The 56,282-nt window shown below is 64.3% G+C and carries 51 protein-coding genes, 1 other RNA gene, 2 pseudogenes and 1 riboswitch (1 of these 55 running past the window's edge); of the genes and pseudogenes, 32 read left to right on the top strand and 22 right to left on the bottom strand.

Features of this window, described 5'->3' with window-relative positions; translation table 11 throughout:
- The 3 genes and pseudogenes from ACK543_RS11635 to ACK543_RS11645 form a co-directional block, all read left to right on the top strand.
- Positions 1 to 140, top strand: a pseudogene (locus ACK543_RS11635) (IS630 family transposase); the annotation flags it as partial.
- Between the two features lie 159 nt (positions 141 to 299).
- Positions 300 to 1,121 carry an enoyl-CoA hydratase/isomerase family protein gene (locus ACK543_RS11640; RefSeq protein WP_409943077.1) on the top strand — a complete coding sequence of 274 codons (822 nt, stop codon included), beginning with the start codon at positions 300 to 302 and terminating at the stop codon, positions 1,119 to 1,121.
- Positions 1,122 to 1,204: 83 nt separating this feature from the next.
- Positions 1,205 to 2,779: a malonate--CoA ligase gene (locus ACK543_RS11645; RefSeq protein ID WP_409943014.1), complete on the top strand. Its 1,575-nt coding sequence runs from the start codon at positions 1,205 to 1,207 to the stop codon at positions 2,777 to 2,779.
- Positions 2,780 to 3,004: 225 nt separating this feature from the next.
- Here ACK543_RS11645 and ACK543_RS11650 read toward each other — a convergent pair whose 3' ends face one another.
- The gene (locus tag ACK543_RS11650) at positions 3,005 to 3,448 is read right to left on the bottom strand and encodes a universal stress protein (RefSeq protein WP_409943015.1); all 444 of its coding nucleotides are present in this window, start codon (positions 3,446 to 3,448) and stop codon (positions 3,005 to 3,007) included.
- Positions 3,449 to 3,612: 164 nt separating this feature from the next.
- Between ACK543_RS11650 and ACK543_RS11655 the strand changes: the two genes are divergently transcribed.
- The 9 genes from ACK543_RS11655 (at position 3,613) to ACK543_RS11695 (ending at position 11,672) form a co-directional block, all read left to right on the top strand.
- Positions 3,613 to 6,042 (top strand): heavy metal translocating P-type ATPase, encoded by a 2,430-nt coding sequence (locus ACK543_RS11655; RefSeq protein WP_409943016.1) that lies wholly within the window; start codon positions 3,613 to 3,615, stop codon positions 6,040 to 6,042.
- On the top strand, positions 6,042 to 6,179 hold the full coding sequence (ccoS, locus tag ACK543_RS11660) for a cbb3-type cytochrome oxidase assembly protein CcoS (RefSeq protein ID WP_069103101.1): 138 nt from the start codon (positions 6,042 to 6,044) through the stop codon (positions 6,177 to 6,179). Before ACK543_RS11655 ends, ccoS begins: the two co-directional genes overlap by 1 nt.
- A 64-nt stretch (positions 6,180 to 6,243) precedes the next feature.
- Positions 6,244 to 7,683, top strand: a complete 1,440-nt coding sequence (ccoN, locus tag ACK543_RS11665; protein WP_409943017.1) for a cytochrome-c oxidase, cbb3-type subunit I — start codon at positions 6,244 to 6,246, stop codon at positions 7,681 to 7,683.
- 16 nt (positions 7,684 to 7,699) lie between these two features.
- Positions 7,700 to 8,329 (top strand): cytochrome-c oxidase, cbb3-type subunit II, encoded by a 630-nt coding sequence (ccoO, locus tag ACK543_RS11670; RefSeq protein ID WP_409943018.1) that lies wholly within the window; start codon positions 7,700 to 7,702, stop codon positions 8,327 to 8,329.
- An 11-nt stretch (positions 8,330 to 8,340) separates the two neighbouring features.
- Positions 8,341 to 8,478, top strand: coding sequence for a cbb3-type cytochrome oxidase subunit 3 (locus tag ACK543_RS11675; RefSeq protein ID WP_409943019.1), 138 nt, complete (start codon positions 8,341 to 8,343; stop codon positions 8,476 to 8,478).
- A gap of 24 nt (positions 8,479 to 8,502) precedes the next feature.
- Positions 8,503 to 9,420: a cytochrome-c oxidase, cbb3-type subunit III gene (gene ccoP, locus ACK543_RS11680; protein ID WP_409943020.1), complete on the top strand. Its 918-nt coding sequence runs from the start codon at positions 8,503 to 8,505 to the stop codon at positions 9,418 to 9,420.
- Between the two features lie 75 nt (positions 9,421 to 9,495).
- Positions 9,496 to 10,944, top strand: coding sequence for a cytochrome c oxidase accessory protein CcoG (gene ccoG, locus ACK543_RS11685; RefSeq protein WP_409943021.1), 1,449 nt, complete (start codon positions 9,496 to 9,498; stop codon positions 10,942 to 10,944).
- A 68-nt stretch (positions 10,945 to 11,012) separates the two neighbouring features.
- On the top strand, positions 11,013 to 11,294 hold the full coding sequence (locus ACK543_RS11690) for a FixH family protein (RefSeq protein ID WP_409943022.1): 282 nt from the start codon (positions 11,013 to 11,015) through the stop codon (positions 11,292 to 11,294).
- 84 nt (positions 11,295 to 11,378) lie between these two features.
- The gene (locus ACK543_RS11695) at positions 11,379 to 11,672 is read left to right on the top strand and encodes a hypothetical protein (protein ID WP_409943023.1); all 294 of its coding nucleotides are present in this window, start codon (positions 11,379 to 11,381) and stop codon (positions 11,670 to 11,672) included.
- A gap of 102 nt (positions 11,673 to 11,774) precedes the next feature.
- Here ACK543_RS11695 and fnr read toward each other — a convergent pair whose 3' ends face one another.
- Positions 11,775 to 12,497, bottom strand: coding sequence for a fumarate/nitrate reduction transcriptional regulator Fnr (fnr, locus tag ACK543_RS11700; protein ID WP_409943024.1), 723 nt, complete (start codon positions 12,495 to 12,497; stop codon positions 11,775 to 11,777).
- Between the two features lie 190 nt (positions 12,498 to 12,687).
- Between fnr and hemN the strand changes: the two genes are divergently transcribed.
- The 4 genes from hemN to ACK543_RS11720 all read left to right on the top strand — a co-directional run bounded on the left by hemN (position 12,688) and on the right by ACK543_RS11720 (position 18,837).
- On the top strand, positions 12,688 to 14,070 hold the full coding sequence (hemN, locus tag ACK543_RS11705) for an oxygen-independent coproporphyrinogen III oxidase (protein WP_409943025.1): 1,383 nt from the start codon (positions 12,688 to 12,690) through the stop codon (positions 14,068 to 14,070).
- A gap of 99 nt (positions 14,071 to 14,169) precedes the next feature.
- Positions 14,170 to 14,913, top strand: a complete 744-nt coding sequence (locus ACK543_RS11710) for a sulfite exporter TauE/SafE family protein (protein WP_409943026.1) — start codon at positions 14,170 to 14,172, stop codon at positions 14,911 to 14,913.
- A gap of 172 nt (positions 14,914 to 15,085) precedes the next feature.
- Complete coding sequence (locus ACK543_RS11715; protein WP_409943027.1) at positions 15,086 to 16,396, top strand: HD-GYP domain-containing protein; 1,311 nt, start codon at positions 15,086 to 15,088, stop codon at positions 16,394 to 16,396.
- Positions 16,393 to 18,837, top strand: a complete 2,445-nt coding sequence (locus ACK543_RS11720; protein WP_409943028.1) for an EAL domain-containing protein — start codon at positions 16,393 to 16,395, stop codon at positions 18,835 to 18,837. Before ACK543_RS11715 ends, ACK543_RS11720 begins: the two co-directional genes overlap by 4 nt.
- Positions 18,838 to 18,906: 69 nt before the next feature.
- On the opposite strand, the gene ACK543_RS11725 is transcribed toward ACK543_RS11720, so the two are convergent.
- The 3 genes from ACK543_RS11725 to ACK543_RS11735 form a co-directional block, all read right to left on the bottom strand.
- Complete coding sequence (locus ACK543_RS11725) at positions 18,907 to 19,722, bottom strand: sulfite exporter TauE/SafE family protein (RefSeq protein WP_409943029.1); 816 nt, start codon at positions 19,720 to 19,722, stop codon at positions 18,907 to 18,909.
- Between the two features lie 512 nt (positions 19,723 to 20,234).
- On the bottom strand, positions 20,235 to 20,606 hold the full coding sequence (locus ACK543_RS11730) for a cell division protein ZapA (protein ID WP_409943030.1): 372 nt from the start codon (positions 20,604 to 20,606) through the stop codon (positions 20,235 to 20,237).
- Positions 20,603 to 20,827 carry a DUF904 domain-containing protein gene (locus ACK543_RS11735; protein WP_409943031.1) on the bottom strand — a complete coding sequence of 75 codons (225 nt, stop codon included), beginning with the start codon at positions 20,825 to 20,827 and terminating at the stop codon, positions 20,603 to 20,605. Before ACK543_RS11735 ends, ACK543_RS11730 begins: the two co-directional genes overlap by 4 nt.
- 36 nt (positions 20,828 to 20,863) lie before the next feature.
- A riboswitch (cobalamin riboswitch) is annotated at positions 20,864 to 21,106 on the top strand.
- 81 nt (positions 21,107 to 21,187) lie between these two features.
- Here ACK543_RS11735 and ACK543_RS11740 point away from each other — a divergent pair.
- The 5 genes from ACK543_RS11740 to ACK543_RS11760 all read left to right on the top strand — a co-directional run bounded on the left by ACK543_RS11740 (position 21,188) and on the right by ACK543_RS11760 (position 27,803).
- Positions 21,188 to 23,056 (top strand): TonB-dependent receptor domain-containing protein, encoded by a 1,869-nt coding sequence (locus ACK543_RS11740; RefSeq protein ID WP_409943032.1) that lies wholly within the window; start codon positions 21,188 to 21,190, stop codon positions 23,054 to 23,056.
- Between the two features lie 177 nt (positions 23,057 to 23,233).
- Positions 23,234 to 24,199, top strand: a complete 966-nt coding sequence (locus ACK543_RS11745; RefSeq protein ID WP_409943033.1) for an ABC transporter substrate-binding protein — start codon at positions 23,234 to 23,236, stop codon at positions 24,197 to 24,199.
- On the top strand, positions 24,196 to 25,281 hold the full coding sequence (locus tag ACK543_RS11750; RefSeq protein WP_409943034.1) for a FecCD family ABC transporter permease: 1,086 nt from the start codon (positions 24,196 to 24,198) through the stop codon (positions 25,279 to 25,281). Before ACK543_RS11745 ends, ACK543_RS11750 begins: the two co-directional genes overlap by 4 nt.
- On the top strand, positions 25,282 to 26,088 hold the full coding sequence (locus tag ACK543_RS11755; RefSeq protein WP_409943035.1) for an ABC transporter ATP-binding protein: 807 nt from the start codon (positions 25,282 to 25,284) through the stop codon (positions 26,086 to 26,088). It abuts the gene before it with no gap.
- 248 nt (positions 26,089 to 26,336) lie between these two features.
- Complete coding sequence (locus ACK543_RS11760) at positions 26,337 to 27,803, top strand: cobyric acid synthase (protein WP_409943078.1); 1,467 nt, start codon at positions 26,337 to 26,339, stop codon at positions 27,801 to 27,803.
- 532 nt (positions 27,804 to 28,335) lie between these two features.
- On the opposite strand, the gene ACK543_RS11765 is transcribed toward ACK543_RS11760, so the two are convergent.
- The 5 genes and pseudogenes from ACK543_RS11765 to ACK543_RS11785 all read right to left on the bottom strand — a co-directional run.
- The gene (locus tag ACK543_RS11765) at positions 28,336 to 29,118 is read right to left on the bottom strand and encodes a hypothetical protein (RefSeq protein WP_409943036.1); all 783 of its coding nucleotides are present in this window, start codon (positions 29,116 to 29,118) and stop codon (positions 28,336 to 28,338) included.
- Between the two features lie 21 nt (positions 29,119 to 29,139).
- Positions 29,140 to 30,090 carry a metal ABC transporter solute-binding protein, Zn/Mn family gene (locus tag ACK543_RS11770; protein ID WP_409943037.1) on the bottom strand — a complete coding sequence of 317 codons (951 nt, stop codon included), beginning with the start codon at positions 30,088 to 30,090 and terminating at the stop codon, positions 29,140 to 29,142.
- 10 nt (positions 30,091 to 30,100) lie between these two features.
- Entirely contained in the window at positions 30,101 to 31,198 is a 1,098-nt protein-coding gene (locus ACK543_RS11775) for a hypothetical protein (protein ID WP_409943038.1), read from the bottom strand.
- A gap of 56 nt (positions 31,199 to 31,254) precedes the next feature.
- Entirely contained in the window at positions 31,255 to 32,565 is a 1,311-nt protein-coding gene (locus tag ACK543_RS11780; protein WP_409943039.1) for a hypothetical protein, read from the bottom strand.
- Positions 32,566 to 32,669: 104 nt separating this feature from the next.
- A pseudogene (locus tag ACK543_RS11785) lies at positions 32,670 to 32,795 on the bottom strand (GTP-binding protein); the annotation flags it as partial.
- A gap of 106 nt (positions 32,796 to 32,901) precedes the next feature.
- Here ACK543_RS11785 and ACK543_RS11790 point away from each other — a divergent pair.
- Together ACK543_RS11790 and ACK543_RS11795 are read left to right on the top strand one after the other, a co-directional pair.
- Positions 32,902 to 33,285 (top strand): Fur family transcriptional regulator, encoded by a 384-nt coding sequence (locus tag ACK543_RS11790; protein ID WP_409943040.1) that lies wholly within the window; start codon positions 32,902 to 32,904, stop codon positions 33,283 to 33,285.
- A gap of 444 nt (positions 33,286 to 33,729) precedes the next feature.
- Positions 33,730 to 34,065, top strand: coding sequence for a thioredoxin family protein (locus ACK543_RS11795; protein WP_409943041.1), 336 nt, complete (start codon positions 33,730 to 33,732; stop codon positions 34,063 to 34,065).
- 58 nt (positions 34,066 to 34,123) lie between these two features.
- On the opposite strand, the gene ACK543_RS11800 is transcribed toward ACK543_RS11795, so the two are convergent.
- The 4 genes from ACK543_RS11800 to ACK543_RS11815 all read right to left on the bottom strand — a co-directional run bounded on the left by ACK543_RS11800 (position 34,124) and on the right by ACK543_RS11815 (position 40,390).
- The gene (locus ACK543_RS11800) at positions 34,124 to 37,285 is read right to left on the bottom strand and encodes an efflux RND transporter permease subunit (protein ID WP_409943042.1); all 3,162 of its coding nucleotides are present in this window, start codon (positions 37,283 to 37,285) and stop codon (positions 34,124 to 34,126) included.
- Between the two features lie 104 nt (positions 37,286 to 37,389).
- Positions 37,390 to 38,826, bottom strand: a complete 1,437-nt coding sequence (locus tag ACK543_RS11805; protein WP_409943043.1) for an efflux RND transporter periplasmic adaptor subunit — start codon at positions 38,824 to 38,826, stop codon at positions 37,390 to 37,392.
- A 164-nt stretch (positions 38,827 to 38,990) separates the two neighbouring features.
- Positions 38,991 to 39,440: a ribonuclease HI gene (gene rnhA / locus ACK543_RS11810; protein ID WP_409943044.1), complete on the bottom strand. Its 450-nt coding sequence runs from the start codon at positions 39,438 to 39,440 to the stop codon at positions 38,991 to 38,993.
- Positions 39,437 to 40,390: a class I SAM-dependent methyltransferase gene (locus ACK543_RS11815; protein ID WP_409943045.1), complete on the bottom strand. Its 954-nt coding sequence runs from the start codon at positions 40,388 to 40,390 to the stop codon at positions 39,437 to 39,439. The genes rnhA and ACK543_RS11815 overlap by 4 nt, the downstream gene beginning before the upstream one ends.
- Here ACK543_RS11815 and gloB point away from each other — a divergent pair.
- Both gloB and ACK543_RS11825 read left to right on the top strand, forming a co-directional pair.
- Complete coding sequence (gene gloB, locus ACK543_RS11820; RefSeq protein WP_409943046.1) at positions 40,389 to 41,168, top strand: hydroxyacylglutathione hydrolase; 780 nt, start codon at positions 40,389 to 40,391, stop codon at positions 41,166 to 41,168. The genes ACK543_RS11815 and gloB overlap by 2 nt on opposite strands.
- A complete protein-coding gene (locus ACK543_RS11825) occupies positions 41,165 to 42,724 on the top strand; it encodes a transglycosylase SLT domain-containing protein (RefSeq protein WP_409943047.1) in 1,560 nt (519 codons plus the stop codon). Before gloB ends, ACK543_RS11825 begins: the two co-directional genes overlap by 4 nt.
- Before the next feature lie 256 nt (positions 42,725 to 42,980).
- Here ACK543_RS11825 and ACK543_RS11830 read toward each other — a convergent pair whose 3' ends face one another.
- The 4 genes from ACK543_RS11830 to dnaX all read right to left on the bottom strand — a co-directional run bounded on the left by ACK543_RS11830 (position 42,981) and on the right by dnaX (position 46,733).
- Positions 42,981 to 43,406, bottom strand: coding sequence for an MAPEG family protein (locus ACK543_RS11830; protein ID WP_409943048.1), 426 nt, complete (start codon positions 43,404 to 43,406; stop codon positions 42,981 to 42,983).
- Positions 43,407 to 43,622: 216 nt separating this feature from the next.
- Positions 43,623 to 44,213: a recombination mediator RecR gene (recR, locus tag ACK543_RS11835; RefSeq protein WP_409943049.1), complete on the bottom strand. Its 591-nt coding sequence runs from the start codon at positions 44,211 to 44,213 to the stop codon at positions 43,623 to 43,625.
- Positions 44,214 to 44,246: 33 nt separating this feature from the next.
- Positions 44,247 to 44,579, bottom strand: a complete 333-nt coding sequence (locus ACK543_RS11840) for a YbaB/EbfC family nucleoid-associated protein (RefSeq protein WP_069105404.1) — start codon at positions 44,577 to 44,579, stop codon at positions 44,247 to 44,249.
- A gap of 132 nt (positions 44,580 to 44,711) precedes the next feature.
- Positions 44,712 to 46,733 carry a DNA polymerase III subunit gamma/tau gene (dnaX, locus tag ACK543_RS11845; RefSeq protein WP_409943050.1) on the bottom strand — a complete coding sequence of 674 codons (2,022 nt, stop codon included), beginning with the start codon at positions 46,731 to 46,733 and terminating at the stop codon, positions 44,712 to 44,714.
- 188 nt (positions 46,734 to 46,921) lie between these two features.
- On the opposite strand from dnaX, the gene ffs reads away from it, so the two are divergent.
- The 6 genes from ffs (at position 46,922) to ACK543_RS11875 (ending at position 51,140) form a co-directional block, all read left to right on the top strand.
- An RNA gene (gene ffs / locus ACK543_RS11850) (signal recognition particle sRNA small type) lies at positions 46,922 to 47,018 on the top strand.
- A 622-nt stretch (positions 47,019 to 47,640) separates the two neighbouring features.
- A complete protein-coding gene (locus tag ACK543_RS11855; RefSeq protein ID WP_409943051.1) occupies positions 47,641 to 48,510 on the top strand; it encodes a BPSS1187 family protein in 870 nt (289 codons plus the stop codon).
- Between the two features lie 37 nt (positions 48,511 to 48,547).
- Complete coding sequence (locus tag ACK543_RS11860; RefSeq protein WP_409943052.1) at positions 48,548 to 49,138, top strand: sigma-70 family RNA polymerase sigma factor; 591 nt, start codon at positions 48,548 to 48,550, stop codon at positions 49,136 to 49,138.
- Positions 49,139 to 49,200: 62 nt separating this feature from the next.
- Positions 49,201 to 49,746, top strand: a complete 546-nt coding sequence (locus ACK543_RS11865) for a hypothetical protein (protein ID WP_409943053.1) — start codon at positions 49,201 to 49,203, stop codon at positions 49,744 to 49,746.
- Between the two features lie 15 nt (positions 49,747 to 49,761).
- Positions 49,762 to 50,268 (top strand): hypothetical protein, encoded by a 507-nt coding sequence (locus ACK543_RS11870; RefSeq protein WP_409943054.1) that lies wholly within the window; start codon positions 49,762 to 49,764, stop codon positions 50,266 to 50,268.
- Positions 50,269 to 50,324: 56 nt separating this feature from the next.
- Positions 50,325 to 51,140 carry an alpha/beta hydrolase family protein gene (locus ACK543_RS11875; protein ID WP_409943055.1) on the top strand — a complete coding sequence of 272 codons (816 nt, stop codon included), beginning with the start codon at positions 50,325 to 50,327 and terminating at the stop codon, positions 51,138 to 51,140.
- A 343-nt stretch (positions 51,141 to 51,483) separates the two neighbouring features.
- On the opposite strand, the gene ACK543_RS11880 is transcribed toward ACK543_RS11875, so the two are convergent.
- From ACK543_RS11880 to ACK543_RS11895, 4 genes are all read right to left on the bottom strand, one after another.
- Positions 51,484 to 52,203: a uracil-DNA glycosylase family protein gene (locus tag ACK543_RS11880; protein ID WP_409943056.1), complete on the bottom strand. Its 720-nt coding sequence runs from the start codon at positions 52,201 to 52,203 to the stop codon at positions 51,484 to 51,486.
- Between the two features lie 48 nt (positions 52,204 to 52,251).
- Positions 52,252 to 52,737: a ribosomal protein S18-alanine N-acetyltransferase gene (rimI, locus tag ACK543_RS11885; RefSeq protein WP_409943057.1), complete on the bottom strand. Its 486-nt coding sequence runs from the start codon at positions 52,735 to 52,737 to the stop codon at positions 52,252 to 52,254.
- A gap of 90 nt (positions 52,738 to 52,827) precedes the next feature.
- Positions 52,828 to 53,541 (bottom strand): tRNA (adenosine(37)-N6)-threonylcarbamoyltransferase complex dimerization subunit type 1 TsaB, encoded by a 714-nt coding sequence (gene tsaB, locus ACK543_RS11890; RefSeq protein ID WP_409943058.1) that lies wholly within the window; start codon positions 53,539 to 53,541, stop codon positions 52,828 to 52,830.
- A gap of 213 nt (positions 53,542 to 53,754) precedes the next feature.
- Positions 53,755 to 54,771 (bottom strand): DMT family transporter, encoded by a 1,017-nt coding sequence (locus ACK543_RS11895; protein ID WP_409943059.1) that lies wholly within the window; start codon positions 54,769 to 54,771, stop codon positions 53,755 to 53,757.
- 122 nt (positions 54,772 to 54,893) lie between these two features.
- Between ACK543_RS11895 and dacB the strand changes: the two genes are divergently transcribed.
- On the top strand, positions 54,894 to 56,282 hold the 5' portion of the coding sequence (dacB, locus tag ACK543_RS11900) for a D-alanyl-D-alanine carboxypeptidase/D-alanyl-D-alanine-endopeptidase (RefSeq protein ID WP_409943060.1). Its footprint extends 102 nt past the window's final position; only the first 1,389 of its 1,491 coding nucleotides appear in the window; it begins with the start codon at positions 54,894 to 54,896; its stop codon lies off the right edge, out of view.

The raw sequence follows: 56,282 nt of genomic DNA on the forward strand, positions 1-56,282 counted from the left end.
AGCAGCTTGTGCAGCGCATCGACCACTTCGTCGCCGCGCACAACACAAACTGCCAGCCCTTCACATGGACTGCCACCGCCGATTCGATCCTTGAAAAGCTGCATCGACTTTGCTCACGTATTTGCGGGACAGCACACTAGAAGAGCGGCCAGGCCAACCATGGAGCTCTGCGGTCGATTGGCAGCCGACGACGTCCAAGTCCGACCGGCCTCCAGGAGCCTGTTCCATGGGGGCGGCTGCAGCAGCGCCGTGCGGTTTTTATAGTTCAGGTGAGGTGCATAAGCTGATGGGTGGGCACGATGTCGGGTGAGGTGGTTGTTTCGCCATCGGATGCGCGTGGTGTGGTGCAGGTCATGCTGCGTCACGAAGGCCGCTTGAATGCGATGTCCCGGGCCATGTGGCGTCAGCTGCGGGATGTGTTCGTGGGCCTGCAACAACGCTCCCAGGAGGGCGACAGCAGTGTGCGCTGTGTGTTGATCGCCGGGGAGGGCGGGGCGTTTTGTGCCGGAGGCGATATCTCCGAATACCCCGCCTTTCGCTTTGACGCCATTGCCCTGCGCGACTTTCATGAGAACGACGTGTGGGGCGGGCTGGCCGCCCTGCTGGCATGCGACGTGCCTGTGGTGGCGCGCATTGACGGAGCCTGCATGGGCGCGGGGTTGGAGATCGCCAGTTGCTGCGACATTCGCATTGCGGGCGATACGGCGCGGTTTGGCGCGCCGATTGCCAAGCTCGGCTTTCCCATGGCGCCCCGCGAGGCGCAGCTCGTGGCGGGGGCGGTGGGCGACATCACCGCGCGCCAGATGCTGCTGGAGGCGGCCACCTTCACCGCCGCCGAGATGCTGTCGCGCGGCTTCCTGAGCCGGGTGGTGCCCGACGACCAGGCAGCTGCCGAGGCCCTGGCCAGCGCGGCGCGCATCGCGGGCCTGGCGCCCCAGGCTGCGCGCATGAACAAGCAGACATTTCGAGCATTAAAACAGCCGCTTACGCTTGATGGTAAAGACAAAGATGCTATCGAAATGGTAGTGAATGGCGCAGCGGATCCGTACGCCTATGCCGATTCGGCCGAGCACCGCGAGGGCATTGCTGCCTTTTTGCAAAAGCGCCCGCCTGCTTTCTGAGGGCCACGCACTCACAGCAACCCTGCACGCCCTGTGTGAGCGACGCGACCGGTTCCACCGACGTAAACCATTGCCTGACTGCCATGAGCCAGCACAACCTTTTCACCGCCCTGCGCGCGGCCTTTCCGGCCGAGATGTCCCGTACCGCCGTCGAGACCACTGCGGCTGACGGTGCGCCACTGTTCTATACCTGGGACGATCTGGACCGCGCCAGCGCCCGCATCGCCAATTTGCTGGCATCGCTGAAGCTGCCCGAGGGCAGTCGGGTGGCCGTGCAGGTCGAGAAGTCGGTCGAGGCCATGCTGCTGTACCTGGCCACGCTGCGGGCTGGCTATGTGTTCCTGCCCCTGAACACGGCCTACCAGAGCGCGGAGATCGCATACTTCATCGGCAATGCCGAGCCCGCCGTGGTGGTCTGCACGCCCGGCAACTTTGGCTGGGTGAGCAAGATCGCCTTCACCCAGGGCACGCAGCATGTATTCACGCTGGGGGATGACCGCACAGGCAGCCTGCTGGAGCGCGCCGTCCACCACCATGACGTGCAAGAGCCCGTGGCCCGCCAGGCCGACGACCTGGCCGCGATCCTGTACACCAGCGGCACCACGGGCCGCAGCAAGGGCGCGATGCTCACCCACGGCAACCTGCTGTCCAACGCGCGGGTGCTCCAGGACTATTGGGGCTGGACGAGCCAGGGTGGGCCGCAGGGCCACGGCGACGTGCTGATCCACGCGCTACCCATCTTTCACGTGCATGGCCTGTTCGTAGCCATCCACGGCGCGCTGCTCAACGGCAGCAAGATGATCTGGTTTGCCAGGTTCGACCCCAGGGCCGTTGTGGCCGCCATGCCGCGCGCCACGGTGTTCATGGGCGTGCCCACCCTGTATGTGCGCCTGCTGGCCGAGCCCGGGTTGGACCGGGATGCCGCGCGCAACATGCGCCTGTTCATCGCGGGCTCGGCCCCGCTGCTGATCGAAACTTTCAACGCATGGCAGCAGCGCACGGGGCACACCATCCTGGAGCGTTATGGCATGAGCGAGACCATCATGCTCACATCCAACCCCTGCGGTGCCGATGCCCGCCATGCGGGCCAGAGCGAGCGACGCGGCGGTACGGTGGGCTTTGCGTTGCCAGGGGTTGGGCTGCGTGTGACCGACGACACCGGCCAACCCGTACCATCGGGCGAGATCGGCAATATCCAGGTCCAGGGCCCGAACGTGTTCAAAGGCTACTGGCGCATGCCCGACAAGACCGCCGAAGAATTCACCGCCGACGGCTGGTTCAAGACCGGCGACGTGGGCAAGGTTGACGAGCGTGGCTACGTGAGCATCGTGGGCCGCAGCAAGGACCTCATCATCAGCGGCGGCTACAACGTGTACCCGGCGGAGATCGAGGGCTGCATCAACGACATGGCGGGTGTGGCAGAAAGCGCCGTGGTGGGCGTGCCGCATCCTGACTTTGGCGAAGTGGGTGTGGCCGTCGTCATCGCCAAGCCGGGGGCGCAACTCGTCCCCGAGGCCATCATCGCCACGCTGAAGTCGCAGCTGGCCAACTTCAAGATCCCCAGGCAGTGCTTTGTGGTGCCCGAGTTGCCTCGCAACGCCATGGGCAAGGTGCAAAAGAACCTGCTGCGCGAACAGTACAAGGCGCTGTTTGCCTGACACCCGGCAAGGCCTGCCCAGGGCTGATGGGGCGATGCCAAGCCAGGACGATCAGAGGATCACCTGGCCCGGGCGCGCCAGTCCCGCATGTCAAGGCCAGCCACGCCGCAGCCTTGGCACGTGGGCGCGCCCGTGTCCGCGCCCCGTGCGCCTGGCGGATGTTGTTTGCTACATTATCAATGGCAATAAAAGCTTACGCAGCAAGCGTAACTGGCCTATTTTTGTTTAGCGCAGCACCAGCACCGGGACATGCGAGTGCGTCAGCACGTGCAGGGTTTCGCTGCCCATCAGCAGCCGCTTGACGCCCTTGCGTCCGTGCGACGCCATCACAATCAGGTCGGCCTTGTGCTTTTTGGCGGCGGCAATCACGGCCTCGGCAATCAGGTCAGACTTGGCGACCACGCCCTTGGCCGTCACGCCCTGCGCGCTACCCTGGGCGGCCACGCCATCGACCACGGCCTGTGCCGAATCGGACCACTGCTTTTCAATGCGTTTGATGTCGGCCGTTTCGACCGGGATGCCACCCTCGAAATAGCTTCGCGGGTAGCGGGGCACCACCTTCAGGGCGATCACGGTCGCGCCGGTCAGGCTGGCCAACGCCAGGCCGTGTTCCACCGCTTTTTCGGACAGTTGCGAACCGTCGGTGGCGATCAGGATGCGTTTGTACATGGGGTTCTCCTCAAAGGGGTTAACAAGCCTGTCTGATGGCGTCGGTGGTTGCCGATGGCCATCCGGTTTGGGGGCAGACTCGGGGTAGAGCGTAGGCACTTCCGCCGGGTTGGGGCTTGATCCAGGTCAATGTGGCTGCGGGCTATGGGCGATAGCCTTCAGGCATGTCAAAGATCCGCCCCGCTGCGCCCGTTGACGCGCTTGCCCCGCAGTACCCCGGGGCTGCCGCCGCCCAGCCCACGTTGCTGGACGAGCCCCAGGAATGGTCTGCCTTTGGCCGGGCCTGCGGCCCTGCTGGTCCGGAACCTGCCGACCCCCTGGCCACGCCATGGGAGTCCCATGTGGTGCTTGAAGGCATGCACTGCGCGGCATGCGCCCTCACGGTCGAAGACGCCCTGAAGGCCGTGCCCGGCGTGCAGCAGGCCGATGTGAGTGCCGCCACACGCCGCGCCCGTGTGGTGTGGAACCCTGCAAAGGTGCTGCCCTCGCAGTGGATGGCGGCGGTGCAGCAGGCGGGCTACCGCGCCATGCCCGCGATGGATGCGTGGGCGCGGGAGCAGCGCTTGCGCGAAAGCCGCCGCGCGCTGTGGCGCTGGCTGGTGGCTGGCTTTTGCATGATGCAGGTGATGATGTATGCGTGGCCCGCCTATGTGGCCCGGCCGGGCGACCTCACGGCCGAGATGGAGCACCTGCTGCGCTGGGCCTCATGGGTCATCAGCCTGCCCATGATGGTGTTTTCGTGTGGCCCCTTTTTCTCCAGCGCGCTGCGCGACATCCGGCTGCGCCGCGTCAGCATGGACTTGCCCGTGGCGCTGGGTATGGCCATCACCTTCGTCGTCAGTTCGGCTGGCACATTCGACATGGAGGGCATCTTTGGCAAAGAGGTCTATTACGACTCGCTGACGATGTTCGTCTTTTTTCTGCTGACCGGTCGCTGGCTGGAGCTGCGCCTGCGCGACCGCACCGCCGGTGCGCTGGAGGCCGTGTTGAACCGCCTGCCCGACAGCGTGGAGCGCCGCACCAGCGATGGCAGCTTTGTGCGGGTGGCCACGCGGCGTCTTGCCGTGGGCGACACGATCCGGGTGCTGGCGGGCGAGGCTTTTCCGGCCGATGGGCGGGTTACGGTGGGCAGCACGCATGTGGACGAGGCGCTGCTGACCGGTGAGTCCACCCCCCTGGCCCGAGGCGAGGGCAGCGCCGTCACCGCGGGCAGCTACAACCTGCACGCGCCGGTGGAGGTGCTCATCGAATCGACAGGTGAGCACACGCGTTTTGCCCAGATCGTCGCGCTGATGGAGAGCGCATCGCTTCAAAAGCCGCGCCTGGCCCGGCTTGCTAACCGCATTGCCCGGCCGTTCCTTGGGGCGGTGCTGGTCGCTGCCGTCATGGCAGCGGCATGGTGGTGGCCAACCGACCCCGGCCGAGCACTGATGGTGGCCGTGGCAGTGCTCATCGTCACCTGTCCCTGCGCCCTGTCGCTGGCCACGCCGGTGGCCATGCTCACCGCCGCAGGCACGCTGGCCCGCCACGGCGTACTGGTGCGCGATTTGCAGGCGCTGGAAGCCTTGGCCCAGGTGGATACCGTGGTCTTTGACAAGACCGGAACGCTCACCCGCGATGCCATGGCGCTGCAGGCCGTGCACACAGCGCCTGGCATCCGCGCCGATGAGGCCTTGTCCATCGCTGCAGCGCTGGCCCGGCAGTCCATGCACCCGGTATCGCGCACCATCGCGCTGGCGGGTGCGGCAAGCTGCGCCGACTGGCAGGTGTCGGATGTGCAGGAACAGGCCGGGCTGGGCCTAGTGGGCACCCTGGCTGACGCCCGGGTGCAGGGTGCGCCCGGTCGCATTTTCCGGCTGGGTTCCGCCTTGCACGCCGGTGTGGCTGCCACCGACGCCTCGGCTGCGCCGCAGGCGGTGTTGTCCCTGCAGCATGATGACGGAACCACGCGTGAAGTGGCGCGCTTTGGATTGGCGGAACAGCTTCGCAGCGAGGCGCCCGGTGTGGTTGATGCCCTGCAGCGCGCCGGTATCCACGTGCAGCTGCTATCGGGTGATCGGGTCGCTGCCGTGCGGCGCGTGGCAGCCCAGGCCGGTATTGCCACGGCGCAGGGCGAGTGCACACCGCAGGGCAAGCTGGCCGCGCTCAAAGGGTTGCAGACGGCGGGGCACCATGTGGCCATGGTGGGCGATGGGCTCAACGATGGCCCCGTGCTGGCGGGCGCGCATGCGTCCTTTGCTTTTGGCCGGGCAGTCCCGCTGGCGCAGGCGCAGGCCGACTTCGTGGTGCTGGGCGACAGCCTGGTGGTGGTGCCGCAGGCGTTGCTGCTTGCGCGCAAGACGCTTCGCGTGGTGCGCCAGAACCTGTGGTGGGCGGCTGCTTACAACGCCCTGTGCGTGCCCCTGGCCGTGATGGGCGCCATGCCTGCTTGGCTGGCAGGGCTGGGCATGGCGCTCAGTTCCCTGCTGGTGGTGCTCAATGCGGCGCGCCTGTCACGCGGTCTGCCTGCTCTGCCGCATGGTTTTGCGGCCGAGCCTGCCGCCATCGCTGTCGCTGAGCAGCCCTCTCATGTCACACGGCCGGAGCCTGCTTGATGGACATCCTTTATCTGCTGATTCCCCTCTCCGTGGCACTGGTGCTGCTGGTGCTGGCCGGTCTGTGGTGGGCGGTGTACCACGGTCAGTTCGAAAGCGTCGAACAAGAAGGCGAGCGGATTCTCCGGGACGATTGACATGCGTCAATGTGCCCGAGACGGCTGTGCAACACACTGTGACCGCAATTAAACGAGGTGCCCGATGGATCTAGCAACAACGAATGCTGCGCACTACAACGATACGGTGGTACGGCAGTTTTCTATCATGGCCGTGGTGTGGGGGGTGGTCGGTATGTTGGTGGGCGTGGTCATCGCCGCGCAACTTGCCTGGCCTGAACTCAACTTCGGCATTCCGTGGCTGAGCTACGGGCGCCTGCGCCCGTTGCACACCAACGCGGTGATCTTCGCGTTTGGCGGTTGCGCACTGTTTGCCACCAGCTATTACGTGGTGCAGCGCACCTGCCAGGTGCGGCTGTTTGCTGCGCCATTGGCTGCCTTCACCTTCTGGGGCTGGCAACTGGTCATTCTGGCCGCTGCCATCAGCCTGCCGCTGGGTTACACATCCGGCAAGGAATACGCCGAACTCGAGTGGCCCATCGACATCCTGATCACCCTGGTATGGGTTGCCTATGCCATCGTGTTTTTCGGCACCATCGGCGTGCGCAAGGTCAAGCATATCTACGTGGCCAACTGGTTCTTTGGGGCCTTCATCCTGGCGGTGGCCTTGCTGCACGTGGTCAACAGCGCTGCCATCCCTGCGGGCTTCATGAAGAGTTATTCGGCCTATGCGGGCGTGCAGGACGCCATGGTGCAGTGGTGGTACGGCCACAATGCGGTGGGCTTCTTTTTGACGGCGGGCTTTCTGGGCATGATGTATTACTTCATCCCCAAGCAGGCGGGCCGTCCGGTGTACAGCTACCGCCTGTCCATCGTCCACTTCTGGGCGCTGATCTTCACCTACATGTGGGCGGGCCCGCACCACCTGCACTACACCGCGCTGCCGGACTGGACGCAATCGGTTGGCATGGTGTTCTCGCTCATCCTGCTGGCCCCGAGCTGGGGCGGCATGATCAACGGGATCATGACCTTGTCGGGCGCATGGCACAAGCTGCGCGATGACCCCATCCTGCGCTTTTTGATTGTGTCCCTGTCGTTCTACGGCATGTCCACCTTCGAGGGCCCGATGATGTCCATCAAAACGGTCAACGCTCTTTCGCACTACACCGACTGGACCGTTGGACACGTGCACTCTGGCGCCCTGGGCTGGGTGGGTTTGATCTCGATGGGCTCGCTCTACTACCTGCTGCCACGCCTGTTTGGCCGCGAGAAGATGTATTCGGTCAAGGCCATTGAACTGCACTTCTGGGTGGCCACCATCGGCATCGTGCTGTACATCGCCGCGATGTGGATTGCCGGTGTGATGCAGGGCCTGATGTGGCGAGCCATCAACCCCGACGGCACGCTGACCTACACCTTTGTAGAGAGTGTGAAGGCGACCTATCCGTTCTATGTGATCCGCGTGGCCGGTGGCCTGCTGTACCTGGGAGGCATGTTGCTGATGGCCTGGAACGTGTGGATGACCGCCATTTCCGGCCGCTCCGTCAAGGCCGTTATTCCTGCGGTCAACGCAGCCCATGCCTGAGCGAAGGAGACAACCCATGTCCAACGACACATCGACTTCTACGGGCTTCACCCATGAAAAGGTGGAGACCAACAACTTCCTCATGATCGTGCTGATCCTGCTGGTGATTGCCATTGGCGGTCTGGTGGAGATCGTGCCCCTGTTTTTCCAGAAGTCCACGACCGAGGCGGTCAAGGGCATCGAGCCGTACAACGCGATGCAGTTGGCGGGGCGCGACATCTATATCCGTGAGGGTTGCTACAACTGCCACTCGCAGATGATTCGCCCGTTCCGGGCCGAAACGCTGCGCTACGGGCACTACTCGGTGGCTGGCGAGTTTGTGTACGACCACCCCTTCCAGTGGGGCAGCAAACGCACGGGCCCTGACCTGCACCGTGTGGGCGGTAAGTACAGCGACGAATGGCATCGCATCCACCTGATTAACCCGCGCGATGTGGTGCCCGAGTCGAACATGCCCGCCTATCCATGGCTCGAAAAGAACCCGCTGGACCCCGGCGAGCTTGCGCCCCGCATGAAGGCACTGCGAACCGTTGGCGTGCCCTATACCGACGAGCAAATCAACGCTGCCGCTGGCGAAGTCAAGGGCAAGACCGAACTGGATGCCCTGATCGCCTACCTGCAGGTCATGGGCCGCGCCCTCAAGTAAAGGAGATCGTCATGGACATCACCACCATGCGCATCGTGGCCACTCTGGCCTCGTTGGTCTGCTTTGTTGGCATCTGGATATGGGCCTACCAGGGGCGCAACAGGGAGCGCTTCGACGAGGCGGCTCGCCTGCCGTTTGAACAAGATTGACCTCTACCAGAACGAGAACACCCCATGAGTGACTTCACCAGCAATTTCTGGTCGGTCTTTGTGACCACGCTGACGCTCGTCGGCATCATCGCCTGCGGCCTCCTGCTTTGGCTGGCCGGTCGCAAAAAGGTCATTTCCACGTCCGACAACACCACCGGCCACGTCTGGGACGAAGACCTGGTCGAGATGAACAACCCCCTGCCGCGCTGGTGGGTGTGGCTGTTCGTCATCACCCTCGTCTTTGGCCTGGCTTACCTGGCCGCCTATCCTGGTCTGGGCAGCTTCGGCGGAAAGCTGGGGTGGTCGCAACAGGGCGAGTACGAAGCCGAGATGGCCAAGGCCAAGGCCAACCTTGAGCCGCTGTACGCCCGCTTTGTGGCTATGAAGCCTGAGGAAGTGGCCGCAGACGCACAGGCCCATGCGATCGGCGAGCGCCTGTTCATGAACAACTGCGCTCAGTGCCATGGCTCCGATGCACGCGGGAGCAAGGGTTTTCCGAACCTGACCGATGGTGACTGGCTGTACGGCGGCACCCCCCAGCAGATCCGCGAAACCCTGGACAAGGGCCGTATCGGCAACATGCCGCCCATGGCCGCAGCCGTGGGCACGGCCGAAGACGTGCGCAACCTTTCGCACTATGTGCTGAGCCTGTCTGGCAGCCCGCATGACTCGCTGCGCGCGTCGCTGGGCAAGTCGAAGTTCACGGCCTGTGCGGCCTGCCACGGCATGGACGGCAAGGGCAACCAGGCTCTGGGCGCGCCTAACCTGACTGACGACATCTGGTTGCATGGCTGGGGCGAGGCCGCCATCACAGCCATGATCAACAACGGCAAGGTCAACCAGATGCCTGCCCAGGCAGACAAGCTGACCGACGCGCAGATCGGCGTGCTGGCGGCCTACGTGTGGGGCCTGTCAAACAAGCAGGTCGCAGCGGCGCGCTGAGTGCCTCGCGCAGGCCTTGCCTGCGCCAGTGTGCTCGCCTTTTTTGCTTTCTGGCTTCAACGCAGCGGATATGCCATGAATTCCCCCAGCGAGCCTGCTCGCAAGGTCATTCCCATCAGCCCGGTCGCATCGCCCGATGCGTCTGCGGGCAGTGAGATCATCTCGCTGTACGAAGCCCAAAAGAAGATCTACCCCCGCTCCATTAGTGGCGTGTTCGCCCGCTGGCGCTGGGCCATGGTGATCCTGGCCCAGCTGCTCTTTTACGGCTTGCCCTGGCTGGAGTGGGGGCAGCGCCAGATGGTGCTGTTCGATCTTGGAGCCAGGCGCTTTTACATCTTTGGGCTGGTGCTGTATCCGCAGGACTTTATCTACCTGACGGGGCTGCTCATCATGTCCGCGCTGTCGCTATTCCTGTTCACCGCCGTGGCAGGCAGGCTGTGGTGCGGCTTTGCATGCCCGCAGACGGTGTACAACGAAATCTTCATGTGGATCGAGCACAAGATCGAGGGAGACCGCAGTGCGCGCCTGCGGTTGGACAACGGTCCGTGGACGTTCGAGAAAATCCGCAAGAAGCTGTCCAAGCAGGCCGCCTGGCTTGCCGTGGCGCTATGGACGGGCTTCACCTTTGTGGGCTACTTTGTGCCGATCCGCGAACTGGGCAGCGAACTGCTCGCCGTGCAGGGAAGCTGGCAGATCTTCTGGGTGCTGTTCTACGGATTTGCCACCTACGGTAATGCGGGTTACATGCGCGAGCAGGTCTGCAAGTACATGTGTCCGTATGCGCGGTTTCAAAGCGCCATGTTCGACAAGGGCACCATGATCGTCAGCTATGACGGCGAGCGCGGCGAACCGCGCGGCCCGCGTAACAAGACGCTGGACTACAAGGCCAAGGGTCTTGGTGACTGCATCGACTGCACCCTGTGCGTGCAGGTCTGCCCGGTGGGCATCGACATCCGAAAGGGCCTGCAGTACGAATGCATCGGCTGTGGGCTGTGCGTGGACGCCTGCAACACGGTGATGGACAAGATGCAGTACCCCAGAGGGCTGATCCGGTTTTCCACGCAGAACGGGGTGGCGCGTCGCTGGAGCCCTTCGCAGATGCTCGGGCGGGTGTTTCGCCCCCGGGTTCTCGTTTATGGAGCGGTGTTGCTCACGCTGTGCTCGGTGATGCTCGCCAGCCTGGTGATGCGCATTCCGCTCAAGGTGGACGTGGTTCGCGACCGTGCTGCGCTCTCGCGGATCGTCGCTGGTGGAAAAATCGAAAACATCTACCGGCTTCAACTGATGAACGCAACCGAGGTGATGCAGCGCTACCAGATCACCGCGCGTGGGCTGGATGGTCTGGAAGTGCTGGTGGACGCAGATGCCGAGGTTGGCCCCGCCGAAGCACGCTGGGTGGTCGTTCGGTTGCGGATACCGTATGGTTCGGTGGCACCCGGATCGCATGCGGTTTTGTTCGATGTGCAGGCCGCTGGCGCTGTGGCGCATGTCACCGAAAAGTCGGTGTTCCTGGTCCCACGCTGATTTTTTTATTCGCGGGCGAAGTCGCCCTGGCGCTTATCTGAGCCAGAGCTTTTGAAGGAGTGATGTCAATGTCAACGAACGCTACGCCCCAGGGCGCGACACCGCAACCCGCCCCCTGGTGGAAATTCGGCCATGTGTGGCTGGTGATTGCGGGCCCGGTCATCGTGATCATTGCCGGTTTTGTCACGCTCTGGCTGGCGATTTCACGGCCCGACCCCATGGTGGCGGAGGACTACTACCGCGAGGGTATCGAGATCAACAAGACGCTGGATGGAGCCGACAAGAGCCTGCTGCCCGCCGTGAAGGCCCGCAACCACGCTGCAACGCCTGCCCAGGATGCGCCCCGTTGATCCTGGCGCGGCACCTGGTTATGCGCGCGCTGCCATTCGGCGGTGGCGCTGGCCAATCACCACAGACATAAGGAGACAAGCGCGATGTGGACCCAACGCCTGATGTGGATCGCCTGGCCTGCATTTCTAATGGCAGGCGTGCTGGAGGTGCTTGTCTTTGCCTTTGTGGACCCGCACGACCTGCACTGGTTTGGGCAACCCGTAGCGCTTTCGAGGCAGGGCGTTTACACCGTGGCGTTTTTCGTTTTCTGGGCAGTGACGATGGTTTCAAGCGGTTTGACCACGCTGCTGGCCATGTCGCCGTTTGAGCTCAACCGGTGCCCGGTGCCCGAGGGCGACCGCCCGGACGACTGCCGCAAACCATCGGGATGCGTCTGAGCTGCCATCACGGGCGCTCAGATGCCGCATCGGCAAGGTGCGATTGCCGCGAACTCTGACACGGTGCGGCGCTGGCTCCCCCGACCCCAGCCAACGGTGCCCTCAATGGCAGGGCTGCTGGCTGTTGACGATGCGACGCAGCGCATCGGTGTCCAGAATGCGGACATGGCGCTGTTTCACCTCGACGATGTTTTCTTCGACGAATTTGGAGAAGGTGCGGCTGACGGTTTCCAGCTTGAGGCCAAGGTAGCTGCCAATTTCTTCACGGGTCATGCGCAGTACCAGCTCCGATTGCGAGAACCCCCGTGCATGCAGGCGCTGGACCAAATTCAGCAGGAAGGCCGCCAGCCGCTCCTCGGCCCGCATGCTGCCCAACAGCAGCATCACGCCGTGCTCGCGCACGATTTCGCGGCTCATGATCTTGTGGACGTGATGCTGCAGGGCCGTGACCTCGCGCGATAACTCCTCGATGCGGTCAAACGGCATCACGCACACTTCGGCATCTTCCAGCGCCACAGCGTCACAGGAATGGTGGTCGTTCACGATTCCGTCAAGCCCGATGATCTCGCCCGCCATCTGGAAACCCGTCACCTGATCGCGACCGTCTTCCGTGGCGACGCAGGTCTTGAAAAAGCCCGTACGGATCGCGTAGAGCGACGTGAACGTCTCACCATTGCGAAAGAGCGTCGTGCCACGCTTGACCTTGCGGCGCAGAGCCACAACTTCGTCAATGCGCTGCAGTTGCTCTGCATTGAGGCCCACGGGCATGCAAAGCTCGCGCAGGTTGCAGTTGGAGCAGGCGACTTTGATGGTGAGCGGGTTCATGGCGGTGAAACTCGGGTTGGGGGACAAGGATATTCAGCAACGACCTCTCGGAGACGGCATCTTGGCTGCGCGGGCTCAAGTGATGTGCATCAAATTGTCGCAGCAAGGGCTGGGCGCTGCTTGATTTAAATCAAGTGCTGATCCGTGCAGCTCAGGCACAGTCTTGGCGTTGCCAAGATTTCAACCGCCCATGACCGCTGTCTCCACTGACCTGTTGCGCCGTTTTGATGTGCCAGGGCCGCGCTACACATCCTATCCAACGGCCGACCGTTTTGTGGAGGCGTTCCGTCAGGAGGAATACGTGCACGCACTTGATCAGCGACGCAGCGGCGCTGTCGCCAGAGCTTTGCCGCTGTCGCTGTATGTGCACATCCCTTTCTGCGAATCCCTTTGTTACTACTGTGCCTGCAACAAAATCATCACAAAGCAGCACGACCGCGCAAACATTTATCTGCGGTACCTGGGGCAGGAGATGGACCTGCACACGGCGCATTGCGGGACAGGGCAGGTCGTTTCCCAGCTTCACTTGGGCGGTGGTTCGCCGACTTTTTTGTCGGATGACGGCCTTCGTGAGCTGATGGCTGGGCTGCGCAGGGGGTTTTCCCTTGCGCCGGGCGGCGAGTATTCCATCGAAGTGGACCCACGTACGGTCAATGCAGACCGGCTGGCAGTGCTGGCCGGGCTGGGCTTCAATCGGCTGAGCTTTGGGGTGCAGGATTTCGATGCCGAAGTGCAAAAAGCGGTGCATCGCATCCAGCCTGCGCAACAGGTGTTCGCGTTGGTCGAAGCGGCACGCTCCCTTGGATTTGATTCGGTCAACGTGGATCTGATCTACGGATTGCCCCGGCAGACGCCGGAGTCCTTTGACCGCACTTTGGCCCAGGTGGTCCAGTTGCGGCCCGACCGGATCGCCTTGTACGCCTACGCCCACCTGCCCGAAAGGTTCAAGCCACAGCGGCACATTGTGGCGGCCAATCTCCCTGCTGCGGCAGCGAAACTCTCTATGCTGTCGCGCTCGCTCGATGCGTTGTTGGATGCCGGTTATGTCTATGTGGGCATGGATCACTTTGCGCTGCCGTCCGATGCCCTGGCGGTGGCCAAGCGACAGGGGCGGCTGCACCGGAATTTCCAGGGATACAGCACCCAGCCCGACTGTGACCTGATTGCACTGGGTGTCTCTGCCATCGGAAGGGTGGGGGCCACCTACAGCCAAAACGCGAAAACGCTGCAGGAGTATTACGATCTTCTGGATCAGGGGCGGCTTCCGGTCGTTCGCGGTCTGGCCCTCACGCGCGACGATCTGGTGCGTCGGGCAGTGATCATGGCGCTTATGTGCCAAGGGATAGTGTTGTATGAGTCGATCGAGCAGGGTTGGCTGATTGACTTCAAGCAGTACTTTGCCGCGGAACTGTCGCATCTGCACGAGATGGTGGAGCAGGGACTCGTCCAGATCAATCCGGATGGCATCGAGGTCACCGCCATGGGCTGGTTCTTCGTGCGCGGAATCGCCATGGTGTTTGATCGTTATCTCCAGGCCGACCGCAATCGGGAACGGTTCTCCCGGATCATCTGACTGCGGCCATTCGATGGGCTTCAATCAACGCACAAGCACCGGGGTCCTGGGTGATTGCCTGCCCGGGGTTGGTGGCCGTTTCGCGCTTGGGAGGGGGCTGTGCTGAGCCCCGTCGCCTGGTCTGCCCTGGTGATGGGTGTCGTCGGCGGATCACACTGCCTGGCCATGTGCTCCGCCCCGTGCGGTGCGCTGATCGGCGGGCGCGATACCGCCGCGGTTGGCCCGGTCCTCGCTGCCGATGCGCAAACACGGGTGCATTGGTTGGGATTGCGGGGCAGTCGGCAGGCGTGGCGCACAGCAGTGTTTCACGCCGGTCGTCTGGGGGGCTATGCGGTGATGGGGGCACTTGCTGGCGCCGCCATGGACAGCCTGGCATGGCTCACGCAGCAGGCAGTCGCCCTTCAGTCAGTCTGGACCTTGATGCATGTTGCGGTCATGGGCTGGGGGTTGATGATGGTGTTCGAGATGCGACAGCCCATGTGGATGGAGCGCGCAGGGCGTGTGGTGTGGGGCAAGGTTCAGCCGATCGTTCGTTCAGACCACGGCCTGCTGACGGCAGGGATGTTGTGGGGCGTGATGCCCTGTGGCTTGCTTTACTCCGCGCTGCTTGTCGCCGCGCTCAGCGGTGGGGCGCTCGAGGGCGCGCTCAGCATGGTTCTTTTTGGGCTCGGTAGCGGGATCTGGCTGGTCGGCGGGCCCTGGGCCTGGATCCTCATCAAAGCCCGCGTGAGCCTTGTGCGCGCCGCGTGGGGCAGCCGAATCGCGGGGGGGCTGCTGTGCTCCGTCGCCGCCTGGGCGCTTTGGATGGACCTTGTCTACAAGCCATCCCTGTGGTGCCGCTGAGTGCCTCTCTGGCGCCACAAGTTGTCTTCACACAACAGCCGTGCGCTGATTGGAAACGTGTCGGGCACGTTCGGGCCGAGGAATCACCCTCGTTTCGCATTCATCACCGAAGTGGTGATAATGAACAGAAGTATGCGTGGTCTGCAGCCCAACCTGTTTTTTCCACCTCACCGTGAACTCTTCCATCCTTCTCGACATCGGCCAGTTGCGCATTGGCATGTATGTGCAGCTCGATGTGAACTGGCTCCAGCACCCGTTTCCGGTGGGAAGTTTCCGCATTGCCTCGCAAGAGCAGATCGCGACGCTTCGCGAGCTTGGGCTCAAGGAGGTGCGGTATGTGCCGGAAAAGAGCGACCCGCAGTGGCGCGATCCGGATTCGGCGAGGAACGCTGCCCCTGACGTGGTGGACGACGCGGCAAATGCCGCGAGTTCAGATCCGACCCCTGAAGCCATCAGCCCTGATGCCGACCCCGGCGTCGATTGGAGGCGCCGACTGATCGAGGAGCAAAATCGCGCGCTTGCGGTGTGCGACCAGCACTTCACGGAGGCCACGCGCCAATTCCACGCTGTGGAGCGTGCTGTGCAAGACCAACCCGCCCAGGCTCGTGCCAAGGTCGACGGGCTGGTTTCGGGCTGCGTATCCGATGTGCTTGAACATGGTGAATCGGTCATCCGGTTGCTGTCCGAAGGCGTGGGTGAGCGCAGCGGGCAGCACCCCGTCAACGTCACAGTGCTTTGCCTGCTGCTGGGCCGCGCGCTGGGGATGGATATGGATGAGCTCACCGATGTGGGGACTGCGGCGCTGATCCACGACATCGGAAAAATCAAGCTGCCCTCGAACCTTCGCTACTCCAGGACGTCCATGCCGTTGGTCGAGCGAGCGCGATACGAAACCCATGTGGAGCAGTCGGTGGATTTTGCGCGCAAGATGGGCTGCTCGCAAGCCGTGCTGGCGGCCGTGGCGCGGCACCACGAAATGGCTGATGGTTCAGGTTTTCCCGCTCGGCTTTCGGGTTCCGAACTGGGGCGAATGGGCCAGATGCTGGCGCTGGTCAACCTCTACGACCGAATGTGCAACCCCGCCAACGGCGTTGACGCGCTCACGCCCCATGAAGTGTTGGCTGTCATGTTTTCGCAGCTCAAGTCGCGCTTCGATCCGGTGGTGCTCGGAGCTTTTATCCGCATCATGGGTGTGTACCCGCCGGGTTCGGTCGTGCAGCTTGTCAATGACCGCTATGCCATCGTCATCTCGGTCAACTCGTCGCGCCCGTTGCGCCCCAAGGTGATCGTGCACGATCCTGAGATACCCAAGGAGGATGCGCTCCTGCTGGATCTTGAAACCGTGCCGGAGTTAGGTATTCGTCGCAGCCTCAAGCCCTCCCAGTTGCCACGCGAGTCGCTGGAGTACCTGTCTCCGCGCCAGCGTATTTGCTACTTTTTTGAGCGTGCCGTGCCCGCAGGGCCGCGCGAGGCAGACCCATGACCGAGCCGTCGCCCATGGGCTGGTTGGATGGACTGCTCGAGGCGGTGTGGCTGGTCGACGAGGCGACCTTGCTCATCACCCACGCCAATGAGCGAGCCGCCAGGCTGATGGGGCGTCGCCGGGCCGACATGGAAGGCTCGCATGTGCTGGCGTTGGCCGCAACGCCGCAGGACGTGGCGTTCTGGAGCGAACCTGCACAGGTGGCGGCCGATGGCATCCAGTCCTTCACCAGCGTGCTCAATGCGGCGGGCACTTTGGTGCCCGTGGAGCGGCGTGTCGCTCGCGTCTCTGTGCCGGGCCACGACGCTCCGGTGCTCATGGTGACCATGCTCGACCGCAGCCAGCAGGATGCGACGGAACGTGAGCTGGAGACGCTTTTAACGGAGTTGCGGGCCACGCTGGATTCGGCGGCCGATGGCATGCTGGTGTGCGGCCTGGATGGCAACGTGCGTGCGTTCAATCAGCGTCTGGCGCAGCTTTGGAACCTACCCCGCGAGACCTTGGTGGAGCGAAACGACGCGGCGGTGTTCAGCCACATGGCTGGGGAGGTGGTAGATCCTGACCAGTATGCGGAACGGCTGGCTGCCATCGCGCGCGAGCCAACCCAGGAAAGTACCGACATCTTGCAACTGCGCAATGGAACGGTGCTTGAACAGCGATCGGTGCCGCAACTCAGTCATGGCCGTCCGGTAGGCCGCGTGTATTCCTTCCGCGACATCACCCGTCAGACCGAGATCCAGGCCAGCCTGCGGCTGGCGTCCCGTGTGTTTGAGTCCAGCCTGGACGCGATTTTTATCGCCGACAGCCAGCACCGCCTCATGCGGATGAATCCCGGCTGTGAGCGCCTGGTCGGGCCCGCGGCGCGGACGTTCGAGGGCTGCATGGCGGCTTCACTGTTCGGGATTGGGGTGGATCAGGCCTTCATGGACCGGGTTCAGCAGGGCTGGGAGCGTGATGGCTTCTGGGAAGGGGAGTTATGGCTTCCGCGCGAAAACCGCACGTACTGCGCCGTCCAGCTGACCTGGGTCGCCCTGCGTGACGATAAGGGGCGCATCGTTCAGAGCATTGGCTTCATGCGCGATTTGACCCTCCAGCACGCCGCGCAAAAGCGCATTGAGGAGCTGGCTTTCAGCGACGCTTTGACGGGCCTGCCCAACCGTTTGCTGTTGTCCCAGCGTGTGGACACCGCGATCGCGGCGGCGCATCAAAGTGACAGCGGTTTTGCGATTCTCTTCCTGGACCTTGACCGGTTCAAGATCATCAACGATTCGTTGGGGCACCCGTTTGGAGACCGTGTCCTGCAACTGGTGGCCGAACGCCTGCAGGCCTGCCTGAGGCAGACCGACATGCTGTGCCGCCTGGGCGGTGATGAGTTCGTCATCTACCTGCACATCGGAGAGGCCGCCGTGGCCGAAGGGGTCGCGCGGCGAATCCTGGATGACATGCTCAAGCCCTTCATGCTCGATGACATGGGCTTTTCTATCCAGTGCAGTATCGGCATTGCTTTGTATCCGCAAGACGGGGACACGCTCGATGACCTCATCAAGCAGGCCGACACGGCCATGTACCGTGTCAAGGACCGGGGGCGGGGCAACTACGGTTTCTACAAGCCGCAAATGAATGCGAATCTCCTGTCGCGCGTGCAAATGGAGCACGCGATGCGCCAGGCGATCGGTCATCAGCGCATGGCGGTCCACTATCAGCCACAGGTCAGCATGGCGACGGGCCGCATCGTGGGTGCCGAGGCGCTGGCCCGCTGGACAGATCCCGAGTTCGGGGTCGTTTCGCCCGGACTCTTCATCCCCCTGGCCGAGGAGTCAGGCTACATCGTCACGCTGGGTGCCTGGGTGATGGAACAGGCAGTGCGCGAAGCAGCCGTGTGGATGCACAGTGGCCACCCCATCATGATTTCGGTCAACGTGTCTGCCCTGGAATTTCGCCAGCCTGATTTCGTGGACCGGATCACCCGCCTGCTGGCGGTGCATCAGCTTCCTCCGACCCTGCTCGAGCTGGAGCTGACCGAGAGCATCCTGCTGCAGGACGCCCAGGAAATGGAGCAGCGTCTGCGTGTGCTTGCAAAGCTGGGTATCGGGCTGGCCATTGATGATTTTGGAACCGGTTATTCCAGTCTTGCCTACCTCAAAAAGTTGACCATCCATAAGCTCAAGATTGACCAGTCGTTTGTTCGCGGGCTGCCCGATGATGAAGGTGACCGGGCCATCGTCAGCGCCATCATCAGCATTGGCCAGGCCATGCATGTCGAGGTGGTCGCTGAAGGTGTGGAGACGAAGGTTCAGCAGTCGGTGTTGCAGCAAATGCAGTGTGGTCACTACCAGGGTTTCCTGTGTGCCCCGGGGCTGCCCGCACCAGAGTTTCGCGCCCTGCTGGCCGCGACGCAGCCCGTGCAGGCCCAGGCCGCGCGCAAGCAGACGCAGCCCTGAGCTTTCGCGCAGGCAGATGCTGGGCGCACCGGCCGGGAGCGGTCTTCGGCGGTGCCCATCTTGCGCGTGTCAAAACGCGGCAATGCCCTTCCAGAGCATGTAGGCGGCCAGCCCGAAAAGCAGCGAAGCGAAGACGCGCTTGAGCTGTTTGACCGGCAGTCCGTGGGCCGCCTTGGCACCCAGCGGCGCGGTCACAACGCTGCACGTGGCGATCACCGCGAGTGCGGGCAGCCACACATAGCCCAGGGATGCCGCGGGCAGATGGGCCACGTTTTGCCCGCCCACCACGTATCCCACCACGTTGGCAAGCGCAATCGGGAACCCCAGCGCGGCGCTGGTGGCCACCGCGTTATGAATGGGCACGTTGCACCAGGTCATGAACGGAACGCTCACGAAGCCCCCGCCCGCACCCACCAGTCCGGATAAAAATCCGATCACGCCGCCAGCAGCCACCTGGCCTGCGCCACTGGGCATCTGCCGCGCAGGCGCCGGTTTTTTGTCCATCAACATCTGCGATGCGGAGAAGCTGACGAACAGCGCAAAGAAGACGGCGAGGAATGCGCCCTTGAGCAGTGCAAACACCCCCAGACTGGCGATGAACCCGCCCAGGGCGATGCCTGGCGCAAGGCGCTTGACGATGTCCCAGCGCACGGCACCGCGTTGGTGATGAGCGCGCACACTGGAAATCGACGTGAACATGATGGTCGCCATGGAGGTCGCGATGGCCATCTTGACGGCCAGGTCGGCAGCGACCTGCTGGCCGCCCAGGATGTAGGTCATGAAGGGCACCAGCAGCATCCCGCCCCCGATGCCCAGCAGACCCGCCAAAAAGCCCGTGGCAAGGCCGAGCACGCCAAGTTCAACAATCAAAAGGGGGTCAAGCACGGGATGAAGGGCGAAGGGATGCGAGCGAACGGCAAAAGTCTGGATGGCATGCCGCCATTGGCATTTGCCGCCGGGGCGGCATGGGCATGCCAGTGGAATGGGGTGTCTGCGGTGTCCACCGAACTCTCATCCTGAACCGGGGGTTCAGGTGGGCGAGGGCAGCCAGGCGTTGGGTTCATCTGACGCGAGATGATCACGCTCACCCGGCAATTACCAAGCCCGAGCTCATGGAGCATTGGTTCAAGGAAATATAAAGCCCGGCAGCACCGCAGACGAGCCGATTGTAGGCCGCACCCGCTGCTTGTGGGCGCGCAAGTGCATGTAAAGCCAGGTCAGTGATGCGCCTGCCGCTGACATGCGTGATTCCAGCATGGCGGCTGTCGAGAACAGACCTTTGCCGACCGCCTGGCCGGAGCCATGGGCCTTGCGGCACCCGCAGCGGGGCCGAGACAGCCTGAAAAGCCATCGGTGCCGGGGCGCTGTGAGGCCCGCGGCGCACACCGCCCGATGCGTCAGAGGAGCCGGCCGTCCCCGCCCAGCGCTTCATCCAGCCGGCCCACCAGGGCGCGCAGGCGCTGGTCATCTGCCTCAGGCAGGGCCAACTCTTGCTGTGCCGCTGTTGCGACATCCACGGCGGCTGGGGGTGCCTTGTGTTCGGCGGATCGAGCCGCCAGATCGGCCGCATCCCGGTCTGCAATTTCGAAAGCAAGATTCAGGGCTGCGAGCACCGCAATGCGTTCACGGGCGCGCACTTTGCCCGCATCCCTGATTTTGGTCATGGCTGTGTCCACCCGCTCCACTGCGTCCAGCAGACGACCCTCGTGGCCCGGCGGGCACGACAGCAGGTAGCTTTGCTGCAGGATCTGCACCTCGATCTGCTTCACTGGGGCTCCTTGGTGGCGGGGGCTGCGGCAGGCAATCGTTCCAACAGGGCATCCACGCGTGCGCGGGCCGCGTTCAGGCGCGACTTGAGCGAATCGCGCTCCTGCATCAGGGCAGCCACCTGGTTGGACAACAATGCATTGGTGCGTTGCAATTCGGCGTGGCGCAGCAGCAGCCGCTCGACGCGCTCGGCGATCTGGTCGGTGGTGGACGGAGTTGCCATACAGCCTGCGATTGTAGGGTTGCGTTGCTCGGTAGGACGTAAAATCCGCACGTTGGTGCTCGCGGTGTGGTTCACATGCCGCAGTTCAACGGGAAGCAGGAAGGCCTCGCCGCAACACGGCGTGCCCAGCCTGCGCTGCCCCCGCAACGGTCAGCGGACGAATCGCGTTTTTGATTCTCTCTCCATCCATACGCCACTGGGTGCCTTGAACAAGCACCTGGGAAGGCATTGGGGGGTGTTCCGCCAGCCCGGATACCGGCCAACACGGTGGTTGCGCGTGCCTCACTCAGGCGCGCGCTGCCGTATCACCCATTTGCTGGCGGGGAGGCCGGCGCGGGTTGTTTGTTGACGAAAAATCCTATGAATCTATGTGCCCCTTGCGCGAGCTTGTCCGCGCCGTGGTTCCGTATTGCTGCCGCGCTTGCTGCGGCAGGTTGTTGGGCTGCATCCGCCCAGGGGGCGTTGACGGCGCCCGCGCTGCCAGCGCACAAGCTGCATGTCCCTTCGCTGGCGGAGACCGTGGTCGCCGCATCCCGTAGCCCGCAGCCGCTGGCCGACTTGGTGGCTGATGTTTCCATTGTTGATCGCGAGACGATTGAGAGCAGCGGCGCTGCGGGCCTGGCGGATCTGCTGGCCAGGCTGCCCGGCATCGAGTTCTCGCGCAACGGCGGCCCGGGCAGCAGCACCAGCGTGTTTCTGCGCGGTGCCGACACCCGTTTCACGGCGGTTTACATCGATGGCGTGCGGATTGACTCGCAGGCGACCGGTGGCGCGCCCTGGGAGGGCATCCCCTTGGGCCTGATCGATCGCATCGAAGTCCTTCGCGGCCCGGCGGGCGCGGTGTATGGTTCGGACGCCCTCGCAGGCGTGGTGCAGATATTCACCAAGCGTGGTGAAAGCGGTGTGGCACCGTTTGTCAGCCTGGGCCTGGGCAGCCATCGCACCAGCAAGCTGCAAGCCGGTGTGAGCGGTGCGAGTGGCGCGCTGGACTATGCGCTGGGACTGGCGCATGAAGACAGCCAGGGCTTCAACGCCCGCCCCATCGCCTCGCAGAATCCGGATCGCGATGGCCTCCGATCCACAGGCGGGCACGCGCGTGTGGGCCTGCAGCTGGATGCGGTGCACCGCCTGGAGGGCACGCTGATGGCCAACCACTCCAACAGCGGCTTCGACAACGGCCTGGGCAACGATGACCGCAGTCTGAACACCATGCACGCGCTGGGTCTGAACTGGCTGGCGCAGTGGAGCAGCGCCTACAAGACGCGCCTGTCCATCACGGATTCGCGGGTTGAGTACGAGATGCGGCCCATGCCGTACCTTAGCGACACGCGCCTGCGCGGGTACCTGTTTCAGAACGAATGGCGCCAGGGCCCGCACCTGGTGAGCGCTGCGCTGGAGCGGCGGGAGGACCGCCTGCAAAACACGCCCATTGATCGCGCGCGCTCCCAGGACGCTCTGGCGCTGGGCTATGGCTTCAACGCGCATGGGCACACCGTGCAGATCAATGTACGCCACGATTCCGACAGCGAGTTCGGCGGCAAGAGCACGGGCAGCGCCGCCTATGGCTACGCCATCACGCCGCAGTGGCGGGCCACCGCTTCGGTTGGCACGGCCTTCCGCGCCCCCACGCTGTACCAGCGCTTCAGTGAATACGGCCTGGCCACGTTGCGGCCTGAAAGCAGCCGCAATGCCGAGGTGGCACTGCGCTACACGCAAGACGCCACCAGCGTGTCCGCCACACTGTTTCGCAACCGCGTGCACGACCTGATCTCGTTTGCCGGTGCGGGCACCTGCGCATCGCCCTACGGCTGCTTTGCCAACACGGCGCGCGCCGAATACAAGGGCGTGACGTTTGCGGGAACGCATCGCTTGGGCAGCATCCAACTGCACGGATCGCTGGACTTGCAGCGCCCACGCGACCTGGACACCGGCAAGCAGTTGGCCCGTCGGGCGCGCCACCACGCCACGCTGGGGGCTGATACCCGCGTGGATGCATGGACGATCGGTGCGCAAGTCCAGGCGTCCGGTCGCCGCTTCGACAATGCCGCCAACACGACCGAGCTGGACAGCTACACGCTGGTGAACCTCTACGCCAGCACCCGCTTCGCACGGGACTACACGCTGCTGGTGCGCGTGGACAACCTGGCTGACAAGGACTACCAGTTGGCGCGCAACTACGCCACCGCCGGCCGCAGCTTCTATGTGGGCCTGAAATGGGCGCCCCAGTGACCCTGGCAACCCCTGCCCAGGCCCGCCTGCAGCAGCGCCCACAGCGCCGCGCGCGGGCGTGCAGCTGCGGGCGTGGGTCGATGCCTGCGCTTGGCGACACCCGCAGGGGGCTCCGGGGCGTTCGCGCGTTGCGCGCAGGGCCGTCGGGCTGCCGTCGATCCTGACCGGAACCGCGCCATGAAACCAACCCCTGTGCGCCGCATTGTGTGGGTGATCGCCATCGTGGTGGCGCTGGGACTGCTGATGGCAGCGCTGGCGCAGGCGCAGCCAGCACAGTCGCTGCCCGTTGCCAGCGACCCCGCCCCCGTGCCCGTGAAGGTCACTGACGACCGGGGCCGCGTGGTCACGCTCCCGCGCCCGCCACGGCGCGTCGTCAGCCTGCTGCCTTCGCTGACCGAGACCGTGTGCGCGCTGGACCAGTGCCACCGCCTGGTGGGGGTGGACCGCCATTCCAACTGGCCGCAGGCGGTGTTGCACCTGCCCCAGCTGGGCGGCGGGCTGGACCCGAACATCGAGGCCATCGTGGCGCTGCAGCCCGATGTGGTGCTGCTGGCCACATCATCGCGGGCAACGGCCCGGCTGGAGTCGCTGGGCGTGGCGGTGGTGGCGCTGGAACCCAAGAGCCATGCCGACGTGCAGCGGGTGATGGGCACGATCGGCGAGGTGCTGGCCGTGCCCGATGCCCAGCGCGTGTGGCGCCATGTCGATGCCGCCGTGGAGGCGGCCGCGCAATCCGTTCCTGTGGCGGCACGCGGCGTGCGCGTGTATTTTGAGGTCAACCGCGGGCCCTACGGTGCGGGCGCGTCGTCGTTCATTGGCGAGACGCTGACGCGCCTGGGGGCCCGCAATATCCTGCCCGCATCGCTGGGCCCGTTCCCCAGGCTCAACCCGGAATTTGTGGTGCGCGCTGACCCTGACCTGATCATGTTGGGCGAGGGCAGCATGGGCAGCCTGCACGAGCGGCCGGGCTGGAGCAGCCTGCGGGCTGTGCGCGAGCAGCGGCTGTGCGTGTTTGCGCCGCACGAAGCCGACGTGCTGGTGCGCGCTGGCCCGCGCATGGCCGAGGGTGCGCGCATCATGGCGCGCTGCCTGGCCAGCAAGGCCACGCCCGCTGCCAACACAGCTGCGGCGGTGCGGCCATGACTGCAGGGGCAGCGCAACGCAGCCGCTGGCTGACGGGTTTGCTGCTGCTGGCCAGCGCGCTGCTGGTGGCCCTGGGCACGGGCGTGGGCAGTGTGGGGCTGGAGAACCTGTGGCCCGCGCTGTGGGGCGACGCCGCTGGCGCTGCCGACCCCTCCGCCCGCGCCATCGCCTGGCAGATCGTGTGGGACATCCGCCTGCCGCGCACCCTGGGTGCCTGGTGCGCGGGGGCGTTGCTGGGCTTGGCGGGTGCCGTGGCGCAGGGCCTGTTTCGCAATCCCCTGGCCGACCCGTACCTGCTGGGCAGCGCCTCCGGCGCATCGCTGGGTGTGGCAACCGCGCTGGTGTTGATGGGCGGCGGCGCGGGCCTGGCAGGCAGCGCCGACAGCGCGGCCACGGCGCTGGTGTTTTCGGGCCACTGGCTGGTGCGCCTGGGTTTGACCGGGGCCGCCTTTGTCGGGGCCGTGCTGGCCGTGCTGCTCACGCTGACGCTGGCGCGCGGCGTGCAGCACACCCTGCGCCTGCTGCTGGCGGGGGTGATCGTGGGCGTGGTGTTGGGTGCGTGCACTTCGCTCATCCTGTTGCTGTCGCCCGCTTCGCTCCAGGCCATGCAGTCGTTCTTGCTGGGGTCCACCGCTTTCGTGGGCTGGGCGTCCTGCCTGCTGATGGGGGCAGCTTGGCTGCTGTGTGGGGTGGCGGCCTGGGCGCTGTCGCGGGTCCTCGATGGCCTGGCGCTGGGTGAGTCCACCGCCCACAGCCTGGGCCTGCCGCTGGCTCCGCTGCGCGCCGCGCTGGTGGGGGTGCTGGCCCTGGCCACAGGCACGGCCGTGGCCCAGACGGGGTTGATTGCGTTTGTTGGTCTGGCGGCGCCCCATTTGGTTCGCGGCGTCGTCAACGTGCCGCATGGCCGCCTGATGGGACTCGCCAGCCTGATGGGTGCGGTGTTGCTGGCCGGAGCCGATCTGCTGGCGCGGGGCCTGGTGGCCCCGCAGGAACTGCCCGTGGGCGTGCTCACGGCGGTGCTCGGTGGCGGCTACCTGCTGTGGTTGATGCACCGGCGCACTGGCTCGGCAGGAGGGTTGTGAATGCAAAACGCTCCTGAAAAGATAGCTTTCAGCGCAGACGCAATCAGCGTAACCGTGGGAAAACACCGCGTTTTGCACCCCATCAGCCTGCATCTGGCAGCGGGGCGGTGGACCAGCATCGTCGGCCCCAACGGCGCGGGCAAATCGACCTTGCTGCGCGCGCTGGCAGGCCTGCTGCCATGCACCGGCAGCGTTCAGCTCCTGGGTCGCCCGCTGGCCGCCTGGCACCCCCGCGACCGGGCGCGGGCCCTGTCGTGGCTGGGCCAAAACGAGTTGGCCGCCGACGATTGGCGGGTGTATGACCTGGCCATGCTGGGCCGCCTGCCGCACCAGCCCTGGCTGGCCTCCCCCAGCGATGCCGACCATGCTGCCGTGGAGCAGGCCCTGCGCGCCACCCGGGCCTGGGACTGGCGCCACCGTGCGCTGGGGCAGCTTTCGGGCGGCGAGCGCCAGCGCGTGCTGCTGGCGCGCGCCTTGGCCGTGCAGGCCCAGGTGCTGCTGATGGATGAACCCCTGGCCAACCTCGACCCACCCCACCAGTGCGACTGGCTGCTGCTGATGCGTGACCTGGTGGCTCAGGGCAAGACGGTGGTCAGCGTGCTGCACGAGGTGTCGTTTGCGCTGCAGGCCGACGACGTCGCCATCCTGGCCGAGGGCCGCCTGATCGGTCATGGCCCGGCCCACGATGCGGCCACCCACCGTGCGCTGGAGCAGGTGTTTGACAACCGCATTGCCATCCATTCGGCCCAGGGCCAGTGGGTGGCCTTGCCCTGCCTGCCGTCCGGCGGTGCCCCGGCTGCAGGTTGAGCTTTTTGCGACGAGCTTTCTCCCTGCTGCATCGGGTGATTGATGATTATTTTTGGCCGTTTACGCTTGCCAGTATTGCCCTGATAGCTATTATTTTGATAGTGTTGGCGTTTTGCCGATGCGTTCTGCCGATGCGGTTCGCGGCGCTGCCGGACGCACAGGCACCGCGCTGATCGCCCCATGTGTCTGCCCCGACCCCTGCCATGCCCCCACATTCACCCACCGGCATTCACCCAGCGCGCTGCGTGATGGTGCTTGGCACCTCCAGCGGAGCGGGCAAAAGCTGGCTTGCCACCGCCTTGTGCCGCTACTACAGCCACCTGGGCCTGCGGGTTGCTCCGTTCAAGGCGCAGAACATGAGCAACAACGCCCGGGTTGTCTCCAGCGCCAGCGGCCAGGGCGAGATCGGATCGGCCCAGTACTTCCAGGCGCTTGCAGCCCGCGCCGAGCCTGAGGTTCGCATGAACCCGCTGCTGCTCAAGCCCGAAGCCGACACCCGCAGCCAGGTCGTGCTGATGGGGCAGGTGAGCGCCGAGCTCACCGCCATGCCCTGGCGCAGTCGCAGCGAAGCAGTGTGGCCACAGATCGCTGCGGCGCTGGATGCTTTGCGTGCCGAGAACGACGTGGTCGTGATCGAAGGCGCAGGTTCCCCCGCCGAAATCAACCTGCACGCCAGCGATATCGTGAACATGCGTGTGGCACGCCACGCCGGGGCGCGTTGCCTGCTGGTGACCGACATCGACCGGGGCGGCGCCTTTGCCCACCTCTACGGCACCTGGGCACTCCTGCCCGAGACCGAACGCGCCCTGATCAGCGGCTTTGTGCTCAACAAGTTTCGTGGCGATGCCAGCTTGCTGGCCCCCGCCCCGCAGATGTTGCAGGACCTGACCGGTGTGCCCACGGTGGCCACCATCCCTATGCAGTGGCGTCACGGCCTGCCCGAAGAAGACGGCGTGTTTGACGACCGCACCCTGGCCGCAGGCCCGGTGCACACCACGGTTGCCGTGACTGCGTACCCGCGCATCAGCAACCTCGATGAATTCCAGCCCCTCAAGAACGTGCCTGGCGTGCGGCTGCGGTGGGTGCGCAGCCCGGCGGACCTGTCCGATTTGAAGACCCCCGACTGGCTGGTGCTGCCCGGCTCCAAGTCCACGGCCGCCGACCTGGCCTGGCTGCGCGCTCAGGGGCTGGACGAGGCCATTGCCGCCCATGCAGGGCGGGGCGGTACGGTGCTTGGCGTGTGTGGCGGCCTGCAGATGCTGGGCGAGGCACTGATCGACACCGCAGGCATCGACGGCAACGCGCCCGGCCTGGGCCTGTTGCCGCTGGTGACCACCTTCGAGGTGGCCAAGACCGTGCGGCGCACGCAGGTGCAGTTTGGCGCACTTCAGGGCCCTTGGGCCGCGCTGGCCGGTGTGAGCGTGGCAGGTTATGAAATCCACCACGGCCAGACCGTCCAGCACCCGGCGATGGCCGCCCGTGGCGATGTGGCCCTTGAGGTCGTCCCGGGCATCGCCTGGCAAAACCCGGCGGGCAATGTGCTGGGTGTGTACCTGCATGGTCTGCTGGAAGATCCCGCCGCCCTCAAGGCACTGTGGGGCCACGGCGCGGCACCCGTGCCCACGCTCGATTCGGTCTTCGAAGGCCTTGCCGAGGTTGCCGCCACGCACTTCACCGAGGGCTTTTTGCAGCGCCTGCTCCAGCCCGCAGCCTGACCCCATGGCTTGCCGGGCCTTGCCGCAGCCCCATCATGCTTGCCTTGAACCTATTGAGTCGGCACCTTTGAACTTGAACCAGCCGTTCGGGCTGAGCCTGTCGAAGCCTTGCGCAGAGCTTCGAACCGCATCAACGCATTCAAGTTGGTTGATGCCGACTCAATAAAAACGGCAGTTGGATGCATTTGCCAGCGCTGCTTTTGGGGTGCCAGGCAAGGCGCGACGACGCGGCAGGCTCGCGCCTGCAAGGAGGAGCAACACCGCATGGCGCTCCAAAAGCGGTACTGGCAAGTGCATAGCGCTGTCACCCCCAAGGTGAGGCTGCAAAAACAACGCAAGGCCCGAGTCCACGCGGTGTGCGGCAAGATTAAAAGCGGTCAACTGCCGTTTTTAGGATGATTGAAGGTATTGCGAAGACTGTTCAAAACCGGGGTGATTCACTTGCGGTTGAAGAACTGATTTGGTTCGAAATCCGGGTCTGAATTCATTGAGTGTGGCGAATGCTGTTGGTGCATCCGCCTGGCTCAGGCTATCAACGATGAAGCTTGTTGACCGGCGATCTGACAAAGCTGGCGGCCAGCCCCAGCGTCGCGAGAGAAACGATGACACAGGCACCACTGGGCCAGTCCATAGTGCCCGAAACCGCAAGCCCAACCCCACACGCCAGCATGATCGTCGCAGAACGTTGGAGAAGCCCCCAACCTTGCAGGCCAAGCCACGCAGGCACGATCAGAGCGGCAAACACCAGCCACAAACCCAGCACGCCCACGGCCAAGCTGGCGACTACAGCAAACCATACGTAAAACGCCCAGTCGCCCCATGGAGCGGCCTGTTGCCAGCGTGCCATGACACTCTGCCAAGCGTAGCCCAGCATCACCAGTGAAGCCATGAGTCCGACTTGGGGCCAGTCGGCCCACAGGACATCGGCGGCCAGCAGTTCGCTCAGGTGTTCCCGTCCGTGTGGATCCTGGCTTGCCCCTAGCACGGACAGGCCAGCACCAAGCACGTACACCAGCCCGATGAGGGCTTCACGTTGAGCCGGGTGGCGGCGCGCTAGATGTTGCACCCAACCGACCGCCACCAGCGCCCCCACCAGCGCTGCACCACGCACACTCCAAGCGCCAGGGTGGTCCTGCCACCAGATCCACCACAATGCCGCAGCCGCTGCCGCTTGCGCCACAGCCAGATCGATAAACACCACACCACGGCGCAGCACCTGTTCGCCTAGTGGAGCTAGCGCCATCAGACCCAAGCCCAAAGCGAGCAACGGAGGCAACCACCAAGGCAACGCCATCAACAAGTTTTCCAAGTTCATCAAGCAGACCCATCTGCCAGATCAGCGTCCACCAGCGGCTGCAGAGAGCTCGGACAATATGCGGTCAAACCACCGCTCCAAGGCCTCCGGATGACTGGCATCATCCACCGTCGCGGGCAACACCAACAAGGGGGCCTTGCCTTGAAGCTGCTGGGCTAACCAGCGTGCCGAGCGGTCATCCTGATACCCGGCCACCACGATGGCTGCAGGTGGGTCGGTCAGCAGGCCATCACGCAAAGCGCCCAGGTGCCCCGGGGTGGGCGGCATGCCAGGCTTGGGTTCTAAATCGGCCACCATTTCGATGCCCAGCCAATGCCAGAGGTAGCCAAATGTGGTGTGCTGACCGGCCACTTTGCGACCTTTCAGCAAACGCCCCTGCTGGCTCCAGCGCGCAATGTGCCGTTGCCAGCGTTCGTCCCAAGCCTTGTGTCTTGCCGCCACGTCGCTGGCTTGCGCCGGAAAGAGCGTTGCCATGCGTTCAGCCAATGCTTTTGCCGCTTGCGCAACACGGCGCGGGTCGGCATGCAGATGCGGGTTGCCTTCGGGGTGTACGTCGCCCGCAAAGGGGTTCAATGTGACGGGCCTAGGATCAATCAGGCTGACATGGTCGGCCGCATAGAACATGCCCGCCTGGCCGTCCTGCACCTTTCGATTAGCCGAGCGCTGTTGCAGGATAGGCAGCCAACCGGCCTCCAGTGCCGCTCCCGTGCACACTGCCAGATCGGCGCTGCGCATCTGTGCAATCAGCGCTGGGCGGGCCTCAATGTGGTGAGGGTCTTGCTTGGCATGGGTCGCCACGTGTACTTTGGCGTTTGGCAGGAGCACGCGGACCAGCGCGGCCCATTCGGGCTCACAGGCAAACACCGTGGTGGCTCCCGCCTGGGCCGTGGCGATCCCCAAGCCAATAACCACCGCCAGTTGGCGAAGCCATCCGCAGCCACCTGTAGGAGACGATAGCCACTTGGATACCATGTATGAACAGTCAGAAGCTGTGCGCACCATGGGCTCCAAAGCTAAGTATGTAGTGCAATTGCACAGACCGTTTAACCGCGCCTTCCACCCCTTTCGCGCCAGACTGGCCGGTCAGTTGCAGCCGCACCGTCTGGGCATGGGTGGGTTTGTAGGCCACCATCAACGACTGTTCGCGCAGGCGCACGTTGTGAAAGTGGTCGCCATGTGGGCTGCGCGCCTTCAGCCAGTCCAGCCGCACACCGGCTTCCCACGGGGCCGCCCAGCGCCACACCGCCATCAGCGACTGTGCTTCGTGCGTGTCGCTGCTGCGCGCATGGCGGTTGATGCCGCTAACGCGTGCCCATTCGCCCACCACTTTCAGCTGGCGCTCGCGGTTGTTGCCGTCAGGCGCCCATTTCCACGCGGCATCCAGCAGCACCATATTGCGCCCGCTGAAGGCTGCACCGTGTGCATGCCCATGGTCATGGCTGTGGTCATGCCCCGCCTCACCGCCGTCGGCACCCTCTTCGTGCTGGGCGGCCTCACGGCGGTTGTGCAACCAGGCCGCACCCAGCTGCCAGCTTTGGGAACGGCCCCAGTCGTCACCCAGCTTGGCACTGAGCGTGAGGGCACCAGGGCTGCGGGCACGGGCGGCCTCTTTCACCAGTTGTTTGCCAGTGAAGATTTCGAGCCCTGTGCGCAGGTAGAAAGGGGTGGGTGCCGTCCAGTTCACGCGCACACCGTCGTCAAACCAGTGCCCGCCCAAGAAGGCACGGTACAGCAGCGGGCGCTCGACAAAGTCATCGGCATGCGGGTGCTGCTCGTTTAAATAGCCAATTTGCGACGGGAACCTTCCTGCACGCACCTGTAATCCCACTGGTAGCGAGCGCGTCTGCAAATACGCCTCTTCTAGCTCGGCCTCCACCTTCCCGTCGTGGGCGTGCGCCGCCACGGTGAAGCGGGCTTCGAGTGCCTGCCCCACAGGGCCTGCAGCACTCAGATCGCTGTGACCCAATTGCAGGCCTTTTTCACGCTGGCCCAAGGCCAGCCCGCGCGATGTGTGGGCCACATCCAGCACGGCACCAACACCCCAGCCACCAGGCTCGGCGGCTTGTGTAGCCTGGGCCATGCTCAAACACACCAGCGCCGCTGCCACCGAACATGGCGAAACAGGTTTGCGTGCTCTCATCGTGTGATACCGGTCCAGGTGATGGCCGATGGCGTAAAGCCCAGCGCCGTGCGGCTGACCACGGCACCGGTCTGGCTGTTGACGGTAATCAACTGCTTGGCCACAGGGTCTGTCACGTAAAACTCGTCTTTCGCGCCATTGGCGACGATGGCTGGTTGCGGAGCAGCAGTAGGCATGGAGGGCACCACGCCAGCCACCACAGGCCCAGCCACCCAGGCGTTTGATTGACGCGTCACCATGCGCAATGCGCCCTGGTCGTCCAGCACAGCAAAGCGGGAGCCACTGCGGTCAAATGCGTGGGCACGTCGCACGCGGCCGTTGTCCCAGCCCGGCAAAGTCAGCGCGGCCGCTGTGCCAGCCACTGCATTGATGGCAAAGTAGCGCGTGGTGACAGGCGGCGCGGCAGCGGTGCCTTCGGTGCCGATGCCGATGAACTGTCCTGCCAGTTTAGGATGGCCTGCGATGGTACCCACGCGCAACGGCGTGTTAACCATTCGATCGGTGACCGCTGTGGCGCTGGTGTGGGTCACTACCATCACACCATCATTGCAACCGACTGCGGTGTGGGTGCCACTGCTGAAGGAACCATGCATGCCTTCGCAACGGGTGGCCAACTGCCGGTCATACGTGTAGCCGCTACCATTGCGTTGGTAAAGCTCCAGATGCGTGGGCAGGGTGGTGGTGGCATCTGCGGCACGGGATACAGCCAGCAGCTTGTTGTCCATGGGCTCGCCCAAGCCGTGGATGGGGAAAGCAAGGTCCAGGCTGGCGTCAATGCGCTTCGCAGCGATTGATGCGTCGGTGATCAGCCGCACACCAGCGTTTTGAACCGGGGTGGTTGCCGTGTTTCCGTCCATGAAAAATGCGGCCTGTCTGCCGGCCTGAACGTCGTAGTGCGTGGGGCGAGAGCCAGTCAGCGCCCAGGCCACGGCTGCAGTTGCCTGCCTGTAGTCGTGCAGGTGGTCGCCATGGTCTTCCTGCCAGACGCCGCCATCGATGAACTGCACTTTGTCCTGCAGCCGCTGCATGGCCACCACATAACGCCCCCCCGGACTGGTGTACAGCGCAGAAGGTGCGTTATCCATGGCGTATGTCGCGGCAAACGTCTTGCTGTCGAGATCGAATATCCGCACGGCCGACGCACCGTTTTCTGCCAACGCCAATCGGCCTGCCGTGTCGATGACGGTATCACTGTGGGCGCGGTCATCCCCACCGCCGCCGCCACAGGCGGTGACCAGGGCTGCGGCGGCCAGGGCCAGCAGAGAACGGCGAGGAAACTGAACGGATGATGAAGGTTTGGCGTTCATGATTGGTAGATGAAAGAAGCAGCGGCAAATGCCGCGGTTGGTGAAAACGTCAAAAGCCTTGGCGTTGTAGCTGTGTAACGTGAGAGTTGCGCCTCGCGCCCGGTGATCGAGGCGTCGATGTTGACCTCGCTCATGTCATTGACGATGACTGCCACGCGTCGGCCCTCGCGATTGCGCAGCACGTGGTTGAGCAGAGATGTCTTGCCGACACCCAGAAAACCCGAGAGCACGGTGACCGGAAGGCGTGATTAAGGTATGCCATCTTAATGATAATGGAATCCCATTATCGTAACATGACAAAATCTGGCCTGTTTCAGTTTCACATCAAACCATCTCATGTCCCAGGAACGCAGCACCCGCCAGCGCGCCGCGATGCGAGCCGTCATCGAGGCAGCCGGGCGCCCCCTCTCTCCACAAGAGATCTGTGCAATGGCGCAATCCGAGGTCCCAGGTTTAGGCACAGCGACCGTCTATCGCAATCTCAAGCTGATGGTGGAGGCTCGCGAAATCGAGCCTGTGGTTTTGCCCGGCGAAGGGGCGCGGTACGAACCCACGCACCATGGTCATCATCACCACTTCCAGTGCAACGAATGCAAGCGCGTATTCGACGTGCATGAATGCCCTGGAGACTTGGACCGTTTGGCGCCTAAAGGCTTCACCGTCGAGCGACATGAACTGACCCTTTACGGACGCTGCGATGAATGTGCTGCACCCAAGTGAGCGGCGCAAGGGTGCTTTGCGAGAACGTGTGAGCCGCTCATGGCAGCAGTCAAGGTCCAAGCCATTGAACGAATCTCACATGGCTGCACAGCGGCGCGACTAGGCCAATCAATCTCCGTCTTCGTAAGGGAGTGCTCTTTGACATACTGATCCCCGATATGAGAAGCGCAGCGGCCAGGAACTCAGCAAAAAACACTAACTGCCCATGTAGCGTGGCCGCCGCACCCGCATCCCAGTGCGCGCGCATGGGCATCCGCATGCGCAGTGTGTCCACCACTTACGGCTGGATCGACTCATCGCCAGCGCCTGAGGGCGCCTGCCGCGCCCCACGCCTTGCTTCAGCCAGAGGGCGAGCGTGCCGAAAGATTCCCCGCCAGGGTTGACCGAGCGAGCGATCAGCTCCGATGAACGGCTGGATTTGGATTGATCCAAAATATTGCGCTTATGCCGTACGCCGCCCAACACCTGACCCAACCCCCATCACGCGACGACGTGGACCGGATGGTCGGTGCCACCGTGGTCGAATTCGGCACGCCGTGGTGCGGCCACTGCCAGCGGGCGCAACCGCTGATCGAGCAGGTGCTGGGAGGCCAGCCGGGCGTGGCCCACATCAAGGTGGAAGACGGCCCGGGCCAGCGCCTGGGGCGCAGTTTTGGGGTCAAGCTTTGGCCTACGCTGGTGTTTCTGAAGGACGGCCAGGAAACCGCCCGGCTGGTGCGCCCCCAAACGGCCAGTGCGATCAGCGACGCTGTGGCCTTGCTGACCGCCACCGGCACCTGATTCCACGGCGAGCCCAGCGCAGCGCTCCGGCAGCGGCCTGGCAGCGGCCTGGCAGCGGCTATTTGGCCACGTCCCCAAGCCCCACCGCATGGAGCGGATGCGCGGGCTCCTCCACCGCGGCGCTTGTGTTAGCGCCGGGCACGGCCTTGCGCGCAAACAGGGTGTAGACCGTGGGCACCACAAAAATGGTGAGCAGTGTGCCCAGCGACATTCCGCCCACAATCACCCATCCGATCTGCGTGCGTGTCTCCGCACCCGCCCCCTTGGCCAGCGCCAGCGGAATGGCACCCAGCACCATGGCGCCCGTGGTCATCAAAATGGGGCGCAGACGCTGGGCGGATGCCTTGACCAGTGCATCGACCATCTCCATGCCCTGCTCGCGCAGCTGGTTGGTGAACTCCACGATCAAAATGCCGTGCTTGGTGATCAGCCCCACCAGGGTGATGAGGCCAATCTGCGAATACACATTGATGGAGCCCCCGCTCCACTTGAGCGCCAGCAATGCGCCAATCATCGACAGAGGCACCGACACCATGATCACCAGCGGGTCAATGAAGCTCTCGAACTGCGCCGACAGCACCAGGAAAATGAACAACAGCGCCAGCACGAACACAATGCCCAAAGCGCCCTGAGAGCTTTTGAACTCGCGCGAGGTGCCGTTCAGATCGGTGGTGTAGCCGGGCTTGAGCACCTTGGCCGCAGTGGCATCCATGAAATTCAGCGCCTCGCCCAGCGAATAGTCGGGCGACAGGTTGGCCGTGATGGTGGCCGAGCGGCGCTGCCCGAAGTGGTTGAGCTCGCGCGGGCTCACGCTCTCGCGCACGTTGACCAGGCTCGATAGCGGAATCATGGCCTCATTGCGGCCGCGCACATAGATGCTGTCGATGTTCTCGGGCGTGGTCCTGCCGCGGGCCTCGGTCTGCACGATCACGTCGTACTGCTCGGCATCGCGCTTGTAGCGCGTCACGGTGCGGCCACCCAGCATGGTCTCGATGGCCTTGGCCACCACTTCCACGCTCACGCCCAGGTCGGCGGCGCGCTCGCGGTTGACCTCGATGCGAAGCTCGGGTTTGTTCAGGCGCAGGTCCAAGTCTGGACCGATAATGCCGGGGTTTTTGGCCATTTCGGCCATGAAGGCCGAGGTCACCTTGCTCAGGTTCTCGTAGCTATCCGATGTCTGGATCACGTAGGTGAGGGGACGCGAGCGAAACCCCTGGCCCAGTGACGGCGGCGTGATGATGAAGGCATTGACGCCAGGCAGCCCCGCCACCTTGGGCTGCAGTTCGCGGGCCAGCTCCAGCGTGGTGCGCGTGCGATCTTCCCAGTCCACCGTGCGGTAAATAACGCTGCCCTGCGCCACCGTCGGGTTGCCGATATTGGCAAAGATACGGTCGAATTCGGGGTAGGCCTTGCCGATCTTTTCCAGCTCCAGCGCGTAGCGGTTGGTGTAGTCGAGCGTAGCGCCATCCGGCGCAGTCACGTTGGCCAGGATGATGCCGCGGTCTTCCATGGGCGAGAGCTCCTGGCGCATGCCCGGATACACCACCACCAGCGCCGCGCCGCTGGCCACCATCACCACCAGCACCAGCCAGCGTGCCTGGACAACGGCGCCACGCACGCCACCCCTGCCGCCTTCGCCCGCACCCCAGCGCGCGGTGACCACCCAGCGCAGCAGACGCCCATACCCATCCGACAGCGCAGTGAGCAAGCGCTCCATCGACCGGTCAAACCAGTTGGGTTGGGGGTTGTGCTTGAGCAGCAGCGAACACATCATGGGCGACAGCGTGAGGGCCACGAAACCCGACACCACCACCGCGCCCGCCAGCGCCAGCGCAAATTCAACAAACAGACGGCCCGTCCGGCCCGGCGTGAAGGCCAGCGGCGCGTACACCGCCACCAGCGTGAGCGTCATGGCCACGATGGCAAACCCGATTTCGCGCGCGCCCTTGATGGCGGCCGAGAACGGGTCCAGGCCCTCCTCGATGTGGCGGTAGATGTTCTCCAGCATCACGATGGCATCGTCCACCACCAGGCCGATGGCCAGCACCAGCGCCAGCAGGGTCAGTGTGTTGATGGAAAAACCGGCCAGCGACATCAGCGCAAAGCTGCCCACCAGGCTCACCGGGATGGTGATGATGGGAATGATCGACGCCCGCACGGTGCGCAAGAACACAAAGATCACCAGCGCCACCAAAACCACCGCCTCGATGATGGTGGAGTACACGCTCTTGATGGAGCGGTCGATGAACAGCGAGTTGTCGTTGGCAACGTCAATGGCAACGTCGGGCGGCAGGTCTTGCTTGAGCGTGGGCAGCATGGCGCGCACGCCCTTGGACAGCTCCAGCGGGTTGGCCGTGGCCTGGCGGATCACACCGACCGAAATCGCCTCGCGTCCATTGAGCCGCACGCGGCTGCGGTCGCTGGCAGCACCCTCTTCGACCCGCGCCACATCACGAATGCGCACCGGAAACCCGTTGACGGTGCGGATCACCACGTTGGAAAACTGCGCGGGCGTCGCCAGGTCGGTCTGCGACGTTACGCTGAACTCGCGCTGCTGCGACTCGATGCGACCTGCGGGCAACTCCAGATTGTTGCGGCGGATGGCATCTTCCACATCCTGCGTGGTCAGGCGGTAGCCTGCCAGCCGTTCAGGGCTCAGCCACACGCGCATGGCGTACTTGCGCTCGCCATAGATGGGCACATCGGCTACGCCGGTCACCGTTTGCAAGCGCGGTTTGACGATGCGGTTGACCAGGTCATTGATCTCCAGCGGGCTGCGGGTTTCGCTGCTGAAGGCCACCCACATCACGGGCGACGCATCGGCCTCGACCTTGGCGATCACGGGTTCGTCCACGGCGTTGGGCAGGCGATTGCGCACGCGGGCGGTGCGGTCACGCACCTCGGCGGCAGCATTGTCGGCATCTTTTTCCAGCCGGAACCGCACGCTGATCTGGCTTTGCTCAGCGCGGCTGATGGACGTGATCACGTCCACCGCATCAATACCCGCAATCGAGTCCTCCAGCGGCTTGGTCACCTGAGACTCGATCACCTCCGCCGACGCGCCGGCATAGCGCACGCTCACCGTCACCACCGGCTCATCGATCTTGGGATATTCGCGCACGGACAGCCGCGTGAAGCTGACAGCGCCGATCAGCAGCACCAGCAGCGAAAGCACGGTGGCGAACACCGGTCGTCGGATGGAGATTTCAGCGAGTTGCATGGCAGGAAGCGGTGAAGCGTTTCACGTCAACGATGGGCAATGGCAATGGCAATGGCGGTGACAGGAAGCTGGACGCTGAAAGTGCAGGCAGATCCTGTGCCGACTCAACGCGCCACACCAGCCTGGCCAGCCTGCCCCACCTGGCAGGGGCTCACACCCGGCAGGGGTGCCACCAGAGCTGCCGGCTTGAGTTTTTGGCTCCCCACCACCGATGCGCCGGTCGGGCCCGGAATTGCTGGCGCGTTGGCATTGCCACCGGCATCGCCCTTGGCAGCGCCGTCCTGGCGCGCGGGCGCTGATGTGGATGCGGCCGCAGACGCATTGGAGGCTGCAGCGGCAGGCTGCTTTGCGGCCGATTTGTCGCCCGCGGGCCCCGCCGCAAGGTCCACCACCCGAACCGGGGTGCCATCGCGCTGGAGGCGCTGCTGGCCTGCAGACACCACGGTGTCGCCCACCGCCAGGCCCTCAACCACTTCCACCAGACCGGGCACGCGGGTTCCCAAGGTGACCGGAGTGCGGCGCGCCACGCGTGTGCCTGGCTCCTTGCCATCGACAATCTTGAACACATAGGGGCTGCTACCGTCGGGCACCACGGCTTCCTCCGGTATCACGCGGGCATCAGGGCGTTCAGCAAACACCGCCGTCACGCGCGCGAACATGCCGGGTCGCAGTTGCAGCCGGCGGTTGTCGATGCAGCCGCGCACTGCGATGGAGCGGCCATCGGCATCGATCTGCGGGTTGATCGCCTGCACCAGAGCCGGGTAGAGCACGCCCGGTAGTGCATCGAATGCCACCTGAGCAACCTGGCCTGCCCGTACCTTGGCCTGCAGCCGCTCGGGTAAGCGAAAGTCCACATACAGCGTGTCCAGGTCCTCGACGTTGACGATATCCGCGCCATCCTTGAGGTAATCGCCCACGTTCACACCGCGGATGCCTGCCACGCCGTCAAACGGTGCCACGATCTTCAGGCGCGCAGTGGAGGCTTCGGCCAGCGCCAGCTTGGCCTGTTCAACCTCCAGATTGGCGGCGCTTTCATCCACGGAGCGCTGACTGATGAAACCTTGGGCGACCAGCTCCTGGTTGCGCTTGTGGTTGGCCTGCGCAATCGAGAGCTCGGCCCGGCTTTGTTGTACCTGGGCGCGCGGCAGCTGATCATCGAACTGCACCAGGAGCTGGCCCTTGCGCACGCGCTCTCCATCGCGAAAGTTGAGCTGCGTGATGCGCCCGCTCACCTCCGGGCGCAGCATCACGCTCTGGCGGGACTTCAGGCTCCCCACGGCCTCTGCGTCGTCGCGCAAGGCCATCTGGCGCACCTGCACCACCTCCACCGCCACCGGCCGGCCCGCGCCGCCCTGCTGCGCACCGCGACCCGCGCCCGACCCAGCGCCGGCATTGCCTGCGGCCGCCGGCGCACCTGTCGCGGGGGTCGCAACGGGCTCGGCACGCGGGGGCTGGGATGGCCGCTGCAACCACCAGGCGCCCACCGACGCTGCCGCAATCCCAAGAACAGCAATAACCGTGAATCTGTACTTTGACGCCATGGAGGAACCAGCCAGTGATGAACGCAACCGTTCAATGTAACAGCCTGGGTCGGCCTTCGCTGAAACCGCCAGGTTTGCGCCGGGCTCAAGGTGCAGGCTTGACGCTAGCTGTGCATGCCAAGGGCGGCCGCGCAGGGGGCCACCCTACGTCCAAACCCGGCAGGTCAGCCACGGCTGAGGGCTTTGCTCACGCCACGATTGGCCAACTCGTCAGCGCGTTCATTGCCCGGGTCGCCCGAATGACCCCGCACCCAGCGCCAGTCAATCCGGTGGCCGCCGGTGCTGACCAAGGCATCGAGCCGCTGCCACAGCTCGACGTTCTTGACCGGCTGCTTGGAGGCGGTGAGCCAACCACGGGCCTTCCAGCCATGAATCCATTCAGTGATGCCCTTGCGCACGTATTCGCTGTCCAGGTAGAGCGTGACGGCGCAGGGGCGCTTGAGCGCCGAGAGCGCCTCAATCACGGCCAGGAGCTCCATGCGGTTGTTGGTGGTGCCCAGCTCACCGCCGAAGAGTTCTTTTTCGATGCTGCCAGCGCGCAGCAAGACGCCCCAGCCCCCCGGACCCGGATTGCCCTTGCAGGCTCCGTCTGTGTATATCTCGACCTGATTCAAACCGAATTATTCCTGTGTTGATTGCTGACCCGGGCCCCACCATCACGGCGATGGTGCGGTTTCGCGGGCATGGTTACCCCGTTGACGCCGGCTCGGTTGGCAATGGGCTGCGTGGCGGAGGCACGCTGGCGCACGCCCCGCCATGCAGGTTCTATGAGCCGCATGCCATACACACGCTTGACCGCCACCAGAAAATACGCCGAACCGAAGATGGGCCACCACCGCTCACCGAGCCTGTCCATCCAGCTCAAGCGTTCCAGCCAGCCCGTTGTGCGGACTGCTGGACGATAACAGCCAAACTGGGCGGACTCGACCTCAAAGCTCAGAAGCCGGAGCCAGTCGCGCAGCCGCCGGTAGCCGATGAACTCCCCCACGTCGGGAAGATACAGCGAGCCCTTGCCCAGGCGCTGGTAAAGCCGGGCCCTTGCCTGGCGCAGACCCCACAGGCTGGCCGGGTTCAGCCCGCTGATAACCACGCGACCTTCAGGCACCAGCACCCGAGCCACCTCGCGCAGGGTCGCATGCGGGTCTAGGCTGAGCTCCAGCGTGTGCGGCAGCACCAACAGGTCCAGGCTGGCCTCAGGAAACGGAAGGGCCACAGATTCGGCCAAAAGAACCACTGGCCGCCCCACCAGCGGGCTGCATGGCGCAGCCCCGGACCTTGTCTCGTCCGGCGACTTCACCGCACCACCGGGGTGGTCGGGCGCAGCAGGGTCGCTGCCGGCAGCTCGGCCAAACACCTGCGCCAGGCCTTCCTGCCCCTGTGAAAGCCACTGGTGCGGCATGCGGTTGGCGCGCAGCCCATCCACAAAAGGTAACCCCAGCTGGAGGCTGTGGTAGCCAAAAATATCCGCAACCGCTTCATCAAAGCGGGCCTGCTCCCAGGCCAACAGATACTGGCCTGGCGGAGACTCGAACCAGTGGTGCAAACCTATAATTTGATCGCTCATGAACCTGCTGCCACTACCCGCGTTGACCGACAACTACATCTGGATGCTGCACGACGGGCGCCGGGCGATCGTCGTTGATCCGGGGGAAGCCCCACCCGTGATGCGGGTGTTGCAGCAGCTGGGGCTGCAATTGCAGTCCATTCTAGTCACGCACCATCACGGCGATCACGTGGGCGGGGTGGATGCGCTGCGCGAGGCCACTGGCGCCGCGGTCTATGGCCCGGCGCGCGAGCGCATTCCGCAGCCGGCGGTGCCCTTGGTGCAAGGTGACCGCGTCAGCGCGCTGGGGCTGGATTTCACGGTGATGGATGTCCCGGGCCACACGGCCGGCCATATTGCATTTTTTTGTGCCGCCGTGGACGGAGCACCCTTGCTGTTTTGCGGCGATACGCTGTTTTCGGGCGGTTGCGGCCGGTTGTTTGAAGGCACGCCCGCACAGATGCTCAAGTCCCTCGACAGCCTGGCGGCGCTTCCAGGCAACACCCGCGTCTGCTGCACTCACGAGTACACGCTGGCCAATCTCCGATTTGCGCGCGCGGTTGAACCTGCCAACGTTGCATTGATCGACTACCAGGGCCTTTGCGAAACGCTGCGCGCAGACCACCTGCCCACACTGCCTTCGAGCATGGCGCTTGAACGCGAGATCAATCCTTTCCTGCGCGTTCGCGTTCCTGCTGTAGCCCAGTCCGCCAGGGTGCACGAGCCGCAGATGACCAGTGAAGCAGACGCAGTGGCGGTCCTGGCTGCCCTGCGCGAATGGAAAAACAACTTCCGATGAAATTCCTGCACATCGCACTCTTGTCTGCTGTGGTCTGGCTCACGGGTTGCGCCACCACAGGCTTCAGTGGCGCCACCAGCGGTACCACCAGCACCACCAGCAGCAGCAGCCCTTCAGAACAGAGGCCGGGCGCCGCAGCAGCCACCGCGGAACCCTCCGCTCGCACTGCGCCCCATGTGCCCCAGTATCCCTCCGGCCCGTTGCGTCCGATAACGCTGGCATTTGCCAGCAGTACCGAGGTTGCCTCGCTCGCCGCCCCTGCCGACCTGTGGGAGCGCATCCGGCGCGGCTTTGCCATGCCAGACTTGCAGCACGAGCTCGTGCAGGACCGCGAGCAGTGGTACGCAGCGCGGCCCGACTACATCCAGCGCATGTCCGAGCGCTCCCGCAAGTACCTGTTTCACATTGTCGAAGAACTGGAACGCCGCGGCATGCCGACCGAGCTGGCCCTGCTGCCCTACATCGAAAGCGCCTTCAACCCGCAGGCGGTTTCCAGCGCCAAAGCGGCAGGCATGTGGCAGTTCATGCCGGCCACAGGCAGCTATTTCGACCTCAAGCAAAACGCGTTCCGGGATGACCGCCGCGATGTGCTGGCATCCACCCGCGCCGCGCTGGACTACCTGCAAAAGCTGTATGGCATGTTCGGAGACTGGCACCTCGCCCTGGCCGCCTACAACTGGGGCGAAGGCAGCGTCGGCCGCGCCATCGCACGCAACCAAAAGCAGGGCCTGGGCACCGGTTACACAGATCTGAACATGCCCGCCGAAACCCGCATGTACGTGCCCAAGCTGCAGGCCGTCAAGAACATCGTCGCCAACCCCGGCGCCTTTCGCGCCGAGTTACCGCTGATCGAGAATCATCCCTACTTCCAGACGGTGGATATCACCAACGATATCGACGTCGCGCTGGTCGCCAGTCTTGCAGGCATCCGCGAGGAAGACTTCAGGGCGTTGAATCCGTCGTTGAACAAGCCCGTGATCATGGCGGCTGGCACGCCCCAGATTCTTTTGCCCTGGGACAACGCCAAAGTTTTCCAGCGCAATCTGCAGGCCCGCAGCGAAGGCCAGTACGCAAGCTGGACCGTGTGGACAGCCCCAACGTCCATGACCGTGGCCGATGCGGCCCAGCGCACGGGTATGAGCGAGCAGGATTTGCGCGCGCTCAACAACATCCCACCCCGGATGCTGATCCGGGCGGGATCGGCCCTGATGGTGCCACGCACCGCCACCACGCGGCAGGATGTGTCGTCCCACCTGGCGGACAACGGCCAGATGTTCTTCACGCCGGAAGTCGTCACCCGGCGCACCTCGGTGCGCGCGGGTAAGGGGGACACGGTGGCCAGCATTGCACGGCGCTACAAGCTCGCGCCTGCCATGGTGGCCGACTGGAACGATGTGCGCCCCAATGCCGCATTCAAGGCTGGCGAGAAGGTGGTGGTGTACCTGCCCGTCAAGGCCGCAACCGCAAGCTCGGTCAGGCGCGTGAGCAGCGCAGGGCCCAAGAAGTCAACCGGCACACCCCGCGGCGGGACGCCGTCACGGCAAAAGCGCAGCTGACCCGATCGTTCGCGTTTTTCTCTCCACCCTGGCGTGATTCGCCGCCGGGTGGAACCTGCCAGGCGCATGCAGGGCGCTGATCGGGTCCCGTCAGATGCGGGGCACCCCCCGCAGCTGGGGCCGGTTGGTGATTTTGCCGAGTGTGCAGCCGACGTTTGCCTTAACCAACAGGCCGCCGGTATTCATGCACCGCGAAACTGCGCCGCGCAAAAGGCCCGCGCACCCTCGCAAGGGGGATGCGCGACATCCCTGAACGTCAGCGATAACCGATGAAAAAAATGGCAATGTTGACCAAAAAGGCAGCCGCCCACACGGCGCTGCGCACCATCGGCATGTCTGACACGTACATGAGGATGTAGAAGATGCGCAGCATCACATAGGCAAAAGCCAGGATATCGAGAAGCGTCTGCCCGGCACCCAGCGTGTGCGCGATGATGACTGCGCCGATAAAGAACGGCAAGGCTTCAAAACTGTTGGCCTGCGCGGCATTGGCGCGGGCACGCCAGTCACTTTGCCGGGCAAGCCAGGCCCTGGGCTCATGGTTGTCGTAGCCCCCGTCCTTGGGCGGTTTTCCGAGCGCACCGCTTTTGGCCAGCCATGCGCAGGCAATCGGCAAGAGCGCCGCGATCAGCACACACCAATACGCCACCGTGAAGCGCGCCACATGTATCGTTGTATTCATTTCATCAACTTTTTTGCGCACTAGCGCACGTCAGCAAAGCGTTTCTAGCTATTGATTTAAGAGTATTCTATCGCGCCATCCTTCGATGCGCCGGGCCGTCGGTACACGCTGGGGCCCTCCAGAAAACCGCAGAGGGCCACCCTTCATGCCGCTATGCCCCAGCGTTCGGCACAAGCGTGACATGATCCACCGCCAGTATGCGGCCGTCAAATCACGCTAACGCCGGTCCACCAAGGCATGCGCGATGGTGCCCAGGTCCACGTATTCCAGTTCACTGCCCACCGGCACGCCCCGGGCCAGTCGCGTGACATGCATGCCACGCGCCTTGAGCACGTCGCTGATCACGTGGGCCGTCGCTTCGCCCTCTGCATTGAAGTTCGTCGCCAGGATGACCTCCTGCACCAGCCCGTCGGCTGCGCGATCGAGCAGCCTTTGTAAGCCGATCTCTTTCGGGCCAATCCCGTCGAGCGGGCTCAGCCGCCCCATCAGCACGAAATACAACCCCTTGAACGCACCCGTGCGCTCCAAGGCCGCCTGGTCTGCTGGCGTCTCGACCACACACAGGCGGCTGCGGTCCCGCGCAGGGTCAAGACAGGTACTGCACACCGGCGCCTCGGTGAACGTATGGCAGCGCTCACAGTGGCGCACTGCGCCCACCGCCTCATGCAGGGCGCGCGACAGCAGTTCAGCCCCTGCCCTGTCGTGCTGCAGCATATGAAACGCCATGCGCTGTGCGGACTTCACACCCACCCCTGGCAGGCGGCGCAGCGCCTGGATCAAGACATCGAGAGCGTTGGTAGAGGACATGAACAACGCATTAGGCCCGCGCAGCAGCCAGCATCAGAACGGAAACTTCATTCCGCCGGGCAGGCCTGGCATCCCGGCCGTCAACTTGCCCATTTTTTCGGCGGATGTCTCTTCTGCCTTGCGTACCGCAGCGTTGAAGGCTGCAGCGACCAGGTCCTCGAGCATGTCCTTGTCATCTGCCAGCAGGCTAGGGTCGATGGTGACGCGCTTGACATCGTGCTTGCAGGTCATCAAGACCTTGACCAGCCCCGCACCCGACTCGCCTTCAACCTCGATGAACGCCAGTTCGTCCTGCGCCTTCTTGAGGTTGTCCTGCATGGCCTGTGCCTGCTTCATGAGGCCGGCAAGTTGTCCCTTATTGAACATGGAGTTTCCTTTGATGAAAGATGAAAAATGAAATCCTGCCCCGCAAGGCGATGCCTTGGATTGTGATGGTGCGGAAATCTTAGCCCTGCTCTGTGAAAGGCATGCGGAGGTATGGCTAGTAAGACGTGTGCTTCAAAGCGGCTTGACGCTCCCAGGCACGATTTTGGCCCCGTAGTCGCGCATGAGCATCTGCACATACGGATCGTTGTTCACGATCTCTTGCGCCCGACGCTGACGCTCGGCAGCGGCAGCTGCGTTACGCCGCGCCGGGCTGTCAATGACCACACCCAGTTCCACGGAAAGCTCGCTGGCGTGGCCTGCAGCCTCCAGCACGGCCCGCAGGCGCTCGCGCGCCGTCGGCTGATTGAGTGACTCCCGCTCGACCCGCAACAGCCAGTGCGCGCCGTCGCGCGCCACCAGTTGGGATTGCAGCGCAAGCTCGCGCGTCAGCGCTGTGATCGTTTCGGCCGCCACCATCTGCTGCACTGCGGCATGCCATACATCGCCTTCCTCAGTGGGCGTGTAAACGGCCGACGCAGGCACCGGGGCGGAATGCGGCGTGGGCTGCAAGCGCGCCCCCGGCTCGGGTGCCACGCGCACGGGGATGGACACCACGTCGGGTGCTCTGGACTCAAGCGGGACGCCGTCCCGACGCGCGGGCCGATCAAAGTCATCGGGGCTGCGCACCGGCAGTGCCGTAGCCGCTCCTTGGGTGTGCAACGCCGCCGTCGCCGCCTGAGCGGCCACCGCTGTAACCCCATCCCGTCCCTGCTGCGAACCGACTTGACCCGGCCCTGCATCGCGATCAGGCGCAACAGGCTCCGATACGAGGTTGGCCGGTTCTGGGGCAGCGTCTTGCGGACCCAATGGGGTGGCAGGATCAGGCTCGGGCGAAGCCCGTGGGGTGGTGGCAGACATGCTGGCATCACTGCCAACCGCCCTGATCCGGGTCGCGCTGGCAGCAGTGTGCTGCGCATGAGCAGGCGCCCCCACTGGCGCACCCCGGTGGTCAGACGGCGTCAGAGTTTTTTTTTCAGCCGGTTCGCTACGAAGTTTGAAGGCCAGCAATCGCAGCAGCACCATGGTCAGCGCCGCATACTCGTCCGGGGCCAGGCCCAGTTCGCCGCGCCCATGCAGGCACATGCTGTAGAGCAGTTGGGTTTCATCCGCGGGCATCTGATCCGCGAGACGCGCCGTCTCCACCGCTTCCGGATCGTCCTGATCGACCGTGGCGGCCATCTGAGGCACTGCCTGGTAAACCGCCATGCGCTGCAGCACGGCACACATCTCCTCCAGCGTGGAGGCCGCCGACAGACCATTCAGACGCAGCGCGTCGGTGGTCTCGACCACGGTCTGGCCATCGCCCGCAGCCAGGGCATCGATGAGGCGAAAAACGTACGAGCGGTCCACCGCCCCGAGCATTTGACGAACACTGGATTCTTGCAACTGGCCGCCCCCAAATGCAATCGCCTGGTCCGTCAACGACAGAGCGTCGCGCATGGAGCCCCGCGCCGCACGGGCCAGCAAGCGCAGCGCAGGTGCCTGCGCCGGTACGTTTTCGCGGGCCAGTACTTCGGTCAGGTGCGTGAGCACGGTTTCGGGCGCCATGGGCCGCAAATTGAACTGCAAGCAACGGCTGAGCACAGTGACCGGCACCTTCTGCGGGTCTGTGGTGGCAAGCACGAACTTGAGGTACTCGGGAGGCTCCTCCAGGGTCTTGAGCATGGCATTGAAGGCCGTGTTCGTCAGCATGTGCACTTCGTCAATCATGAAAACCTTGAAGCGCCCCTGCACCGGCTTGTAAACCGCCTGCTCGAGCAGGCTTTGTACCTCGTCCACCCCGCGGTTGGAGGCAGCATCCAACTCGGTGTAATCCACAAAGCGGCCCGAGTCGATGTCAACGCAGGCCTGGCACACGCCGCAGGGCGTGGCAGTGATGCCGCCCTGCCCGTGCGGGCCCTGACAGTTGAGCGACTTGGCCAGGATGCGAGACACCGTCGTCTTGCCCACTCCGCGCGTCCCGGTAAACAGGTAGGCATGGTGAAGCCGCTGTTGCGTCAGCGCATTGGTCAGCGCCTGCACCACATGCTCTTGCCCCACCATCTCGGTGAAATTGCGGGGGCGGTACTTGCGGGCGAGCACGAGATAGGACATGCGCCGGATTCTACGGGGTGGGCCAAGCCCACCAGGAAGCGCGCAACACCCATGCCGTCCTACCCCATGCGCGCCGTTGCGGCAATCGCGATGGTGCGGGCACCGGGGCGCCCCCACCCGGCCAGCTCCCCCAACGGGCCATTCGGCGCAGCGGCAAAGAGCAGGCGGGCCAGCGTACAATCAACGCTGACGGGCCTCCTCGCATGGTGAAGCGGCCAACCGGGTCAGGTGGGGAACCAAGCAGCCCTAACCGTGGAGTCAGTGCCGGGGGTAAGGCTCGTCAACCTCTTTCCAAAAGCGCTCACAAAACAGGCTTGTCGGTTCTGACAGCCACCACTACTCCCTTGCTGTACTGCCGCGCGGAGATTTTTTCCTTGCACTTTGAGCGCAAGGACCGCATGGCAAAGATTGGGGGGCTGCGGTCTGCCCCGTCACGCCCAGCGGCTGGCCACTGTTGAAACCAGGCGCTGCGCGTGCCCCCCGGCCCAATGGAACCCGGTGCTGCCTGCGCCTGCGCCGCACGATGGCATGGGGCGGCGTCAAAGTCAGTGGCCTAGCCAGACGCCCTTGCAGCCCGAACGAACGCCGCACGGTCCAGATCAACCCGCTGATCGATCGCCCGAAAAAAATTCGCAATCGAGCGAAGGATTTCTCAGCGCAGGCCCGTTCAATAGGCATGTGCACTTACTGCATTCCCAAAATGCCAACACTTTCCCATTTCATCCCAGTCGCCGCAGTGACGGCGGTATTTGGGCTTTATGGCTGCGGCGGAGGGGGGGACTCATCCACGGAGGTGCCCCCCGCGCCCCCTGCGCCAGTGACCCCTGCGCCAGTGACCCCTGCGCCGGTGCCCCCTGCGCCGGTGCCCCCCACCCCTGCGGCGCCAGCCAGCGTGGAGCGTGACGTTTTGCCCCAATCCACGGACCCCGGTATCACGCAGGCTTTGCAAGCACATGTGGCCATCAATCCGTCTCCGTCAGTGGCTGCGACTGGCAAGCTGGTCGTATTTCTACCGGGGACACAAGCGACACCGGATGGCTACCGACTCATACTGCGCGACGCAGCCACCAAGGGTTATCACGCAGTGGGGGTCAATTATGTGAACGGCGTTGCGGTGGGTCAGCTGTGCGCCACCGAACCTGACCGGGACTGCCATGGAAAAGTGCGTCAGGAAGTCATCACTGGACAAGACACCAGCACACTGGTGTCGGTCGGGCCTGTTGACTCCATCGTGAACCGCCTCGCCAAGTTGCTCATTGCCCTGAGCCAGCAGTACCCGTCGGAAGGCTGGGGGCAGTACCTCAATAGCCAACAGCTCCCCGATTGGTCCAAAATCAATCTGGCTGGTCACTCCCAAGGGGGTGGGCATACGGGTTTGATGGCCAAGATGTACAACCTCAACCGGGTCGCTTATTTTTCCTCTCCTGCCGACTGGCGCAACTTTACCAATCAGCCTGCCACTTGGATGGGCTTGCCCTCCGTCACGCCGGTAAGCCGTCAGTATGGCTTTACCCACCTGGGCGACCCCCTGGTTCCCTACTCCAACATCGTGCCCATTTGGCAAGCGCTGCAACTTGATACGCTCGGCCCGGCGACCAGCGTTGATGGTTCAGCCAGCCCTTGGGGTGGTTCGCATCAGCTCACGACAAATGCCACACCCGGGTCAAGCCTGCCCACGGCGGCGCACGGTGCTACGGTCTTTGACATCTCAGTACCCAGGAACGCCGATGGAAGCGCCCGTTTCAAGCTGGTCTGGAGCGCCATGCTTTATCCCTGAACAGCCGTTTTAACCCTGCTCAGATCCTACGCAAGCCATGCTGCGCCACGCGCATATCGACGACAACACACTGATGCAAGGCATCTGTCGTGGCGATGAGGCTGCGCTGGAGGCATTGATCCACCGCCACAGCGGCTGGGGATTGCAGCAATTGCAGCGCGTTCTGGGTCGGGTGGAAGAAGCAGAAGACATCCTTCAAAGCTGCTTCGTGCAAATCTGGGAAAAAGCGCCAGCCTGGGAGCCGCAGGCGCAGTTTCGAACCTGGTTCTACCGCGTGCTGTACAACCGCTGCATGGACCACTTCCGTCGCACCGGACGTGAGGTGGCTTGGCCTGACACCGCGCCCGATGGTGCAGAGAGCTCTCAAGAGAACGCCGAAATTTTTTCAAAGATGCTCCTGCCCGTGGTCCCTGCGGCCGATGCTGGCGTCATGCGCCGACTGGATGTGCAAGCGGCTCTGCAGAAACTACCGCTGCGCCAGCGCATGGCCATCGTGCTCGTGTATTTCGAAGAGTTGGCACAGGATGAAGCGGCCGGGGTGATGGGTGTCCGTCTGGGTGCGTTGGAGTCGCTGCTTTCCCGTGCCCGCGCCACCTTGGCGCGCCATTTGGCGGCGCACCGTCACTAAAGAGCGGATTGCGGGATCGAATACACCTGGTTTGAAAAAACTGTGAAGAGGACTCAAATCACATGAACAAGAAACCATCGTCCCCGGCTGATTCGGAAACCGGCTTTGCTCCCAGCGGGCCGGTCGACTCGGCGCAGCGTTTTTTGACTTGTGCGGCGACATATGGCGCAAACAGGAATCGTTGGCCGCAGACCGACCAAACGATCTTCGATGCGCTTGCAAGCAGCACCTGGGGACAGCAGGTGCTGGCCACAGCAGAAGAACTGGACTACTGGCTGGCATCGGGTGATCCAGCCCCAGCAGCCAGCAAACTTTCGGCACAGTGGAGCCAAAAAACTCTGGACTTGGCCTTGGCGGCCCGAGCCCCAAGGTCAGCAGCAAGAACAAGTAACTCTCCGTGGCTGGGCGCACTGGCCATGAGCATGGGATTGGTGTTGTGCGCAATTGGCGGATTCGTTCACGGGTTTGATCAAGCGATTGAAGTACAAACACTGCGCGTCCGCGGCGACGAGTTTGCAGCGGGCTCGGAAATTCAATGGCTACAGCACGTGATGCCATCCAGGCCATCCGCCAATGGCCCAGGGGCCGCGCCCATCAACTTGCTTTGACGAAAGGGGTTGAATATGAAACTCTTTACAAACCGATGGGGCCCAACCGCACTGGCCATCTCGATCGGGCTCAACATCTTCCTTCTGGCCAGTTTCGCGGGTGGTATCAGCGGTACGATGGCTGTAGAGCGAATACTCAAGCACCGTGTGGCAGCGGTCACCGAAGTGCTGTCACCTGAGCGCAGACAGGAAATTGCCACCCATCTGGAGGCAGCCCTGCAAGCCATGAAAGGCGAGCAAGACGCCGTGCGCCTGGCCCAGCAGCAGTGGCTTGCGACCTTCGAGGATGCAACCCTCGAACCCCAGCAGGTGCAGACCCGCCTGCGACAGCAGATGCAGGATATTCGCGTACACCGCGAGGCCTCCAATGCCGTCTTGCATGAGCAGGCGCTTCGGGTGATTGCCGGAATGAACACATCCGAGCGTCAGGCTGTAGCCGCTCAAATCCGCAAGCAGTTTGATGTCGCTCGACCACCTGAGCCTTCGATCTCGAATTCAACGCCCGTCAGGAGCGCTCCATGAATCGGCGTGTGCAATCCTTGCTCGGCGTGGCAGCCCTGTGCATTCTTTTGTGTGCCGTGCCGCAGGTGCTGGCACAGCAGGCCGAGCAAGCTCTGCGCCGAGACGGAAAGCACACGCCGCTGATGGTGTACCAGCGTTCGCCACAAGAATGTTTGCCGTTAGCCTTGCTCTCCCATGGCGCAGGTGGCAGCGAGAAGGGCTATGTTGACCTGGCGCAGGGCTTGCAGGCTTTGGGCTGGCGGGTGGTGGTGATGGGCCACACCGAAAGCGGACGCATGAGCCTACGTGCCAATGTCCGCCAAAGTGGTGTTCAAACCGGCTTGGCCCACTTGGCCCAAGACGGTGCTGCACTTGAATCGAGGCAGATGGACCTGGAGGCGGCGCTGCGCTGGGCAGACAGTCTTTGCACAGCGCAGAGCAAACCTGCACGCCAGATCCTGGTGGGTCATTCCATGGGTGCCACAACCGTCACTTTGGAAGCGGGTGCGCGTAACCTGGTGGGAGTGAAGGGCCAGGACCGCTTTGATGCCTACATCGCGCTCTCGCCCCAGGGGGTTGGATCGGTGTTCCCGGAAAATGCCTGGAGTGACATCAGAAAGCCCTTCCTGCAAATTACCGGGACGTTAGACAAAGCTCTGGAGGGAGGAGCTCAAACCCGAGAACAACCCTTCCACAACATGCCCAAGGGCTGCCATTGGCTGGCAGTCATTGACGGCGCTGGGCACATGAGTTTTGCTGGCAGGGGGGCAGGCAGTATGCATGCTGAGCAACTTACGCTAGGGCTCATTCGTGATTTTCTGGATGCCTCCAGATCCCTGGAGTGCGCCACGCCAAAGACTCTAAGCCCGCGCGTTCGACTGCTCTCCAAATAGCCGCCCGAGCAGCGCAATTTGACGCCCAGGGGATGAGTGACCGCCCTGCGATTGAGCAACCAGCACTTCATGCCCGTCCTCTAGCAGGGTGCTTATCGTCGTTGCCTACAACGTTGTCACCTTAGCGGGAATCACTAGGAGCCTGTCGGACTTGGAGCGTCGAAAGCGAATATCGGCCCCAGCGAGGACAGTTTTTGCCGAATTTGCAGCCCCATAGCCGAGCTATGGGGCAAAAAGGCGGTTCAAAATGGACCGCTGCGGTCGATTTGCAGCCGACGATTTCCAAGTCCGACAGGCTCCTAGCGCCGGATTATGGCACTGCAAGGCCCCTGGCAACGCCAGTTCAGCCGCGAACCATGGCCAGCGCGCGACACAGGTCAGCCCAGGCGGAGGCCTTGTGGTCCTGGGAGCGCAGCAAAAAGTCTGCATCGTAAGAGACCACGGCCGGGCAGCCAGCCATATCGAGAGGCCCGCCACGCAGGCGTCCCAAGGGTTCGCTGCGGCCCAGCGCGGCGCGGGCTGCCACATGGCCGAGTACCAGCACCATCGCGGGCCGCAGGTCTGCCACCGTGGCATGGAGCGCACCCGGTACGTCGCCGGTGGCTGCAAGACCGGCTCCGTTGCGTTCGACGGCGGTGAGAAACACCCTGGGGTGGCGATGCAGCCGCATGGCGCGCAGCATGTTGTCAAGCAGCTTGCCGCTGTCGCCTGCAAACGGATCGGCCGGGACGGGGCACTCCGTCACGATCAGCCAGCCAGAGCCGAGGCCCGCAGGCACCTGCGCCGGGTCGGTAGCCGGGTAGAGAAGGCGCGGGGGGTGCAGCACCAGCGCCGTGCTCTGAGACATGGCAGCGGTGCCGGTGGTCGCTGGCGCTGGCGTCACAACGGGCCGCGCCGGCATGGAAGCGGCAGATGGCTTGGCGGGCCTGAGGGGCGATGGCTCCGGATGCGTGGGCGCAGCGGCGGCGGCCACAGGTTCGCGAGCGGCATGGCCCGCACCCCAGACCGTGAGGCCCATCTCCTGCAGCATTGCGCGCTGGCGCTTGTCCAGATGAAGACTCATACGAACGGATGGGGTGGGAGGGTGAACAAAAGGATCATGCGCTTGCGTTCAAAGGGCCAGAGTCATCACCACGGCATCTTCGCGCTCACCGGCCGCGGCGGGGTAGTAGCGCTTGCGTTCGCCCACGCGTCGAAACCCATGGGTCAGATAGATGCTCTGGGCCCGTGTGTTGCTCTGGCGCACCTCAAGCCAGAGCCACTGCGCGCCCTGGCCACGGGACCACAGCGCCAGCGCCTCGAGCAGCATGCGCGCCCAGCCCTGGCCCTGGAACTCCGGCGCTACGGTGATGTTCAGCAGATGCACCTCGTCCACACCCATCATCGCCACAAAGTAGCCCAGCAGGTGCTCATCGGCCATCAGCAGCTGGACCTGGTAGCCCGATGCCATGGCATCGGTGAAATTACCACGCGTCCAGGGATGCGAATAAGCGCGATATTCCACGTCCAGCACGCGATCCAGCTCGGCCAGTGTCAGTGGCTGAAAGCGCGCTTCGGCAGGAGCGGCGGCAGACGCAGGGGTAGGAAGGGCGCTCATGCGGCAACAGGAAGCTTCAACGGTTCAGGCAGTTAAGAGTCCACGCGGGGCAGGCATGCCGCGCCAGGCCAGCGGGCGGCAAGCACGCACTCAGGCTCCCGGGGCGGTTGCAGCACGCAACGCGGCGCGCTCGGCCGTGGTGTACGCCACTTTATCGCGAATGTAGCGGGGCAGCGCGCCGCTGGCGGGCACGGCGCCTCCCGCATCCAGCAAGCCCGGGGCAAGCCGCAGCAGCGCAGCCGCCGTGGGCAGCACGTGGACATGGGTTGCGCCTGGGGCCAGTCTCCCGCGGTAGGGCGGTTGCGCGTTGCCTGCCACCGTCCAGCCCTCGGGTACCTGCACTTGCTCGGGGGAGGACAGGCCGAAATCGGTGTCGCTCACCCATCGCCCCAAGGCGGCCTGCCACTCGCAGCGGGCGTGGTAGACCTCGTCCATCCGCGCATCCAGCACGGCCACCACACGCTGCGCGCCGAATCGGTGGCGCGCGTCCTCGGCCACAGCCACCAGGGTATCGACGGGCAACACCGGGATACCCAGGCCGGCGCGGGCCCCAAAAGCCAGGCCCTGGGCCACGGCGCAGGCCGTGCGCAGCCCGGTGAAGGAGCCGGGGCCTCGGCCAAAGACGATAGCGTCCAGCGTCTCAAACGAGCATCCGGCCTGCGCCGTCAGGCTGCAGATGGTGGGAATCAGCGTGGCCGACGCCTGCGCGCCGCCGGGGCCCTGGTGCTCCCACACCGTTCCATCGTTGCCCTGGACGGCGATGGAGAGCATGTCGGTGCTGGTGTCAAAAGCGAGCAGGTTCATGGTGTGCAACAAGTGAATCCAAAAGCGCTAGGAGCCTGTCGGACTTGGAAATCGTCGGCTGCAAATCGACCGCAGCGGCCCATTTTTAACCGCCTTTTTGCCCCATAGCTCGGCTATGGGGCTGCAAATTCGGCAAAAACTGTCCTCGCTGGGCCCGATTTTCGCTTTCGACGCTCCAAGTCCGACAGGCTCCTAGGCCAACGGCTTGCAGGTTCAGCCCTGCACCCGACCGGTGGCAGCGGGCTCGCAGGCCGCTGCGGGCGGGGGCGCCTTGTTGCCACCGCGCAGCGCCCCCAGCAGGATGCCCGCCGTCACCAGCAGCAATCCGCCGAGCAGGTTCCAGTGCAAGGGCTCATCCAGAAACACCACCGCGCCCATGGCCGACAGGCCAGGCACCAGCGCCGTGATCATGGTGGATCGGACCGGGCCGAAGTGCTGGATCATGCGCGTGAAGCTGATGCCGGAAATGACCACCGAGCCACACCCCTGGAAGGCCAGGTGGAAGGCAATCTCGCCCCATGGGGCGTCTGCCAGACGGCTGGACAGGGCGCCCAGACCGGTCAGCAGTGCATAACCGGGCACATACACCAGGCATGCAAACGCCGTGATGGCAATGGTGGCCTGCACCGCATCGACCGCGTGGCGGCGCGCCAGAACGCTGTAGGCGGCCCAGCAGGACGCCGCCAGCATGAAGAGCAGGTCGCCTTTCCACACATCGCCACCGTCGAAGGCGCTCAGCAGGCTGCGCCCGCCCACCAGCAGATCACCCGCCACGATCAGCGCCAGCGCGGCGGCCCTCAGGGGGGTGATGTGGTCGCGCAGGAGCACGGCAGCCAAAAGCGCCGTCCACAACGGCAGGCTGCCCGGCATCAACACCGACGCATGAGTGGCCGGTGCATGAAAGAACCCCGCATAGGCCAGCATGGCGTAGAGCAGACCGCCAAACGTGCCGAGCAGTGCGGTGGTGCGCAGCGCCAAGGGTGAAACACCCAGCAGGCTCGAGGGCGCGGGCGCTGCGCCGGTGCGGATGGAATCACGCATGCGCCGCCGCACCAGCCACCAGCCCCAGGGCACCAGCACCAGGCTGGCCCCCACGATGCGCAGCAGGGCAATATCGAAGGGCCCGAGCGTATGCTGGGCCGAGGCGCGCGCAATGACGATGAACCCGGTCCAGATGGTGACGGTCACGATGGCCGCCAAAAGGCCCATGGCACGGGGAGACAAGCGCATGGCGTGATTATCGGGCGCCAGCACCAGCCGGGCGCACCAGCCGGGCGTGCGCGGCACCTACCCCCGTCAACGACTGAGCCGATCCTGGTGCAGCGAAGGCCCCGGGCGATAGACTCCGCGCCATGCAACTTGCCTTCTGTTTCCTGGCCCGCCACGGATCGCCCGTGGTCGCCGCACTGTGGGTGACCGCCCTGGCATGGGCCTGCACCAGCATCACCGGGCTGGCGCAGGCCCAGACGGCGGGGCCAGCCTCCGCAGCCCAGGCAGCGCTGCCAGCCGAGGTCGAGGCCGCGCTGGCCCGCGCAAAACTGCCCCGCGACGCGTTGGCCGTGATGGTGGTGGACGCGCAACCCGTGGGCCGTGTCGTGCCGCGTCTGGCCCATCGGGCGCAGGTGCCAGTCAATCCGGCATCGGTCATGAAGCTGGTGACCACCTATGCCGCGCTGGAGCAACTGGGCCCGGCCTATACCTGGAACACGCCCGTGTACCTCCAGGGCACCGTGCAGGACGGCAGCTTGCGCGGCAATGTCTATATCGAGGGCCGGGGCGATCCCAAGCTGGTGGTGGAGCGTCTGTGGATGCTGATGCGACGGCTGCGGGCTCTGGGCATCGAGGTGATCTTTGGCGACATCGTGCTGGACCGGTCGGCCTTTGACGTGCCCGAGCAGGACCCGGCCCGCTTCGATGGCGAGCCCCTGCGGCCCTACAACGCGGCGCCCGATGCGCTGCTGCTCAACTACAAGTCGTCGGTCATGACCTTTGTGCCCGATCCGGCCGCAGGCCTGGCGCGGATTCATTACGACCTCCCTCTGGCAGGCGTGCAGCGGCCGGGAACCGTGGCGCTGGCAGCCTCCGGGGCGGAGTGTGGTGACTGGCGCGCCGCGCTGCGCGCGGAACTGACCGATCCCGCCAGGGTGGTGTTTCAGGGGGTGTATCCAGCGGCCTGTGGCGAGCGGGTATGGCCCGTGGCTGCCCCCGATCCGCGCGGATTTGCCGCCCGCGCTGTGGAGGGTATGTGGCGCGAGCTGGGGGGCAAGCTCACCGGCAGCGTGCGCGACGGCAAGGTGCCGCAGGGGCTCAAGCCCGCGTTGGTGTTTACCTCACCCACGCTGGCCGAGGTGGTGCGCGATGTCAACAAGTTCAGCAACAACGTGATGGCACAGCAGGTGTTTCTGACGCTGGCGCTGCAAAAAAATGGCGTGGCAACGTTGGACGGTGCCCGCGACGTACTGCGCCAGTGGTGGCTGGCCCGCCTGGGCGATGCCGAGTTACCCCTGGCCGACAACGGCTCGGGGCTGAGCCGCGATGCCCGGCTGACGGCCCAGGCGCTGGCGCGCATGCTGCAGGTGGCATGGGCATCGCCCGTGATGCCCGAGCTGGTGGCATCGCTGCCGATCTCTGGCGTGGACGGTACCCTGCGCCGCAGCCAGAGCCGCGTCGGGACGGCCCACCTCAAGACCGGCAGTCTGCGCGATGTCATGGCCATCGCCGGCTACGTGCATGGCGCCAGT

This window comes from Acidovorax sp., from assembly GCF_046341535.1.
Taxonomy (GTDB): Bacteria; Pseudomonadota; Gammaproteobacteria; order Burkholderiales; family Burkholderiaceae_C; genus Acidovorax.

Excerpts from the sequence above, each read along its gene's own strand:
- ACK543_RS11755 (WP_409943035.1), top strand. The coding sequence starts at position 25,282 with ATGCAAAACGCTCCTGAAAAGATAGCTTTCAGCGCAGACGCAATCAGC.
- hemN (WP_409943025.1), top strand. The coding sequence starts at position 12,688 with ATGACCGCTGTCTCCACTGACCTGTTGCGCCGTTTTGATGTGCCAGGG.
- ACK543_RS11770 (WP_409943037.1), bottom strand. The coding sequence starts at position 30,090 with ATGGTATCCAAGTGGCTATCGTCTCCTACAGGTGGCTGCGGATGGCTT.
- ACK543_RS11745 (WP_409943033.1), top strand. The coding sequence starts at position 23,234 with ATGAAACCAACCCCTGTGCGCCGCATTGTGTGGGTGATCGCCATCGTG.
- ACK543_RS11695 (WP_409943023.1), top strand. The coding sequence starts at position 11,379 with ATGTGGACCCAACGCCTGATGTGGATCGCCTGGCCTGCATTTCTAATG.
- ACK543_RS11780 (WP_409943039.1), bottom strand. The coding sequence starts at position 32,565 with ATGAACGCCAAACCTTCATCATCCGTTCAGTTTCCTCGCCGTTCTCTG.
- ACK543_RS11690 (WP_409943022.1), top strand. The coding sequence starts at position 11,013 with ATGTCAACGAACGCTACGCCCCAGGGCGCGACACCGCAACCCGCCCCC.
- ACK543_RS11735 (WP_409943031.1), bottom strand. The coding sequence starts at position 20,827 with ATGGCAACTCCGTCCACCACCGACCAGATCGCCGAGCGCGTCGAGCGG.
- ccoG (WP_409943021.1), top strand. The coding sequence starts at position 9,496 with ATGAATTCCCCCAGCGAGCCTGCTCGCAAGGTCATTCCCATCAGCCCG.
- ACK543_RS11880 (WP_409943056.1), bottom strand. The coding sequence starts at position 52,203 with ATGAGTCTTCATCTGGACAAGCGCCAGCGCGCAATGCTGCAGGAGATG.
- tsaB (WP_409943058.1), bottom strand. The coding sequence starts at position 53,541 with ATGAACCTGCTCGCTTTTGACACCAGCACCGACATGCTCTCCATCGCC.
- ACK543_RS11840 (WP_069105404.1), bottom strand. The coding sequence starts at position 44,579 with ATGTTCAATAAGGGACAACTTGCCGGCCTCATGAAGCAGGCACAGGCC.
- dnaX (WP_409943050.1), bottom strand. The coding sequence starts at position 46,733 with ATGTCCTATCTCGTGCTCGCCCGCAAGTACCGCCCCCGCAATTTCACC.
- ACK543_RS11655 (WP_409943016.1), top strand. The coding sequence starts at position 3,613 with ATGTCAAAGATCCGCCCCGCTGCGCCCGTTGACGCGCTTGCCCCGCAG.
- ACK543_RS11805 (WP_409943043.1), bottom strand. The coding sequence starts at position 38,826 with ATGGCGTCAAAGTACAGATTCACGGTTATTGCTGTTCTTGGGATTGCG.
- ACK543_RS11825 (WP_409943047.1), top strand. The coding sequence starts at position 41,165 with ATGAAATTCCTGCACATCGCACTCTTGTCTGCTGTGGTCTGGCTCACG.
- ACK543_RS11800 (WP_409943042.1), bottom strand. The coding sequence starts at position 37,285 with ATGCAACTCGCTGAAATCTCCATCCGACGACCGGTGTTCGCCACCGTG.
- gloB (WP_409943046.1), top strand. The coding sequence starts at position 40,389 with ATGAACCTGCTGCCACTACCCGCGTTGACCGACAACTACATCTGGATG.
- fnr (WP_409943024.1), bottom strand. The coding sequence starts at position 12,497 with ATGAACCCGCTCACCATCAAAGTCGCCTGCTCCAACTGCAACCTGCGC.
- rimI (WP_409943057.1), bottom strand. The coding sequence starts at position 52,737 with ATGAGCGCCCTTCCTACCCCTGCGTCTGCCGCCGCTCCTGCCGAAGCG.
- ACK543_RS11645 (WP_409943014.1), top strand. The coding sequence starts at position 1,205 with ATGAGCCAGCACAACCTTTTCACCGCCCTGCGCGCGGCCTTTCCGGCC.
- recR (WP_409943049.1), bottom strand. The coding sequence starts at position 44,213 with ATGTCCTCTACCAACGCTCTCGATGTCTTGATCCAGGCGCTGCGCCGC.
- ACK543_RS11865 (WP_409943053.1), top strand. The coding sequence starts at position 49,201 with ATGAACAAGAAACCATCGTCCCCGGCTGATTCGGAAACCGGCTTTGCT.
- ACK543_RS11860 (WP_409943052.1), top strand. The coding sequence starts at position 48,548 with ATGCTGCGCCACGCGCATATCGACGACAACACACTGATGCAAGGCATC.
- ACK543_RS11815 (WP_409943045.1), bottom strand. The coding sequence starts at position 40,390 with ATGAGCGATCAAATTATAGGTTTGCACCACTGGTTCGAGTCTCCGCCA.
- ccoS (WP_069103101.1), top strand. The coding sequence starts at position 6,042 with ATGGACATCCTTTATCTGCTGATTCCCCTCTCCGTGGCACTGGTGCTG.
- ACK543_RS11750 (WP_409943034.1), top strand. The coding sequence starts at position 24,196 with ATGACTGCAGGGGCAGCGCAACGCAGCCGCTGGCTGACGGGTTTGCTG.
- ACK543_RS11675 (WP_409943019.1), top strand. The coding sequence starts at position 8,341 with ATGGACATCACCACCATGCGCATCGTGGCCACTCTGGCCTCGTTGGTC.
- ccoO (WP_409943018.1), top strand. The coding sequence starts at position 7,700 with ATGTCCAACGACACATCGACTTCTACGGGCTTCACCCATGAAAAGGTG.
- ACK543_RS11775 (WP_409943038.1), bottom strand. The coding sequence starts at position 31,198 with ATGGCCCAGGCTACACAAGCCGCCGAGCCTGGTGGCTGGGGTGTTGGT.
- ACK543_RS11760 (WP_409943078.1), top strand. The coding sequence starts at position 26,337 with ATGGTGCTTGGCACCTCCAGCGGAGCGGGCAAAAGCTGGCTTGCCACC.
- ACK543_RS11650 (WP_409943015.1), bottom strand. The coding sequence starts at position 3,448 with ATGTACAAACGCATCCTGATCGCCACCGACGGTTCGCAACTGTCCGAA.
- ACK543_RS11720 (WP_409943028.1), top strand. The coding sequence starts at position 16,393 with ATGACCGAGCCGTCGCCCATGGGCTGGTTGGATGGACTGCTCGAGGCG.
- ACK543_RS11895 (WP_409943059.1), bottom strand. The coding sequence starts at position 54,771 with ATGCGCTTGTCTCCCCGTGCCATGGGCCTTTTGGCGGCCATCGTGACC.
- ACK543_RS11790 (WP_409943040.1), top strand. The coding sequence starts at position 32,902 with ATGTCCCAGGAACGCAGCACCCGCCAGCGCGCCGCGATGCGAGCCGTC.
- ACK543_RS11640 (WP_409943077.1), top strand. The coding sequence starts at position 300 with ATGTCGGGTGAGGTGGTTGTTTCGCCATCGGATGCGCGTGGTGTGGTG.
- ACK543_RS11765 (WP_409943036.1), bottom strand. The coding sequence starts at position 29,118 with ATGAACTTGGAAAACTTGTTGATGGCGTTGCCTTGGTGGTTGCCTCCG.
- ACK543_RS11740 (WP_409943032.1), top strand. The coding sequence starts at position 21,188 with ATGAATCTATGTGCCCCTTGCGCGAGCTTGTCCGCGCCGTGGTTCCGT.
- ccoN (WP_409943017.1), top strand. The coding sequence starts at position 6,244 with ATGGATCTAGCAACAACGAATGCTGCGCACTACAACGATACGGTGGTA.
- ACK543_RS11830 (WP_409943048.1), bottom strand. The coding sequence starts at position 43,406 with ATGAATACAACGATACATGTGGCGCGCTTCACGGTGGCGTATTGGTGT.
- ccoP (WP_409943020.1), top strand. The coding sequence starts at position 8,503 with ATGAGTGACTTCACCAGCAATTTCTGGTCGGTCTTTGTGACCACGCTG.
- ACK543_RS11870 (WP_409943054.1), top strand. The coding sequence starts at position 49,762 with ATGAAACTCTTTACAAACCGATGGGGCCCAACCGCACTGGCCATCTCG.
- ACK543_RS11795 (WP_409943041.1), top strand. The coding sequence starts at position 33,730 with ATGCCGTACGCCGCCCAACACCTGACCCAACCCCCATCACGCGACGAC.